This is a genomic window from Geodermatophilus sp. SYSU D00867 (genome assembly GCF_054050315.1).
The window spans coordinates 1-56,155 of record NZ_JBJGZC010000007.1; the positions used below are offsets into that span (position 1 = coordinate 1).

Here is a 56,155-nt window from a genome sequence, read left to right on the forward strand (position 1 = left end):
GGGGGAGGGGCGGAGGGGTCGTCCGGGCGGCCGGTGGGCGGTGCTTGGAGGCGACACGCGACTGCGTCGACGTCATGGCGGGCTCCGAGAGGACGCGCCGGGTGGGGGGCCCGGCGAGAGCGCCGCACAGCCGGCTGTTCGACCATCTGCGGATCGCCGGGGGAGTTCCCGGCCGCTCGGGGACCTCCATGACGGTAGTCCCCCGGGACCGGGGGCGCACGACCGTCGGACGACCCGGTCCGGTGCGTGTCACACCACCGTGAGGGGCCGCACCGGGTGTCGCACCACCGGATCGCGGCGCAGGGCGGCGTCGACGGCGGCGAGGCCGGCGACGGCGCTGCGCAGGTCCGCCGCGGGGAGGGTGAACGGCACCCGCAGGTGGTCGTCGAAGGCGGTGCCGGTGCCGAACGCGCGGCCCTCGGCGAGCAGCAGCCCGAGCGGGGCGGCGGCGGCCGCCAGCGCCGCGGAGCTCGTGCCCGGTGGGAGCGTGCACCAGACCGACAGGCCGCCACGCGGGGGCGCCGCGGTCCACGCCGGCAGCCGGGCCGCCAGCTCGGCCAGCAGCACCTCCCGGCGCTCGCGCAGCAGCGCCCGCCGCTGCTCCAGGACCGCGTCCAGGTCCCGCACCAGGGTCGCCGCGGCCAGCTGGTCGAGCAGGCCCACCGAGAGCTGGCGGCGGCCGAGGGCGGCGCCGAGCGAGCCGGCGAGGGCGGCGTCGGTCCGCAGCCAGCCGACCCGCAGCCCGCCCCACACCGCCTTGGACAGCCCGCCGACGGTGATCGTCGCGGCGTCGGGCAGGCCCGCGGCGTACGGGGGCAGCGGCCCGTCGTCGAGGTGCAGCTCCGCGGTGACCTCGTCGACGACGGTCAGCACGCCCTGCTGCCACAGCGTCGCGGCCAGGCGGCGGCGCCCGGCGGCGGACAGCCGGGCGCCGCTGGGGTTGGAGAAGTCGGGCATCAGGAAGGCCATCCGCGGGCTGCTCTGCCGGACGGCGATGTGCGCGGCGCCGACTACCGCGTCGGGGTCGGCGGCGTCCACGGCCACCGGGACGCACCGGCCGCCGGCGGTGGTGACCAGGCCCAGCGCCCCCGGGTAGGTGGGGTGCTCGACCAGCACGCGGTCGCCGGGCTGCAGCAGCGTCTCGAACACCAGCGCGGTCGCGTCGCCGGTGCCCGCGGTGACCACCACCTGCTCGGGGTCGGTGGGCAGGCCGCGGGCGGTGTACCGGTCGGCGATCGCCGCGCGCAGCTCCGGCAGCCCGCCCGGCGCGTAGCCGTGGCCGGCGACGACGGCGGGCAGCCGCTCCAGCGCCTCCCGGTAGGCGGGCAGCAGCTGCGGCGCCGCCTCGGGCGCCGCGTGCGCGAGGTCGAGCACGCCCGGGTCGGTGGTCGGGGCGGTCCACACCGGGTCGGCCGCGGGCGCCTCGACGACGGTGCCCGCGCCGTGCCGCGTGCTCGCGTGCCCCTCCTCGCGCAGCAGCCGGTAGGCCGAGGCGACGGTCACCCGGCTGACCGCGAGCGCGGCCGCGAGGTCGCGCTCGGCCGGCAGCCGGGTGCCCGGCGCGAGCTGCCCGAGGGCCGCCAGCTCGCGGATGCGCCGGGCCAGCGCGGCGTACCGCGGGCCCGGCAGGTCACCCAGTGGCCCGACCAACCCGGCCAGCTCGGGAGCAGTGGACTGATCCGCGCTCGGTGGCATGCAGGCCACCATGCCGGATTGGACCGCTTCCGTCCAGGCCCGATGGTGCCACTGTCCTGTCCATGACCCCTGGTGCCCTCCTCGTCCTGCTGTTCCTGCTGGCCCTCGCCGCCCTGGCGGTGGGCACGCTGGTGGTCGCCGTCCGCGGCGGCCGCGGCCCGGCCGACCCGCCGGCCAGCCACCTCCGCGTCGACCCGTCCGGCTTCCCCGTGCCGTCGGCGCCGCGTGGCGCCCTGCACGGGCGCGGGCCGCGGACCCGGTCCCCTCAGCGGCCGCGGGCCGCCCTGGCCACGGCCGTCCTGCCCACGGCCGTCCTGCCCACGGCCGCGGCGGCCGCGGCGGCCACCCACACCGCGCGCGAGAGGCGCACCGCCCGCGCGACGTCGCTGCTGGCCGGCGCCGCCCCGTCGCCCAGCACCGGCCGGTCCTCCACCCGGCTGCCGTAGACGTTGCGCCCGCCCAGCCGCAGTCCCAGGGCGCCGGCCGCCGCGGCCTCGCAGCGGCCGGCGTTGGGGCTGGGGTGGGCGGCGCCGTCGCGGCGCCACACCCGCAGCGCCCCGCCCGCCGACCCACCGGCGAGCGGGGCGCAGGCCACGGTCAGCGCCGCGGTGAGCCGGGCGGGCAGCCAGTTGGCGACGTCGTCGGCGCGGGCGGCGGCCCAGCCGAACCGGGCGTGCCGCGGGGACCGGTGGCCGACCATCGCGTCGAGGGTGTTGACCGCGCGGTACCCCAGCAGCCCGGGCAGCCCGGCCAGCGCGCCCCACACCAGCGGCGCGACGGCGGCGTCGGAGGTGTTCTCCGCGACCGACTCGACGGTGGCCCGGGCCAGCTCCGCCTCGTCGAGGGTCGAGGGGTCCCGCCCGGCGAGCGTGGGCAGCAGCGCCCGCGCCGCGGGCAGGTCGCCGGACTCCAGCGCGCCGGCCATCGCGGTCGCCGCCCGGCCCAGCGAGGTGCCGCCCAGCACCGCCCACGCGGTGGCGGCGACGGCGGCGGTGCGCGCCGCCGGCCGGCCACGGGTGGCGCGGTCCACCGCGGCCCCCAGCCCGGCCGCGCCCGCCACGAGCACCGCCGCGTACCCCGCACCCGCCGCGCGGGAGTCCCGCCAGACCCGCCGCTCCAGTGCGGCGGCGACCGTGCCGAACCCGGCCACCGGGTGACGCCGCGCGGGATCGGCGAGCAGCACGTCGGCGGCCGCGCCGAGCGCCAGGCCGAGGGCGGTGGGGACGTCTCGGCGGTGCGGCACGGTGCCCATCCTGCCGAGGGCGCTTCCTAGGATCGCGGCCATGCGCCTGCCCGGCCGTTACGACGGCGTCGCCCGGCCGATCGTCACCTACGGCAGCAACGAGGTGCTGCACCGCCCGACCGCCCCGGTCACCGAGTTCGACGAGCGGCTGCGGCGGCTGGTCCTCGACATGTTCGCCTCGATGCGCGAGGCCGACGGGGTGGGGCTGGCGGCCAACCAGATCGGCGTCGACGCGCGGGTGTTCGTCATCGACTGCCCGGACGCCGACGGCGAGGACGTCGTCGGCTACGTCGTCAACCCGCGGCTCACGCTGCTCGAGCCGACCGGCGGCGAGCCGGCCGAGGAGGTCACCGAGGAGGGCTGCCTGTCGGTGCCCGGGCCCTACGCCGAGCTCGCCCGCGCCTTCCGCGCCCGGGTCGACGGCGTCGACGTGAAGGGGGAGCCGGTCTCCATCGAGGCCACCGGCATGGCCGCGCGCTGCCTGCAGCACGAGGTCGACCACCTCGACGGCGTCGTCTACGTGGACCGGCTGCCCGAGGAGCTGCGCGAGAAGCTGCTCGCCGAGGCCGCCGGGCCCGAGGGCGAGCTGCCGGCGTGAGCGGGGTCCGGCAGGCGGACGCGGTGGAGGAGGCCGCGACGACCCCGATCGTCGTCGTCGGCATCGGCGCGGACGGCTGGGACGGGCTGGCCCCGACCTCGCGCGCCGAGGTCGAGCGGGCCGAGGTGCTGCTCGGCAGCTCCCGCCAGCTCGACCTGGTCCCGGAGGAGGTCCCCGCCGAGCGGGTGCCCTGGCCCTCGCCGCTCACCGAGGCGCTGCCCGGGCTGGTCGAGGAGCACGCCGGCCGCGCGCTGGTGGTGCTGGCCAGCGGCGACCCGATGCTGTCGGGCATCGGCACCACGCTGACCCGGCTGCTGGGCGCCGAGCGGGTGCGGGTGCTGCCGGCGCCGTCGTCGGTGTCGCTGGCCTGCGCGCGGCTGGGCTGGGCGGTCGAGGACACCGAGGTGGTCAGCCTGGTCGGCCGGCCGATCGAGCTGCTGCACCCGCACGTGCAGCCCGGCCGGCGGCTGCTGGTGCTCGGCTCCGACAGCGAGACGCCGGCGCAGGTGGCCGCGCTGCTGGCCGGCCGCGGCTACGGGCAGAGCCTGGTCACCGTGCTCGGCGGGCTCGGCGGCCCGGACGAGGAGGTGCGCACCGGCACCGCGGCCACCTGGTCGCAGCCGGCGCCGGCGCTGGTCGTCACCGCCGTCGAGTGCCGGGCCGACCGCGGCACCATGCCGCTGCCCACCACCCCGGGCCTGCCCGACGGCGCCTACGAGTCCGACGGGCAGCTGACCAGGTCGGAGGTCCGCGCGATCACGCTCGCCCGGCTGGCCGCCGTCCCCGGGCAGCTGCTGTGGGACGTCGGGGCCGGCGCCGGGTCGATCGGCATCGAGTGGATGCGCGCGCACCCGACCTGCCGCGCCGTCGCGGTGGAGGCATCGGCCGAGCGGGCCGAGCGGATCGCCCGCAACGCCGGGCGCCTCGGCGTCCCGTACCTGCGGGTGGTGCACGGGCACGCGCCGGACGTCCTCTCCCGGCTGGGCGCCCCGGACGCGGTGTTCATCGGCGGCGGGCTCACCACGCCGCTGCTGGTCGAGACCTGCTGGGACGCGCTGCCGGTGGGCGGCCGCATGGTGGCCAACGCGGTCACGGTCGAGAGCGAGGCGGTGCTCGCCCAGTGGCACGCGCGGGTCGGCGGGGAGCTGGTGCGGGTCGGGGTGCAGCGCGCCGAGCCGGTCGGGTCGTTCACCGGCTGGAAGCCCGCGATGCCCGTGACGATCTGGTCGGTGACCCGCTGGTGACCGGAGCCTGTTCCGCCGTTCGCGCGCGAAGGGCGAATCCGTGACCGTCCACTTCATCGGGGCCGGGCCCGGGGCCGCGGACCTCGTCACGCTGCGGGCGGCGCGGATCATCGCCAGCGCCCCGGTCTGCCTCTACGCCGGCGCCCTGGTGCCCCGCGAGCTGCTCGACACCGCCCCGCCCGGCGCCCGGCTGGTCGACACCGCCGACCTCGACCTGGACCGGATCACCGCCGAGCTGGTGGCCGCGCACGAGGCCGGCCACGACGTCGCCCGGCTGCACTCCGGCGACCCGTCGGTCTACAGCGCCGTGGCCGAGCAGATGCGCCGGCTCGACGCCGCGGGGGTGCCCTACGACGTCGTCCCGGGGGTGCCCGCGTTCGCCGCCGCGGCCGCCGCGCTCAAGCGGGAGCTCACCGTGCCCGGCGTCGGGCAGACCGTCGTCCTCACCCGCACCAGCGCGCGGTCCACGCCGATGCCGCCGGGGGAGGAGCTGGCCGCCTACGCCGCCACCGGCGCCACGCTCGTGCTGCACCTGGCCGTGCAGCGGATGGCCGAGCTCGCGCCGCAGCTGGCCGAGCACTACGGCGCCGACGGCCCGGTCGCCGTCGTGGCCCGGGCCAGCCGCGACGACGAGCTGGTGCTGCGCGGCACGCTCGCCGACATCGCCGGGCAGGTCGAGGCCGCGGGCGTCAGGCGGACCGCGGTCGTGGTCGTGGGCCCGGTGCTCACCGCGGAGCAGTTCCCCGACAGCCACCTCTACTCGACGACGAGATGCCGTCACGCCTGACCCACCACCGCGCCGGCGCGGTCGACCACCACGACGTCGACCGCGACCGGGGCTCCCCGCAGCACGCCGAGCGCCGTCTCCCGGGCGCCCGCCGCCACCAGGTCGCCCAGCGGCAGCCCGGCCGCCTGGCACTGCCGCAGCGCGTCGAGCGCGGTGTTGGCGCCGCGCACGCCCGCGACCAGCTCCGCGGAGCCGCCCGCGGCCGCCACCCGCGCGGCCAGCGAGTCGAAGGAGACCTGCGAGCGGCCCGAGTGCAGGTCGAGGTGGCCGTCGGCGAGCTTGGCCAGCTTGCCGATGCCGCCGGCCACGGTCAGCCGCGGCACCGGGTGGCGGCGCAGGTACTTGAGCACGGCGCCGGCGAAGTCGCCCATGTCGAGCAGCGCGTCCTCGGGCAGGCCGTAGAGCTCCTGCACCGTCCGCTCGCTGGTGGAGCCGGTGCACCCGGCCACGTGCTCGTGCCCGGCGGCCCGGGCGACGTCGATGCCGCGGCGGATCGAGTCGATCCACGACGAGCAGGAGTACGGCACGACGACGCCGGTCGTGCCGAGCACCGACAGCCCGCCGACGATGCCCAGCCGCGGGTTCCACGTCCTCCGCGCCAGCTCGGCGCCGTTCTCGATGGACACCTCGACGACGACGTCGCCGCTGCCGCCGTGCCGCGCCGCCACCGCCGCGACGTGCTCGCGGATGAACTGCCGCGGCATCGGGTTGATCGCCGGCTCGCCGACCGCCAGCGGCAGCCCGGGCTTGGTCACGGTGCCCACGCCCTCGCCGGCGCGGAAGACCACCCCGCTGCCCGGCTCGCCGTGCGAGACCCGCGCGCTCACCAGCGCGCCGTGGGTGACGTCGGGGTCGTCGCCGGCGTCCTTGACGATCCCGGCGGTGGCCGCGCCGGGATCGAGCGACTCGCGGGCCAGCGCGAACGAGGGGTGCCGGTCGTTCGGCAGGTCGATGGTCACCGGGTCGGGGAACTCGCCGGTGAGCAGCGCGGTGTAGGCCGCGGTGGTGGCCGCCGTCGCGCACGCGCCGGTGGTCCAGCCGTGCCGCAGCCCGGAGGCGCCGTCCCTGCTCACCGGCCCATGATCCCCGGCGGCGCGGCGTGAGCGGGCGGGTGCTGGTCCTCGGCGGCACCGGCGAGGCGCGGCGGCTGGCCGCGGCCCTGGTCGAGCGCGGGGTCGACGTCCTGTCCAGCCTCGCCGGGCGGGTGGCCGACCCGGTGCTGCCCGTGGGCGGCGTGCGGGTCGGCGGCTTCGGCGGCGCCGACGGGCTGGCCGACTGGCTGGCCACGCACCGGCCGCGGGCCGTCGTCGACGCGACCCACCCGTTCGCCGCCCGGATCACCGCGAACGCGACGGCCGCGGCGCGGCGGCAGGGCGTGCCGCTGCTGCGGCTGCAGCGGCCGGGCTGGACGCCGGGGCCTGCGGACCGGTGGACGTACGTGGACTCCCTGGCCGACGCGGCCGCGGCGGTCCGGGACGCCGGCACCGTCTTCCTCACCACCGGCCGGCAGGGCGTCGGCGCGTTCGCGGCGCTGCCCGGGCGGGTGCTGGTGCGCTCGGTCGACCCGCCGGACGAGCCGCTGCCCGCGGGCGCGGTGCTGCTGCTGGCCCGCGGCCCGTTCACGGTCGAGGAGGAGGTCGCGCTGCTGCGCGAGCACGGCGTCGACGTCGTCGTGACCAAGGACTCCGGCGGGCACATGACCGAGGCCAAGCTGGTCGCCGCCCGGCGGCTCGGGCTGCCGGTGGTGCTGGTCCGCCGCCCGCCGCTGCCCCCGGGGGTCGACGTCGTGGCCACCGTCGAGGAAGCGGTGGAGTGGCTAAATGCGTTGAGACGTGACGGTGCCGGAACGGAGGATGGCCCCTCGTGGAACCGATGACCGAGCAGCAGGTGCGGCGCTCCTTCGTCAACTGCTCGAAGGGCGAGGCCAACTCCGCCACCCTCCCGCGCGACCTCGTCGACCTGCCGTGGGACGAGCTCGAGGTGCTCGGCTGGCGCGACCCGAAGGCGCCGCTGCGCGGCTACCTCGTCGTCCAGCGGGAGGGGCAGCCGGTCGGCATCGCGCTGCGCGCCGCGGAGTCGCGGATGTCGGCGCGCCGGACCGTCATGTGCCTGCTGTGCCAGTCCACCCACTCCGGCGACGCCGTCTCGCTGTTCACCGCGCGCCGCGCCGGCGAGGCCGGCCGCAACGGGAACACCGTGGGCACCTACGTGTGCGCCGACCTCGGCTGCGCCGCCCGCGCCCGCACCGAGATCCCGCCGTGGCTGCGCGACCGCGACCCGGCCGAGGTGGGCGAGGAGCGGGTCGCCGAGCTACGGGAGCGGGTGCAGACCTTCCTGGACGCCGTCACCGGCTGACCCGGCGCGTCAGCGTCCCGCGGGGCCGGCGCCGGGGTGCCGGTCGCGGTCGGCCCTCGCCGCGGCGCGGTCGCGGGCGGCCCGCTCCCGGTCGGCGCGGGCGCCCTCGCGGTCCCGGGCCGCCGCCCTGCGGTCCTCCTCCGCCGCCCGGCGGTCGGCGGCGTCGGCCGCCCGGTCGGCCTCGGCCCGCGCCCGGTCGTCCTCGGCCTGGGCGCGGTAGCTCTCGGCGACCTGGGCGTCGATGGCCCGCTGGTGCTCCCGCCGCTCGGACGGCACCCCGCCGGCCGAGGCGGCCGCCCGCTGGCGCCAGCGCTCCTGCTCGGCCCGGCGCAGGTCGGCGGCCGACTCCCGGCGCTCGGCGGCGGCGGCCCGCTCCGCTGCCCGCTGGTCACGCTCGGCGGCCACCTCGTCGCGCTGTCGCGCCGCCTCCTCGCGGAGCAGCGCCGCCTCCTCCCATCGGCGGGCCGCCTGGTCGCGGCGACCGGCGGCGTCCTCCCGCGCCCGGTCGGCGGCCCTCCGCGCCCGCTCGGCGTGCGCCGTGTCCGTGTCCCCGGGGGTGGTGACCGCGTCCCCGGGGGTGGTGGCCGCCGGCCACCGGACGGCCCGGTCCCGCTCGTGGTCGACGGCCCGCAGCGCCGCCGCGGCCTCGCGCAGGTACCCCTGCGCGTCCTCGACGCGGCCCCTGCGCAGGGCTCGTTCGGCGAGGGCGAGATGGGTGGCGGCGACGGCGTGCTCGGTCGTGGCCATCGCCTCGGCGCCCTGCACCAGCCGCTCCTGCAGCCGCCGGACGTCCTGCTGGAGGCGCTGGGAGGCATCCTCGGTGTGGCGGCCGTGCGGAACGCGCGCCGGCCGGTCCGGCGCGCCCTCGTCGGCGGTCCGCCCCCCGGACCCGTCCATGCGCGACAGCGTCGTCCGGGGGGAGGCTGCGGACAAGGGCGCCGGGTACCACGCCCTCGACCGGGGACCCCGACCGACCGGAGGCGCAGGTTCCGTGCCCGACGACCCCCGCCTTGTCCTGTTCGACCTCGACGGCACGCTGGTCGACTCGACGCCGGGCATCGCCGCCTCGGTGCGGGTGGCCGCGGCCGAGCTGGGCCTGCCCGAGCCGACGCCGGCGCAGCTGCGCGACATGGTCGGCCCGCCGCTGCAGGACGGCTTCGCCACGGTGCTCGGGGTCCCGCCCGCCGACGTCGACCGCGCGGTGGCCGCCTACCGGGCGCACTACACGGCCGGCGCGCTGCTCGACGTCGCCGTGTACGACGGGATCCCGGAGCTGCTGGCGACCCTCCGCGACGGCGGGGCGACCCTCGCCGTCGCGACCAGCAAGCCCGAGGTGTTCGCCGTGCGGGTGCTCGAGGCGACCGGCCTGCGCGCGGCGTTCGCGAGCGTGCACGGCGCCACCCTCGACGGCGCTGTGCGGCACAAGGACCAGGTGGTCGCCGCCGCGCTGGGCGCGCACCCCGCCGCGCGGCCGGCCGTGCTCGTCGGCGACCGCGCGCAGGACGTGCTGGGCGCGGCGGCGCACGGGCTGGCGTGCGTGGGCGCGGGCTGGGGACCGGGCGGTCCGGGCGAGCTGGAGGGGGCCGGCGCGGCCGTCGTCGTCGCGACGCCGAGGGAGGTGCCGGCCGCGCTCGCGGCGCTCGACGGGTAGCGGACCGCCGTCCGGGCTAGTTACCCGAGGTGACCGGGGCCGTTCCGCTGACCGATGCGCTGCAGGAGCTGCGCGACGCCGTCGCCGCGGCGCCGCTCGGCCTGGCCACCCCCGCGCGGGAGGCGACCGCGCGCACCGCCCGGGCGGTGGTCGACCAGGTCGACGACTACCTGCTGCCCCGGCTGCGCGACCTCGACGCCCCGCTGCTGGCCGTCGTCGGCGGCTCGACGGGCGCGGGCAAGTCCACGCTGGTCAACAGCGTGCTCGGCGCGCGGGTGACCACGCCCGGCGTGCTCCGGCCGACCACCCGCGCCCCCGTGCTGGTCTGCTCGTCGGCCGACGTGCCGGCGTTCTCCGGCGACCGCGTGCTCCCCGGCCTGCCGCGCACGACCGGCGAGGGCGACGTCGTCGGCGGGCTGCGCCTGGTCCCGAGCGAGGCGCTGCCGGCCGGGCTCGCGCTCGTCGACGCCCCCGACGTCGACTCGGTGGTGGAGACCAACCGCGACCTCGCCGGGCAGCTGCTGTCGGCGGCGGACCTGTGGGTCTTCGTGACGACGGCGGCCCGCTACGCCGACGCCGTCCCGTGGGACCTGCTGCGCACGGCGCAGGAGCGCGGCACCGCGCTGGCGGTCGTGCTGGACCGGGTGCCGCCCGAGGCGGTGAGCGAGGTGGCCGCCGACCTCGCCGGGATGCTGCAGCGCGGCGGCCTGGGGACGGCGCGGCTGTTCGTGGTGGAGGAGCGGCCGCTGCGCGACGGCTTCCTGCCCGAGGAGCAGGTGGCGCCGCTGCGCGACTGGCTGCGCGGGCTGGCGGCCGACCAGGAGCAGCGCGCCGCCGTCGTGCGGCAGACGCTCGCCGGGGCGCTGGAGAGCCTCGACGGGCGGGTGGCCGCGGTCGCCGACGGGGTGGACGAGCAGGCCGCGGCGGCGGCCGCCCTCGCCGACGCCGCCGACGCGGCCTACGGCGCGGCGCGGCAGGCGGTCGCCGAGGGCGTGGGCAACGGCAGCCTGCTGCGCGGCGAGGTGCTGGCCCGCTGGCAGGACTTCGTGGGCACCGGCGAGTGGATGCGCTCGCTGCAGAACCGGGTGGGCCGGCTGCGCGACCGGCTGGGCGCCGCGCTCACCGGCCGCCCGACGTCGACGGACTCGCTGCACGGCGCCCTGGAGTCGGGCGTGGAGACGCTGCTGCGCGCGGAGGCCGGCCGTGCCGCCGACCGCACGGTGACGGCGTGGCGCTCGCTGCCCGGCGGGCCGGCGCTCGTCGCCGGGCGCGAGGAGGAGCTCGGGGCGGAGTCGCCGGACTTCGCGCCCGCGGCCGCCGACGAGGTGCGCGACTGGCAGGGCCACGTGCTCGACCTGGTGCGCGAGGAGGGCGCGGGCAAGCGCTCGCAGGCGCGGCTGCTGTCGTGGGGCGTGAACGGGGCCGGCGCGGTGGTGATGGTCGCCGTGTTCGCCTCGACGGCGGGGTTGTCGGGTGCGGAGCTCGCCGTCGCCGGCGGGACGACGGCGCTCGGGCAGCGGGTGCTCGAGGCGGTGTTCGGCGACGCCGCGGTGCGCTCGCTGGCCGCCCGGGCCCGCGCCGACCTCGACGCCCGCGCCGACCGGCTGCTGGCCGCCGAGCAGGACCGCTTCGAGGAGCTGCTCGCCGTCGCCGCGGACGCCCCCGCCGCGGCGGAGGAGCTGCGCTCGGCCGTCGCCACGCTGGCCGCGGCCCGGGGAGCCGCCGCGTGAGGGGCCGCGGGCCGTCGCTGGCCGACCGGCTGGCCGCGCTGCGCGAGGCGGTGGAGGTCGCCGACGGGCGGCTGGAGGTGCCCGAGGTGGGCACGGCCCGGTCGCTGCTGGCCAAGGCCGGGGCCCGCGAGGCGCTGGGCGACGCGACCGTCGTCGCGCTCGCGGGGGCCACCGGCAGCGGCAAGTCCACGCTGTTCAACGCGCTGTCCGGGGCGGAGGTGAGCACACCCGGCGTGCGGCGGCCGACCACCGGCGTCGCGCACGCCAGCGTCTGGGGGGACCCCTCCACCGGAGCGCACGGCGCCGACCGGTTGCTCGACTGGCTGGAGGTGCCGCGGCGGCACCGGGTCGCCGACCCCGACCCCGCGCTCGACGGCCTGGTGCTGCTGGACCTGCCCGACCACGACAGCGTGCGGCTGGAGAACCGGCTGGAGGTCGACCGGCTGGTGCAGCTGGTCGACGTCCTGGTGTGGGTGCTGGACCCGCAGAAGTACGCCGACGACGCCGTCCACACCCGGTACCTCGCGCCGCTGGCCGGGCACGCGGGCGTGCTGCTGGTGGTGCTCAACCAGGTGGACCGGCTCGACGAGGCGGCGGTCGCCGCGTGCCTGGCCGACCTGCGCCGGCTGCTCGACGAGGAGGGCCTGGCCGGGGTGCCGGTGCTGCCCACCGCGGCGCCCAGCGGCCTGGGCCTGCCGCAGCTGCGGGCCGAGCTGGGCCGCCGCGTGGGCGCCCGCAAGGCCGCCACCGACCGGCTGACCGCGGACGCGCGGGGCGCCGCCTCGGCCCTGGCCGCCCACTGCGCCTCCGACGCCGGCCGCGACCGCGGGCCGGACCGGGCGGCGCGGGAGGAGCTCACCGGGGCGCTCGCCGACGCCGCGGGGGTGCCGGCGGTGGCCGCCGCGGTCGAGCGCTCGGCGCGCCGCAGCGGCGTGGCGCACACCGGCTGGCCGGTGCTGCGGTGGACGTCGAAGCTGCGGGCCGATCCGCTGGGCCGGCTCAACCTGGGGGACGAGCGGTCGCGGACCTCGCTGCCGCAGGCGGGCGCGGTGCAGCGGGCCGGGATGGACGCCGCGTTGCGCCGGGCCCGCGACGAGGCCGGCCGCGGGCTGCCGCCGGCCTGGCGCGACGAGCTGCGCCGCACGTCGGAGGACACGGAGGAGCGGCTGCCCGACCGGCTCGACCGCGCCGTCGCCGGCACCGACCTCGGCCCCGACCGGACGCCGCTCTGGCAGCGCGCGGCCGGGGGCCTGCAGTGGCTGCTGGCGCTCACCGCGCTGGTGGGCGCGCTGTGGCTGCTCGCGCTGGCCGGCCTCGGGCTGCTGCAGCTCGACGACGTCCTCCCACTGCCACGGGTGCAGGGCATCCCGCTGCCCACGCTGCTGCTGGCCGGCGGGCTGCTCGCCGGGCTGCTGCTCGCGCTGCTGTGCCGGCCGCTCGTGGCGGCGGGCGCCAGACGCCGGGCGCGGACGGCGCGGCGCCGGCTCACCGCCCGGGTGGCGGAGGTGGCCGACGAGGAGGTGCTGGCGCCGCTGGCGGAGGCGCGCGCCGACCACGACCGGTTCTGCGCCGCGGTGGGACGGGCGGCCTCCTAGCGGCGGGTGGCGGCCCAGACCGCCGCACCGGCCAGCCCGGCGGTGCCCGCCACGACCCGTCCCCGGCGACGCTGCGGACCTCCCCAGTCCCCGCGCACCAGCGCCGGTCCGGGGGAGGGGGCGAACAGGGCGCCGTCGGTGGGGCCGTCCGGGCGGCCGGCGCGCAGCAGGTGGCGCCCGAGCACGCGGGCGGTCAGCCGGCCGACCCGGTCGGGAGCCAGCGGGTAGGCGGCGGCGAGGACGTTCTGCAGGCCGGGGCGTACCGACCGCCGCGGGTCGGCGAGCAGGCCGGCGATCCGCTCGGCCACCCGCTCGGGGCGCATGACGGGCGGCAGTGGCCGCAGCGTGCGACCGGTGCGGTTGCCCGAGGCCCGGGCGGTGGGGGTGTCGGTGAAGGGTGGGTGGACGGCGCAGACGGCGATCCTCGAGCGGATCCCCAGCTCGTGCCGCAGCGCCTCGGTCAGCCCCGCGACCCCGTACTTGGCGGCGGTGTAGGTGGCCGCCCACGGGGTCGGTACCCGTCCGGCGATCGACCCCACGTTGACGATCACGGCGGGACCGCCGGAGGCCAGCATCCGCGGGACGGCGGCCGCGCAGCCGTGCAGGACACCGAGCAGGTCGACCTCGAGCAGCCGCCTCTGCGTGGCCAGCGGGATCTCCTCGAAGGGCCCCCACAGGCTGGTGCCGGCGACGTTGGCCCAGCCGTCGATCCGGCCGAAGCGCTCGACGGCGGCGCCGGCCAGGCGCTCGACCTGGCCGGGGTCGGTCACGTCGGTCGGGACGGTCAGCACCTCGGCGCCCAGGACGGTGCACTGCGCGGCGGCCTCCGCCAGCCGGTCGGCGCCCCGGGCGGCCAGCACCAGCCGCGCTCCGCGCTCGGCGAGCAGGCGTGCGGTGGCCAGCCCGATGCCGCTCGACCCACCGGTGACCACGACGACCGGACCGCTGCCCATGCCGTCCCGGTACCCGGATGTGCCCGGGGCAGGCGGTCATCCAGGGGGTCGGCTCGTCGCGGGGCGGGGCGAGCGGCATCGGGCTGGTCCTTCGGATCAGAACGGTGGCGGGGTCGTCGTCCGGGTGGGCCGGTGACGGTGGTCCGGGATCGGCCGGTGGTGGACCGGGTTCGGTCGGGGGCGGTCGCAGGCCCGGTGGCCGGGTGGTGCGGGTGATCCCGGACGGGGTGGTGACGGTGAGGGTCCCGTCGGCGCTCATGTGGAAGCGCCAGCCGCGGGCGAAGGTCTTGAGGCGGTGGTGGCTGCGGCACAGGCAGCACTGGTTGGCGCAGTCGGTGGCGCCGCCGGTGGCGTGGGGGATGACGTGGTCGGTGTCGGCCCAGCCGACGCGCTGGCCGCAGGTGGGGAAGCGGCAGGTGCGGTCGCGGGTGTGCACGAACGCCTGCTGCTTGGCCGAGGGCTCCTAGCCGTCGGTCTCGGCCGGGCGGTCGAGCACCGCGCACTCGCAGTCGGCGTCGGCCGGGTGGTCGGCGCAGCCGGTGCGGGCGAGCCGGCGCAACCGGTTCAGCGTGGTCGTCGCCCGCAGCGTGCCGTCGTCGTCGACCAGCGCCAGGGTGACCGAGCCGCCCTCCGGTGCCCGGACGCCGAGTGCCTCCAGTTGCTGCAGGAGCTCACGCAGGTGGGCGGCGGTGATCGGCAACCCGTTCACCTGGCCGGCCTCGTCGCTGCGGCCGGTCAGCGCGGCGAGGGTGGCGATGACCTGCAGATGCGCGGTCACCGGCGGGCGGCCGGTCTCCCACGGGCGCTGCAGCAGATCGGCGAGGACCAGGGTGCGCAGCTGCCCGATCGGCCGCTCGTCCCCGTCGGCCTTGAGCATCCGGGCCAGCTCGTCGACCACTGCCTCACAGGCGGCGGTCACGTCAGTCGGTAGCTCGGCGGTCAGCGTGGCCATGCCGTCGCGGGGGGAGGGGTGGATGCGCACGTCGGCGTGCCGCTGCGCGGTCGCCCTCCGCTGGTCGATGGCCTCGGCGTCGGCGTCGAGCAGCAGCGCCAGCACGCGCTTCTTCAGCTTCCCCACTGTGAGCGAGGCCGCCTCGGGCAGCACGGCCGCCTCGACGCGGCGGGCGAGGGCGAGGTCGGTGTGCTCGAGCACGTCGACCAGGGCCTTGGCGCGGGCCTCGTCCAGCGCGCCGGCGGCCAGCGCCGCCCAGGTGCCGGGCAGGTGGGAGCGGTACGTCCAGGCGCGGTGGGCGAGGTGGGAGGCGGTGCCGGGGCCGACGCTCAGCACCACCGCCAGCTCCGCGGTGAAGAACTCCGAGACACCCGGCAGCTCGGGATCCGGCGCCCAGGAGCCCGTCCGGGCGCCGGGGGCGCCCGGCGCGGGATCGTCGTCGGCCGGGGAGTCGTCGGCCAGGCCCAGGACGAGCTCCGCCTCGTAGGCGGCGGCCATCGCCTTGAGCGCCTGCACCCGTTCGAGCTCGGCGGCCTTCTGCTCCCGGGTCAGCAGGCTCACCGGCAGCCGCGGCAGCCGCACCGGCCGGTGCAGGACCGCGTCGACGAGCGCGCGCTCGATGAGCGACCCGGGACCGGCGACCTCCTGCACACCCCGCACGCTAGGAGAGGGGTACGACGGTTCCCGCTGGTCAGAGGGGAGTCGAGGGTGTGACCCTCAGGCGGCCAGCGGCTGCGACGGCTCGTCGGCGGGCACGGTCGCCGGGGTGCGCCGGTGCGACAGCCGCAGGCCGGCCGCCGCGCCCAGCGCCAGCACGATCACCACGGCGCCGTAGACCACCGCGGTCAGCCGCAGCCCGACCACGCCCGAGGCGATGCCCGCGACGATCGCCGGGATGCTGAACGCCAGGTAGCCGACGACGAAGACGCTCGACAGCAGCCCCGCGCGGTGGCCGGGCTCGACGCCCGCCGTCACGGTGGCCACGGTGCCGAGGAAGGCGGCGCCGAAGCCCAGGCCGGCCAGCCCGGACGCCACGAAGAACAGCCACAGCGTCCCGGTGACCAGAGCGACCAGCAGGCCCGCGACGGCGGCCGCGAACACGACGCAGCCCCCGCCCATCGCCCGGCGGGGCGGCACGTCCCGGGCGAGCACGCCACCGACGGCGGCGGCGCCCTGCATGCAGAGGATGAGCAGGCTGCCGACGAGGTGGTCGGCCACGCCGAACACACCGGCGGTCAGCGACGGTCCCAGCGACAGCACCAGCCCGCCCATCGCCCAGAGCGCGACCAGGCAGGGGACCCCGACGGCGAACGCGCGCCGCTGTGGCCGCGGCACCTCCACCCGCGGGCGCAGCGAGGCCAGCGCCCCGGGCACGCGCGGGGAGGTCTCAGGCAGCAGCCAGGCGAGGGCCGCGCCGAGCACGAAGGCCACGGTCAGCACGCCGAACACCCACGGCGTCGGCTCCGCGATCCCCTCGATGGCCAGGCCCGCGCCCACCGCGCCCAGCGACAGCCCGAGGCCCGGCGAGACGCTGTTGAGCAGCGCGCCCAGCGGGCGCGCCGAGGGGCGCTGCAGGTCGAGCAGCGCCGCGCCGAGCGACCCGGTCAGCGCGCCGGTCGACAGCCCCTGCAGCGTGCGCGCGGCCAGCAGCCAGCCCACGCCGTCGGCGGCGAGGAAGACCGCCATCGCGACCGCCTGCAGCAGCAGCCCGGCGGCGAGCACCGGCCGCCGGCCCACGTGGTCGGACAGGCTGCCGACCACCAGCAGCGCGGCGAGCAGCGCGAAGGCGTAGATGCCGAACACCAGCGTCAGGACGCCGGCGCCGAAGCCGAACTGCTCCTGGTAGACGCGGTACAGCGGCGACGGCACGCCGGAGGCGGCCAGCACCAGCACGAGGAGTCCGGCCACCGACCAGAACGCGACCGGGCGGGGGAGGCGGGGCACGACAGTTGCCAAGGCCACCGATCCGGCCGGCATTCCCGTCAGGACGGGTAGCGGCGCGGCGTGTAGACCTGCCCGGCCGGCGTCACCCGCGTCTGCGAGGACCCGACCAGCAGCAGGCAGCGCATGTCCACCGTCTCCGGGTCCAGGTCGCGCAGCGTCGTCACCCGGACCTCCTCCTCCGGCCCGCCGACGTCCCGGCCGACGACGACCACCGTCTCCGGCTCGCGCACCTCGCGCAGCGCGTCGAGCGCCTTGGCCAGCTGGTGCGGGCGCGCCTTGGACCGCGGGTTGTACAGCGCCAGCACCAGGTCGGCCGCCGCCGCGGAGCGCAGCCGGTCGAGGACGACGTCGAGCGGCTTGAGCACGTCGGAGAGGCTGATGACGGCGAAGTCGTGCCCGAGCGGCGCGCCGACCCGCGACGCGACCGCCTGCGCGGCGGTCAGCCCGGGCAGCACCCGCACGCGGACGCCGGCGTGCTCGGGCCGGGCGGCCACCTCGAGCACCGCGGCGGCCATGGCGAACACGCCCGGGTCGCCGCTGGAGACCACCGCGACCCGCCGTCCGGACCGGGCCAGCTCCAGCGCGTGCGCGGCCCGCTCGGCCTCCACCCGGTTGTCGCTGGGGTGGCGGGTCTGCCGCGGGTTGGCCGGCACCCGGTCCAGGTAGGGGCCGTAGCCGACCAGGTCGTCGGCGGCGGCGAGCGCGTCGGCCACCTCGGGGGTGGTCCAGCCGCGGGCGCCGGGGCCGAGGCCGACGACGACCACCTCGCCGGTCCGCGGGGCGGCGTCCGGGAGGTCCGCGGGGGCGGGCGTGGTCCCGGTGAGCGGCGAGGGCAGCAGCGCCAGGGAGAAGTACGGGACGGTCGCGGGGTCGACGTCGGCCAGCGGCATCGTCCGCTGGCGGTCGGTGGTGGCCCGCTCGACGTAGAGCGCGCGGTCGAGCACGCCGGCGGCCTCGAACGCCTCGCGGACCCGGCCGAACGTCCGGCCGAGCTTCACCACCGCGGCGGAGTCGGTGGTGGCCAGCCACTCGGCGAGCTCGTCGGCGGGCAGCGTGCCCGGCAGCACGGTGAGCACCTCGTCCCGCTCCACCAGCGGCCGCCCGACGACCGCCGCGGCGCCGCTGACGCTGGTCACGCCGGGCACCACCTCGGTCGGGTAGCGGTGGGCGAGCCGCTTGTGCATGTGCATGTAGGAGCCGTAGAAGAACGGGTCCCCCTCGGCGAGCACGACGACGTCGCGGCCGGCGTCGAGGTGCGCGGCCAGCCGGGCCGCGGCGGCCTCGTAGAACTCGTCGATCGCGCCCTGGTAGCCGCCGGGGTGGTCGGTGCCCTCGGTGGTGACCGGGTAGACCAGCAGCTCCTCGACCTGCCCCTCCCGCAGGTAGGGGGCGGCGAGCGCGCGGGCGACCGAGCGGCCGTGCTGCGCGGCGTGGAAGGCGACGACGTCGGCGGCGGCGATCAGCCGGGCGGCCTTGACGGTGACCAGCTCGGGGTCGCCGGGGCCCAGCCCGACCCCGTACAGGCGCCCGCTCACTCGACGTCGCTCGCGATCGCGTTGACCGCCGCCGCGGCCATGGCGCTGCCGCCCCGCCGGCCGCGGACCACGAGGAACGGCAGGTCGGAGGCGGCGAGGGCCTCCTTGGACTCGGCCGCGCCGATGAAGCCGACCGGGATGCCGAGGACGGCGGCCGGGCGGGGGGCGCCGGCGGCGACCATCTCGAGCAGGTGGAACAGCGCGGTGGGCGCGTTGCCGACGGCGACGACGGCGCCGTCGAGCCGGTCGCGCCACAGCTCCAGCGCGGCGGCGGTGCGGGTGGTGCCGAGCTCCGCGGCCAGCGCCGGCACGCGCGGGTCGCCGAGGGTGCAGACGACGTCGTTGTCCTCCGGCAGCCGCCGGCGGGTGACGCCGGAGGCGACCATCCGCGCGTCGCACAGGACGGGAGCGCCGGCGTCGAGGGCCTCCCGGGCGAGCCGGACGACGTCGGGGCTCGCGGCGACGTCGGCGGCCAGGTCGACCTGGCCGCAGGCGTGGATCATCCGGACGACCACCCGCGCGAGGTCCTCGGGCAGGCCGGCGAGGTCCGCCTCGGCGCGGATCGTCGCGAACGACCGCCGGTAGATCTCGGCGCCGTCCTTCTCGTACTCGTACATCGGGCAGGAGGCTACGTCGCGCACGGAGCGGGTAGCCGGGGGCATGGCCCTTCCCCGCCTCCTCGTCCTCGTCCTCGCCGGTGGTGCCGGTGGGCGCCTGCAGCTGCTCACCGAGCACCGCGCCAAGCCCGCCGTCCCGTTCGCCGGGGTGTACCGGCTGATCGACTTCCCGCTGAGCAACTGCGAGCACTCCGGCATCCCCGACGTCTGGGTGTCAATCCAGCAGCACCCGGCCTCGCTGGCCGACCACCTCGCCAACGGCCGGCCCTGGGACCTCGACCGCACGACCGGCGGGCTGATGACCCTCCCGCCGTTCCAGGGCACCGAGCGCGGCGGGTGGAACACGGGGACGGCGAACTCGCTGTGGCGGCAGGCCGAGCTGATCCGCCAGTTCGGCCCCGAGGCGCTGGTCGTGGTCAGCGCGGACGCCGTCTACGAGCTCGACTACCGCGAGGTCGCCGAGGCGCACCTGCAGTCCAGCGCGGAGGTGACGATGGTGACCACCGAGGTCGCCGCCGACGACGCCGCCCGCTACGGCATCGTGGAGGTCGACGGCGACCGGGTGACCGGCTACGCCTACAAGCCCGACGAGCCGGCGACGACCACCGCCACCAACGAGGTCTTCGTCTTCGACCCCGGGCCCACGCTCGACCGGCTGGAGCAGCTGCGGTCGGAGGTCGGCGAGGAGGGCCTCGAGGACCTCGGCACCCACCTGCTGCCGGCGCAGACCCGCGACGGCGGCGCGCGGGCGCACCCGCTCAAGGGCTACTGGCGGGACGTCGGCACCGTCCCGGCGTACTGGGAGGCGCACCAGGAGTTCCTGTCGGAGGAGCCGCCGATCGACCTCGACGCCCCCGGCTGGCCGATCCACACCCGCGGCGGCCGGCACAGCGCCGCCCGGGTCCTCGACGACGGCCAGATCGAGAACAGCCTGCTGTCGGGCGGCACCCGGGTGTCCGGCAACGTGCGCGGGTCGGTCATCTCCCCGGGCGTCGTGGTCGAGGCCGGGGCGACCGTCGTCGACTCCGTCCTGCTGCCCGGCGTGCGGGTGCGCTCCGGCGCGACGGTGACCCGCGCGGTGGTCGACGACCGCGTCGACGTCGGCAGCGGCGCCACGATCGGCGGCGACGGCGACGTCACGCTGGTCGGCCGCGCGGTGTCCGTCCCCGAGGGCACCGAGGTCTCCGCCGGGGCCCGCTACCCGGACCCCGAGGAGGGCCGGCCGACGCGGTAGCCGTCGACGGTCGCGACGACGTCGAGGACCTCGCCGCGGGGGCGGCCGCAGCGGCGCTCGCAGCCGGCCCAGTGCACGCGGGCGCCCTCCGGCACGGTCCCGGACGCGACCGCCGCGGCGGCGTCGGCCCGGACGTCGGCCCGCGACCTCGCGCACCCGGGCCGGCCGGCGCACGCGGTGACCCGCGCCCAGGGGCTGTCGGCGTCGAACACCACGCCGGTCCGGTACAGGTAGACGGCGGCGTCGTCCACGCGGTCCTCGGCCAGGTCGGGCACGACGACGCTGCGCCACGGGGTCAGCTGCACCTCGCCGGTCAGCGACGCGAGCAGGTCGGCCTGGTCGGCGGAGAGCCGGCCGAGCGGGACGACGCCGACGAGCGCGGTCCGCCCGTCGGCCTGGGTCTCCGCGCCGACCGGGCCGGCGTCCGGCGCGGCGGGGACGGCGGCCGGCGCGGCCGGGGTGCCGCCCAGCCGCGCGGCGACGCGCGCGGGCCCGTCGTCGAGCTCGGTCAGCCGCCAGGCGGTGCCGTCCTGCGCGGCGCGCTCGGCGAGGAAGGCGCGGGTGGCGGCGAGCAGCAGGCCGACGGCGTCGTCCGGCGCGGCGCGCAGCCCGCTGTCCGCCCCGCCGAGCAGCAGCGCGACCGAGGACGGCGACAGCGCCAGCAGGCCGACGTCGCCGCCGAGCCCGGACACGTCGCCGCGGCCGTCGTCGAGCGTGGCCAGGTAGCGGCCCGGCAGCGCGGCGAGGGCGGGGTCGGCGCACAGGCCGGCGTCGAGCGCGGCCACCCACGGCCGGGCGTCGAGCAGCCCGCCGGCGCGGCCGGTCAGCGCGCTGGCCAGCACGTTGCGCACCCGCTCGTGCGTCTCGCTGGGCAGCAGGCCCACGCCGGCGAGCCGGTCGCCGAGCTCCCGCGCGGCGCCGGCGGCCAGCCCGCGCAGCTGCAGGTTGCCCCGGCTGGTCATCTCCAGGGCGCCGTCGCCGAGGTCGCGCGCGGCGGCGGCGAGCACCCGCAGCTGGGCGGCGGTGAGCAGGCCGCCGGGCACCCGCACGCGGGCGAGCTCGCCGTCGGCGGCGGGGTGCGTCTGCAGCGCGCCGGGGCAGGCGTCGGCGCGCGGTCGGGAGGAGGTCATCGCGCCCGCGAGGCTACGACGGGTCGAGCACCCCGGCGGCGAGCTCGGCGGCCACCGGGTGCCCGAACAGCCCCGGCAGCCCGCCGGTGTGCACGAACACGGTCCGCTCGCCGGGCCGGACCGAGCCGTCGGCCACGGCGGCGGCCAGCCCGGCCAGCGCCTTGGCCGTGTAGACGGGGTCGAGCAGCAGCCCCTCCGTGCGGGCCGCCGTCCGCAGCGCCGCGACGGCGGCGTCGGTGCGGGCGCCGTAGCCGTCGCCCACCTGGTCCCGGCGCAGCCGCAGCCCCTCCGGGGACCCGCCGAGCGCCGTCACCAGGCCGGCCACCCGCTCGGCCGGGTCGGGCACGGCGCCGACGTCCACGCCGAGCACGCGCTCGGCGCCGAGCCCGGCCACCAGGCCGGCCATCGTGCCGCCCGAGCCGACCGCGACGACGACGTGCCGGGCGTCGGGCGCCTGCTCCCGCAGCTCGTCCGCGCAGGCCAGGTAGCCCCGCGCGCCGGTGGGCGAGGAGCCGCCCAGCGGCAGCACCGCGGGCACCTCGCCGGCGGCCCGCAGCTCGGCGGCCACCGCGGCCACCCGGGCCTCGACGTCGTCCGGGCCACCGACCACCACGACGCGGGCGCCGAGCGCGCCCTCCAGGGCCAGGTTCCCGGGCCGCTGCGCCGACGGCGCCCCGTGCAGCACCAGCACGGCGCGCAGCCCCACCCGAGCGGCGGCCGCGGCGGTCATCCGCGCGTGGTTGCTCTGCACGCCGCCGCTGGTGACCAGGACGGTCGCGCCGTCCCCGGCCGCCTCGGCGACGAGGTGCTCGAGCTTGCGCACCTTGTTGCCGCCGCCGAGGTCGGTCAGGTCGTCCCGCTTCACCGCCAGGTCCCCCGGCCGCAGGCCGAGGGCGGCGGCGAGCCGCGGTGCCGGGTCGAGCGGGGTGGGCCAGTGCGCCAGGCGGACGGTCACCCCTGCATCGTGCCGGGGTCAGGCGTCGCGGCGGGCCCGGTCGAAGGACATCCACACCTCGCGGCGCTCCCTGCGGCTGGTCACCTGCGCCATGGCGGCGACCCGGCGGCGCTGGTCGAAGGAGGCCACGTGCTGGACGACGGCGACCTCGGCGTCGCGCATCGCCCGCTCGGCGGCGAACTCGGCCGGCGTCGACGGGTACTCGTCGGCCGGGACCGGCGGCACGTCGTCCCGCTCGCGGGCGTACGGGCTGTCGGGCGGCAGGTTGCCGCTCACCCGGCCGTAGGCGCCGAGCAGCAGCAGCACCAGGCCCGCGGCGAGGGAGAAGCCGACGTTGCTCAGCCGGAAGGCCAGGAGGTTCAGCCCCGTGTTGAGCACCGCGAGGTTGGCCAGCGCCGACACCAGGAACAGCACGCCGATGACGATCATGACCGTCGAGGCGGTGCGGGGGCTGCGGAAGGCGGCGACGACCAGCACGACCGCGGTGACCAGCGAGATCACCGACAGCAGGCCGTTGGACGACATGCCGAGGATGCGCTGGCCCTCGGTCGAGAAGAAGGCCAGGCCGTTGGCCAGGCCCAGGACGCCGAAGACGGCGATGATCCCGGCGACGACGAACGCCCCGGTGCGCTGGACGGCGTAGACGCGGCTGCCGGACGCGGGCTCCCGCTCGGCGCGGGCCGGGGCGTCGGCGGTCGGGGCGTCGGCGGTCGGGGTGTCGGCGGTCGGGGTGTCGGTGCGCGGGGCGGGGTCGGCGGCGCCGGTCCGTGCGCGGTCGGCCGTCCGGTGGCGGTGCAGCGACAGGGCCATGGTCGTGCTCCTCGGGTCGGTGGTGCTGACACCGGTTGTTCCCAATCCGGTCGTGCCCGGATGCACCCGGTTCCGGACCTTCTCGTCCCTCCTGCCCGCCGGGCGTGTCGTGGTCTCGGGAAGAGCGGGCGCCGCGCCGTCGTTCCGCGGGCGTGACCCAGCCGTTCAGCCCCGACCTGCACTCGGAGTTCCTCCGCGCCGACCTCTACCTCTCCATGGGGCAGCCGATCGAGGCCGCCCGCCTGCTCGAGCCGCTCGTCGAGGCCGAGCCGGGCAACGGGGCCGCCCTCGAGCTGCTGGCCCGCAGCTACTTCGGCTCGGCCCAGCTGCAGCGCGCGGAGACGGCGCTGCGTCGGCTGGTCGACCTCGCGCCGGCCGACGGGTGGGCCCGCCGCGCGCTGGCCCGCACCCTGGAGCGGCAGAGCCGCCGCGACGAGGCCGTCGCCCACCACCGCGTCGCCGACGCCCTGGGCGCCGCCTGACCGTTCCTGCTCCGTCACCGGCGGACGCTTGACCTCGAGTCGACTGGAGGTCCTAGCGTCCGCCGCGTGAGCATGGAGATGACGGCGTGGTCGGCGCTGTCCCGCGCGACGCACGCCCGTCCCGACCGCCGCGCCGTCACCCGCGCGACCCTGCACCGGGTGCTCGCCTTCGCCCGCCCGCACCGGGCGCGCATCACCGGCTACGTCGCCGTCGGCGTCGTCGAGGCCGTGCTCACGGTGGCCTCGCCGCTGCTGGCCGGCCGGGTCGTCGACGCGATCGTCGACGGCGCCGCCACCTCGGTCGTCGTCGGCCTCGCCGTCACGATCGCCGCGCTCGCCGTCCTCGCCACCGCGCTCGGGCTGGTCGGCCGGTACCTGTCGGCGAGCCTGGGCGAGGGGCTGATCCTCGACCTGCGCACCGCCGTGTTCGACCACGTCCAGCGGATGCCGGTCGCGTTCTTCACCCGGACCCGCACCGGCGCGCTCGTGTCCCGCCTGGACAACGACGTCCTCGGCGCCCAGCGGGCGTTCAGCGACACCCTCTCCGGGATCGTCAGCAACACCGTCACGCTCGCCCTCGCGCTCGTGGCGATGCTGACCCTGTCCTGGCAGGTGACCGTGCTGGCGCTGCTCCTGCTGCCGGTGTTCCTGCTCCCGGCCCGCCGGATCGGCCGCCGCCTGGCCGCGCTGAGCCGCACCGCCGCCGTCGCCAACGCGGCGATGACCGGCCAGACGACCGAGCGGTTCTCCGCCCCCGGCGCGACGCTGGTCAAGCTGCTCGGCGACCCCGGCCGCGAGTCGGCGCGGTTCGCCGCCCGGGCGCGGGCGGTCCGTGACGTCGGGGTGCGGACGGCGATGGTGCAGTGGGCGTTCATCAGCGCGCTCACGCTGGTCTCGGCGCTGGCGCTCGCCCTGGTCTACGGCCTGGGCGGGGCGTACGCGCTGCGCGGCGCGCTGGACCCGGGCTCGGTGGTGGCGCTGGCGCTGCTGCTCACCCGGCTCTACGCGCCGCTGACCGCGCTGGCCAGCGCCCGGGTCGACGTCTCCTCGGCGCTGGTCAGCTTCGAGCGGGTCTTCGAGGTGCTCGACCTGGTGCCGCTGGTCCGCGAGCGCCCCGGCGCCGTCGACGTCCCCGACGGGCCGGTGTCCGTGGAGCTGGACGGCGTCACCTTCGCCTACCCGGCGGCCGACCGGGTGTCGCTGGCGTCGCTGGAGGACGTCGCCCGGCTCGACGGCCGCGGCGGCGTCGACGTGCTGCACGACGTCTCGTTCACCGTGCGGCCGGGGCAGGTGGTGGCGCTGGTCGGGTCCTCGGGCGCGGGCAAGTCGACGATCGCCTCGCTGGTGCCGCGCCTGTACGACGTCGACGCCGGCGCCGTCCGGCTGGGCGGCGTCGACGTCCGCGACCTCACCGCCGCCTCGATCCGGCGCACCGTCGGGGTGGTGACCCAGGACGGGCACCTGTTCCACGAGTCGCTGCGGGACAACCTGCTGCTGGCCGCCCCGGACGCGACCGACGACGACCTGTGGGACGCCCTCGCCCGCGCCCGGCTGGCCGACCTGGTCCGCGGGCTGCCCGACGGCCTGGACACCGTCGTCGGCGAGCGCGGCTACCGGTTCTCCGGCGGCGAGCGGCAGCGGCTGACCATCGCCCGGCTGCTGCTCGCCCGCCCGCGCGTGGTGCTGCTCGACGAGGCGACCGCGCACCTCGACGCCACGTCGGAGGCCGCGGTGCAGGCGGCCCTCGACGAGGCGCTCGAGGGGCGGACGGCGATCGTCATCGCGCACCGGCTGTCCACCGTGCGCGGGGCCGACTGCATCCTCGTGCTCGAGGGCGGCCGGGTCGTCGAGCGCGGCCGGCACGAGGACCTCCTCGCCCTCGGCGGGCGCTACGCCGAGCTGCACCGCACCCAGTTCGGCCGGCCGGTGGCCGCCTGAGGCCGGACCGGGTCAGCCGCACCGCGAGGACGGGCCGGCGGTCACCGGGCGGTCCCGAACAGCCGTGCGTCGGCCCGGGCGGAGCGCCGGCCGAGCAGCCGGCCCACCGCGGGCAGGAGCGGCGCGGAGCCGAGGATCCGGTCCGCGGCGTCCGGCGGGATCGCCGAGACCACCCAGCCGAGCGCGGACACGGTCTCGCGGAGGGTGTACTCCCGCGCGAACGCGGCGTCCTGGCGGGCCCAGTCCCCGGGCGTGAGGTGGCGCTGCACCAGGGTCATCCCGTCGCGCTCCTCGTGCGCGAGGTGGGCGCCGAGGGCGTCGCCCGTCCGGGCGATGGTGTGCGCCAGCTCCCGCCGGGTGTCCTCACCGCCCCGGCCGCCGGCCAGGTCCGCCAGCGCGTCGGCGCAGGAGGCCAGCAGGGGGTCGATGCCGGCGTGCTCGGCCTCGAGCTGGTCGAGGACGTCCGGGTCGGCGCCGCGCTCGCGCAGCAGCGGCCACAGGTGCGCGTCCTCGCCGGCGTGGTGCTTGTGCAGGAACCGCGCGAACTGCCCGAAGCGACGTCCGAGGGCCCGCCAGCGGGCCCGGTCGCCCACGTCGACCGTGGGGACGGCCGCCGCGAAGGCGGCGAGGTCGCGCCGGAACGCCCGGTGCATCACGTACATGCTGGCCAGGTCGACCGGCCCGTCGGGTGCGGCGGCCTGGCCGGGCAGCAGGAGCTGGGCGGGGTGGGGAGCTGCAGCGGTCATGACGACCTCTTCCGGTTGAGTGACACTCAAACGAATAGAGCGATGGTATGGTCGAGTGGTGACGGGGGGCAAGAGGGTCTACCGCTCCGAGCTGCGGCAGGAGCAGGCCAGGCGCACCCGCGCGCAGGTGCTCGACGCCGCCACCCGCTGCTTCGTGGAGCGGGGCTACGCCGCGACGACGATGCGCGACGTCGCGGCCGCCGCCGGGGTGTCGGTGCCGACGGTGTTCGCGCAGGGCGGCAAGGCGGCGCTGCTGCTCGCGTGCGTGGACCGCGCGCTCGTGGGCTCCGACGAGGACCGGACGGTGCGGGAGCTGGACCCGTTCGCGCAGCTGCTCGCGGCGCCGGACCGCGCGGGCCGGCTGGCGGCCCTGCGGCGGCTGGTGCTCGAGACCGCGCCCGGGGCGCGGCCGATGCAGGACGTCTTCGCCGCCGCCGCGGCGGCCGACCCGGACGTGCGGCCCGCCTACGAGGAGTACGAGCGCCGTCGCCGTGCCGACACCGCCGTCCTCCTCGGCCCCTTCGCGTCCGACCTGCGGGAGGACCTCGACCTCGACGCGGCGACCGACGTCGCGTGGTCGGTCTTCTCGCCGTCGACGCAGTCCCGGCTGATGGTGGGGTGCGGCTGGCCGGCCGAGCGCTTCGCCGACTGGCTGGCCGACACCCTGGACCGGCTGCTGCTGCGCTGACGTCGTCCCCGTCGTGCAGGGGGGTGTGACTCTCCTCGAGCAGGTGACCGCCGCCGTGCGCGCGGCCTGGTGCCGCGAGACCCGCGACGACAGCGACCTCGCCGACTGGTCGCCCGGCGACCCGGCCCGCGGGCAGCGCGGTGCGACCGCGCTGGTCCTGCACGACCTGCTCGGCGGCGACCTGCTGCTCGCCGAGGTGCGCCGGACCGACGGCTCCCGGCAGGGCGTGCACTGGTGGAACCGGCTGCCCGGCGGCCGCGAGGTCGACCTCACCCGCGAGCAGTTCGCCCCCCCCCGGAGGTCGTGGGGGGCCGCGGGTCGTCGTCGGCCCGCCCGGCCTGCCCGGCCACGAGGACGGCGGCGACCGCGGGCAGTGCCTCGGGCTGCGCGCCGCGGTGCTGGACGCCCTCGGCCGGACCACGGGACGGACGTGACCGGACGGAAACGGGGTGCGGGAGCCCGCTAAGGGGAGGCTAACCTCACCTCGACGACGATCACCGAGGTCAGGAGCCGACCGTGCCGCACCACCCCGCCCCCACCCGCCTGCGGCGCGCGTCGCTGACCGCGGCCGCCGCCGTCCTCGTGGCCGGGCTGGCCGCCTGCGGCGGGACCGCCGACGAGCCCGCGGCCGCGGCCGCCGACGGGACCGGCGACGGCGCCTTCCCGGTCACCATCGAGAACAGGTTCGGCACCACCGAGATCCCCACCGAGCCGCAGCGCGTGGTCACCGTCGGCTTCAACGACCAGGACTTCGTGCTGGCCCTGGGCGTGACCCCGGTCGGCGAGCGCGAGCTCCTCGGGGACTACGACGCCGCGACCCGTCCCTGGGCGCAGGAGCAGCTGCCGGACGGGGAGATCCCGACCGTGGGCGGCGAGGAGATCGACCTCGAGGCCGTCGCCGCGCTCGAGCCCGACCTGATCGTCGGCGTCTACTCCTTCATGGACGAGACGGTCTACGAGCAGCTGTCGGGCATCGCGCCGACGCTCGCGCAGACCGACGAGTACGCCGACGGCGCCACCCCGTGGCAGGAGCAGACCCTGCTCATCGGGCGGGCGCTGGGCCGCGAGGAGGAGGCGCAGGAGCTCGTCGACGACGTCGAGGGCCGGTTCGAGCAGGCGGTCGAGGAGAACCCCGGCTTCGCCGGCAGCTCGCTCGCCGTCGACCTGACCGGCGTCGGCTCGGGCCACTACCTGCTCGGCGCCGACGACCTGCGCACCCAGTTCTTCACCGACCTCGGCTTCACCGTCCCCGACACCAGCGCCGACGTCAGCCAGGAGCGGCTGGACCTGCTGGAGGCGGACGTGCTGGCGGTGAACGGGTACGACCAGGCGGACGCCGACGCGGATGCGCTGTTCTCCGCCCTCGACGTGGTGACCCAGGGGCGCACGGTCCTGCTCGGCGGCTACTCCGGCGACGTGTCCGCCGCGCTCGGCTTCGGCAGCCCGCTCTCGCTGCCCTACCTGCTGGACGAGGTGGTGCCGGCCCTGGCCGCCGCCGCCGACGGCGACCCCTCCACCGCGGTCCCGGTCCTCGGCTGAGGTCCCCGTCCCCGTCCCCGTCCCCGGCCACGGGGCCGGGGCCGGGGACGTCCGGGCGGTACCGTCTCCCCATCACGGCAGTGCGTGCAGGAAGCCGGTGCGAGCCCGGCGCGGTCCCGCCACTGTGACCCCGGGGAACCGGGGGAGCCAGACACTCCGGCTGCCGTGCCCGACGGCCCGGGGCGCGGACCCCGAGTGAGGACGCTGCGTGTTCGCCCTGCTCTCCACCAGTGACACCGACCTGCTCTCCGCCCGCGCCAGCGGCGCCGACTGGCGGCTGGGCAACCCGGCCCGCCTCGGCGCCGACGGCATCGCGGAGCTGACCGCGGGCGCGCGGCTCGTCGTCGTCCGGATCCTCGGCGTGCGCCGCCAGTACGAGGAGGTGCTCGCGCCGCTGCTGGCCGGGCCCGCGCCGGTCGTCGTCCTCGGCGGGGAGCAGGTGCCCGACGCCGAGCTGATGGAGCTGTCCACCGTCCCGATGGGGGTGGCCACCGAGGCGCACGGCTACCTGGCGCAGGGCGGGCCGGACAACCTGGTGCAGCTGCACCGCTTCCTGTCCGACACCGTGCTGCTCACCGGCGAGGGCTTCGAGCCGCCGTCGGTGGCGCCGGACTGGGGCGTGGTGGAGCGGGCGGGCCGGGGGAGCGGGCCGCGGATCGCCGTCCTCTACTACCGGGCGCACCACCTGGCCGGGAACACCGCGTTCGTCGAGGCGCTGTGCTCCGCGGTCGAGGACGCCGGCGGGCAGGCGCTGCCGGTGTTCGTGAGCTCGCTGCGCAGCGTCCCCGACGACCTGCTCGAGGTGCTGCGCACCGCCGACGCGCTCGTCGTCACGGTGCTGGCCGCCGGCGGCTCCCGGCCGGCGACGGCGTCCGCCGGCGAGGACGACGGCGCCTGGGACGTCGGCCGGCTCGCCGCGCTCGACGTCCCGGTGGTCCAGGGACTGTGCCTGACCCGCTCGCGGGAGGAGTGGCTGGCCGACGACGACGGCCTCTCGCCGCTCGACGTCGGCAACCAGGTGGCCATCCCGGAGTTCGACGGCCGGCTGATCAGCGTGCCGTTCTCCTTCAAGGAGACCGACGCCGACGGCCTCACGCACTACGTCGCCGACCCCGAGCGGGCGGCGCGGGTGGCGGGCACCGCGGTGGCGCACGCCCGGCTGCGGCACACCCCGCCCGCGGAGCGCCGGATCGTGCTCATGCTGTCGGCCTACCCGACCAAGCACGCGCGGATCGGCAACGCCGTCGGCCTGGACACCCCGGCGTCGGTGGTGCGGCTGCTGGCCGCCATGCAGGGGCAGGGCTACGACGTCGGCCCGTTCGACGGCCCCGACGCGCTGCCCGGCGTGGCCGACCTCGACGGCGACGCGCTGTTCCACGCGCTCATCGCGGCGGGCGGGCAGGACGCCGACTGGCTGACCGAGGAGCAGCTGTCGGGCAACCCGGTGCGCATCCCGGCCGCGGAGTACCGGCGCTTCTTCGACACCCTGCCGGAGGACCTCCGCGACGCGATGGTCGAGCACTGGGGCGAGGCGCCCGGGTCGCTGTTCGTGGACGGCTCCGGGGACGACCGGGCCATCGTCTTCGCCGCGCTGCGGGCGGGCAACGTCGTCGTGATGGTGCAGCCGCCGCGCGGCTTCGGCGAGAACCCGATCGCGATCTACCACGACCCCGACCTGCCGCCCTCGCACCACTACCTGGCCGCCTACTGGTGGCTGCGGTCGGTCTTCGGCGCGCACGCGCTGGTGCACGTCGGCAAGCACGGCAACACGGAGTGGCTGCCGGGCAAGACCGTGGGGCTGTCGGCCTCCTGCGGGCCCGACGCCGCGATCGGCGACCTGCCGCTGGTCTACCCGTTCCTGGTCAACGACCCGGGGGAGGGCTCACAGGCCAAGCGCCGCGCGCACGCCACGCTGGTCGACCACATGGTCCCGCCGATGGCGCGCGCCGACTCCTACGGCGACATCGCCCGCCTGGAGCAGCTGCTCGACGAGCACGCCAACGTGGCGGCGATGGACCCGGCCAAGCTGCCCGCCGTCCGGGCGCAGATCTGGACGCTGCTGCAGGCCGCCAAGCTCGACCACGACCTGGGCCTCGCCGAGCGGCCGGAGGACGACCACTTCGACGAGATGATCCTGCACGTCGACGGCTGGCTCTGCGAGATCAAGGACTCGCAGATCCGCGACGGCCTGCACGTCCTCGGCGTCCCGCCGTCGGGGCAGGACCGGGTGGACCTCGTGCTGGCGATGCTGCGGGCGCGGCAGATCTGGGGCGGCGCTGTGGCGCTGCCCGGGCTGCGCGAGGCGCTGGGGCTGACCGAGGACGGCACCGCCGGGCGCGCGGCCACCGACGAGGTGGAGGCGCTGGCGGCCGCGCTGGTCTCGGGCATGGAGGAGGCCGGCTGGACGATCGGCGCCGTCGGCCCGGTGGTGCGCGAGGTGCTCGGGCGCGAGGACTCCGCCGTCGCGGACGTGCTGCGGTTCGCCGTCGACGAGGTGGTGCCGCGGCTGGAGCGCACCACCGACGAGCTGGACGCCACGCTGCACGCCCTCGACGGCGGCTACGTGCCGGCCGGGCCGTCGGGCTCGCCGCTGCGCGGGCTGGTCAACGTGCTGCCGACCGGCCGGAACTTCTACTCGGTCGACCCGCGCGCGGTGCCGTCACGGCTGGCGTGGGAGACCGGCCAGGCGATGGCCGACTCGCTGCTCGAGCGCTACCGCGCCGACACGGGGGAGTGGCCGCGCTCGGTGGGGCTGTCGGTGTGGGGGACCTCGGCGATGCGGACCTCCGGCGACGACGTCGCCGAGGTGCTCGCGCTGCTCGGCGTCCGCCCGGTGTGGGACGACGCCTCGCGGCGGGTGACGTCGCTGGAGCCGGTGCCGCTCGACGAGCTCGGCCGGCCGCGGATCGACGTCACCGTGCGCATCTCCGGCTTCTTCCGGGACGCCTTCCCGCACGTGGTGACGATGCTCGACGACGCGGTGACGCTGGTGGCCGCCCTCGACGAGTCCCCCGAGCAGAACTTCGTCCGCGCCCACGTCGACGCCGACGTCGCCGGGCACGGCGACCGGCGGCGGGCCACCACCCGGGTGTTCGGCTCCAAGCCCGGCGCCTACGGGGCGGGGCTGCTGTCGCTGATCGACTCCCGGGACTGGCGCGGCGACGCCGACCTCGCCGAGGTGTACGCGGTGTGGGGCGGCTACGCCTACGGCCGCGACCTCGACGGCGTGCAGGCCCGGCCGGACATGGAGGCGGCGTACCGGCGGATCGCGGTGGCGGCGAAGAACGTCGACACCCGCGAGCACGACATCGCCGACTCCGACGACTACTTCCAGTACCACGGCGGGATGGTGGCGACGGTCCGCGCGCTGACCGGGCGCGCGCCGGCGGCCTACATCGGCGACTCGACCCGGCCGGAGCAGGTGCGCACCCGCTCGCTGACCGAGGAGACCTCGCGGGTGTTCCGCGCGCGGGTGGTCAACCCCAAGTGGCTGTCGGCAATGCGCCGGCACGGCTACAAGGGCGCCTTCGAGCTGGCCGCGACCGTCGACTACCTGTTCGGCTACGACGCCACGACCGGCGTGGTGGCCGACTGGATGTACGAGAAGCTCACCGAGACCTACGTGCTCGACCCGGAGAACCGCGAGTTCATGGAGCGGTCCAACCCGTGGGCGCTGCACGGCATCGCCGAGCGGCTGCTGGAGGCCGTCGACCGGGGCATGTGGGCCGAGCCGGACCCGGAGCTGCTGGCCGGGCTGCGGCAGGCCTACCTCGACACCGAGGGCGACCTCGAGGGCGGTGGGACGCCGGCCCAGTCGGGAGCGCCAGCCTGAGGGGGACCCTCCTGCCCCCGCACCGCTCGCGAGCTCGGGGCCGGCCCCTGCAGGAGGGCCGATCGCCCGGTTCACGCGGCCGCTCGCCGGGTAGTCGATCTCCATGGGCATCCTGAACCGACTCCTGGGCACTGCTGAGACCACGGCTCGTCGCGGAGCCGCCGGGGGCCGCGCCGCCGCCGGCCGCGCCACCGGACGCGGGATGGGGCGGGGCACCGCCGGGCGCGGCATGCCGTCCGGCCGCGGCATGGGGCGCTCGCGGATGGCGACCCCGACGCCGACCCGGCGCTTCGGCCGCGGCACGCCGACGACCGCCGCCTCCGGCGGGCTGGGCCGCCTGCTCGGCTCGCTGACCGGCCGCCGCTGAACCGCGGGGGCTGAAGCCCCCACGGACAGCACCATCCGCCGCTAGGGCACCGAGGCGGCGGCGACCAGCAGGACGACGGTCGCTGCCGCCTCGCCCATCGCGCCCATCACGTCCCCGGTGACGCCGCCGAGCCGGGCCGTCGCGCGGGCGTGGACGAGCTCGGCCGCGAGCAGGCCGGCCACCGCGGCCCCGCCCAGCGCCGCCGCGGTCCCCGGGCCGCCGGCCGCCCACCCCGTCGCGGCGGCACCGCCGACCACGAGCAGCCCCCACCCCGCGAGCCAGGGCGCCGACACCGTGCCGGCCACCGCCTGCCCCAGCGACGACCCCTCGGCCGTCGGCGTGCCGGGCAGCCCGGTGCGGGCCATCGCCAGCCGCGCCACGACCACCGCCGTCCACAGCGCGAGCCAGCCGCCGTCGGCCGCCAGCAGCGCCGCCCCCGCCGCCGCCTGCAGCAGCAGGGCGAGGACCAGCGTCACCACCCCGAACGGGCCGACGTCCCCCTGGTGCATGACCTGCAGCGCCCGCTCCCGGCCGCGCAGCGGACCCAGACCGTCGGCGGTGTCGGCCAGCCCGTCCAGGTGGAGCGCCCGGGTCAGCCAGGCGAGCACGGCGAGCGCCGCCACGGCACCGGTCAGCGGGGACACCAGGTGCGCGCCGAGCACGCCGACCCCGGCCGCGACCCCGCCGAGCGCCAGCCCGACCAGCGGCGCCCACGGCAGCACCCCGCGGGTGGACGTCGTCCCGGCGGCGGGGACGCGGACCACGGTGAGCAGCGCGACCGACTCCAGCGGGCCGGCCCACCTCGGCCGGTGCGTCACCGCAGCCGCTGCGGCAGCCCGGCGACGACGAACCACACCTCGTCGGCGGTGCCGGCCAGTCGCTGGTTGACCTCGCCGAGGGTGTCGCGGAACAGCCGGCCCGCGCGGGACTCCGGCACCACGCCCAGACCCACCTCGTCGCTGACCGCCACCACGTGCGCCGGGGTCATCGCCCAGGCGTTGACCAGCGCGTCGACCCGCCCGGCCAGCCGGTCGAGGGCGGCGGGCCCGTCGGTCCACACGCCGGTCTCGTCCATGAGCGCCGCGACCCACGTGGTCACGCTGTCGACCAGCACCGTCCCGCCGCGCAGCAGGTCGCTGGGCGCCGTGGTCTCCAGCGTCGTCCAGCCGGCCGGCCGGCGGGCGCGGTGCGCGGCGACCCGCCGGGTCCACTCGGCGTCGTCCGGCGCCGGTGCCGAGGTGGCCAGGTAGACGACGCCGGGCCGGTCGGCCACCAGCGACTCGGCGTGCGCCGACTTCCCCGACCGCGACCCGCCCAGCACCAGCACCCGCGCCATCAGCCGACCGCCCCCGCGAGCTGCAGCCGGGTGACCGTGCCGTTGTGCGGCGTCACAGCCGGCATCTCCGCGGGGCCCAGCCCGGCGGCGACCGCCCGGGCGGCGCGGATGGTGTCGCCGTGGGTGACCAGCGCGACGACCTCCGCCGGCGGGTCCGCCCGCAGCCGGCCGAGGAGGGCCGCGACCCGGGCGTGCAGGTCGGCCAGGCTCTCCCCGCCCTCGGCCGCCCAGCGCGGGTCGGTCCAGTCGACGACGTCCCACAGCTCCCGCGACGGCCGCCCCTCGAGCACGCCGTAGCCCTGCTCGCGCAGCGCCGGCGTGGTGGTGAACGCCAGACCGGTCGCGGCGGCGCAGTGCTCGGCGGTCTGCACCGCCCGCAGCAGGTCGCTGGACAGCATCGCGCCCGGCCCGAGCGCCGCGAGCTCGCGGGCCGCGGCCCGCGCCTGGTCGTGTCCCCGGTCGGTGAGCGGGACGTGCGCCGTCTGGCCCTGCATCAGCCCGGCGGCGTTCCAGGTGCTCTGCCCGTGCCGGACGAGGAGGAGGGTGAGCGGGCGGGCCATGGTGGTCGCCGAGCGTAGGGCAGGCGGGCGCGGGCCCCGGGGCCGGTGCTCGTACCGTCGGGACGTGACCATCCCCGTCCGTCCCGGCGCCGGCCGTCCCGCCGCCGCGCCGACCGGCCCCGACCCGCTGGCCCCGCTGCTCGATCTCCCCGGGGTCCGGGAGGCCGCCGACGCCGCCCGCGCCGGCATCGACCGGCTGCTGGCCCACCGGCTCATGCGCAACCGGTCGGCCGAGGTCAGCACCGAGTCGGCGCTGCGCGGGGCCCGCGCGTCCGCGGCCCTGGACGGCGTCGACGTCCCGCTGGCCGACCTGCGCGCGGGCTCGGTCGACGACCCGGTCGTGCAGGGCTCGCTGCGGGTGTCGGTGGGGCTGGGCTCGCTGGTCGACACGTGGGCGAAGGCCCCCGGGCAGGTGCTCGCCCGGCTGCACGTGCTGGCCGCCGCCGACCTCACCGACCGCGCCGGTCTCGGCCGCCCCGGCCCGCACGCCGGCCCGCGGCTGACCGGCCTGTTCCAGGTGGTGACCGGCACCTCGACCGTCCCCGCGGTGCTGGTGGCCGGACTCGTGCACGGCGAGCTCGCGGCCCTGGCGCCCTTCGGCACCGCCGACGGCGTCGTCGCCCGGGCGGCCGCCCGGCTGACCACCATCGGCCGCGGCCTGGACCCCAAGGCCGTGTCGGTGCCCGAGGTCGGCTTCGTCGAGCTGGGCGCCGACGCCTACCGCGACCGGCTGGCCGGCTACGCCGCGGGCGGACCCGACGGCGTCGCCGCCTGGCTGGTGCACTGCTGCCGCGCCACCGAGCTCGGCGCCCGCGAGGGGCTGGCCATCGCCGAGGCGATCCTGCGCGGCTGACCGGCCCGCCCTGCGCCCGGTGCGGGCGCGGCGCACAGTGAGGGGATGCGCCACCTCGACGTCGACGGGCTCGGCCGGGTCAGCCGGATCGGGCTGGGCACCTGGCAGTTCGGGTCCCGCGAGTGGGGCTACGGCGAGGGCTACGCCGAGGGCACCGCGCGTGACGTCGTCCGCCGGGCGCGGGACCTCGGCGTCACGCTGTTCGACACCGCGGAGATCTACGGCTTCGGCCGCAGCGAGCGCATCCTCGGCGAGGCGCTGGGGGAGGAGCGCGGCGAGGTCGTCGTCGCCTCGAAGGTCTTCCCGGTGGCGCCGTTCCCGCCCGTGGTCCGGTCCCGGTTCGAGGGCAGCGCCCGGCGGCTGGGCCTGACGCGGATCCCGCTGTACCAGGTGCACCAGCCCAACCCGGTCGTCCCCGACAGCGTGGTCATGCCGGGCCTGCGGCAGCTGCTCGACGAGGACCGCATCGGCGCCGCCGGCGTCTCGAACTACTCCCTGGCCCGCTGGCGGGCGGCCGACGCGGCGCTGGGCCGGCCGGTCCTCACCAACCAGGTGCAGTTCTCCCTCGTCCGGCCCGGGGCGCTCGAGGACCTGGTGCCCTTCGCCGAGCGCGAGGGGCGCGTCGTCATCGCCTACAGCCCCCTGGCGCAGGGCCTGCTCGGCGGCCGGTACGGCGTGGAGAACCGGCCCGGCGGGGTGCGCGCGGCCAACCCGCTGTTCGGCACGGAGAACCTGCGGCGCGCGCAGCCGCTGCTCGACGTCCTGCGCGAGGTCGCCGCCGCGCACGGGGTCCGGCCCGGGACGATCGCGCTGGCCTGGCTGGTCTCGCTGCCCCGGGTGGTGGTCATCCCCGGCGCCTCGAGCGTGGAGCAGGTGGAGGCCAACGCCGCGGCCGGCGACGTCGACCTGCGGCCCGACGAGCAGGCGGCGCTCACCGCGGCGGCGCGCGCGTTCACCCCGGTGTCCGGCGTCCGCACCCTGGTCGACGGCGTCCGGGAGCGGGTGGACGGGCTGCGCGGGCGGCTGGGCGTCTGAGCGGGCGAGGCCCGATCGGGGGGCGCTCAGGCGCCCCGGCGCCGCCACCGGGCGGCGGCCGGGGCCGCCGCGGTCGCAGCGGCCGCCACGGCGGGCACGGTGCGCAGCGACCGCCGCCGCGCGTACCAGGCCAGCCCGGCGACCGCCGCGCCCACGCCCATCGCGGCGCCGGTGACCACCGGCGCCGGCGGCACGGCGAAGCGCGAGCGCATCGACACCGGCCGGGTGAACTCCAGCACCGGCCAGCCGCGCTCGGCGGCCACCTTGCGCAGCGCCCGGTCGGGGTTGACCGCCGTCGGGTGCCCGACCGCGGTGAGCATCGGCAGGTCGGTGACCGAGTCGCTGTAGGCGTGGCAGTCGGCCAGGTCGTAGCCGTTCTCGGCGGCCACCCGCCGCATCGCCTCGGCCTTGTTCTCCCCGTACGCGTAGAACTCGATCTCGCCGGTGTAGCGGCCGTCGACGGTCACCATCCGGGTGGCCACCACCCGGTCGGCGCCGAGCATCTCGCCGATCGGCTCCACCATCTCCGCGCCGCTGCTGGAGACGATGACGATCTCCCGCCCCGCCGCCCGGTGGGACTCGATGAGGTCGGCCGCCTCGGCGTAGACCAGCGGGTCCACGACCTCGTGCAGCGTCTCCCGGACGATCTCGTGCACCGTCGCGACGTCCCAGCCGGTCGCCATGTCGGTGATCTGCGCCCGCATCCGCTCCATCTGCTGCGCGTCGGCGCCGGAGAGGGAGAAGACGAACTGCGCGTAGGCGCCCTTGAGCACGGCGCGGCGGTTGATCAGCCCGCCCGCGAAGAAGGGACGACCGAAGGCCAGGGTGCTGGACTTGGCGATGACGGTCTTGTCCAGGTCGAAGAACGCCGCGGCGTGCGTCACGGTTCACGACTGTAAGCGGACGTCCCGGGTGTGACGGGTCTCGCAACTCCGTCCACACCCTTTCGGGTCGTCCACAGTTGCCCGGTCCGGCACGCGCGCACCGGCCGTCCGCGATGGGCTCCGGCGCGTGCCCCCGCGTCCGGTCCCCCCGCCGTCCCGTCCGCTGGTCGTCTGCGCCGACGAGGACCTCCTCGACGACGTCCTGCGCGTCCTCGCCGCCGCCGGCACCGAGCCCGAGGTGGCCACCGGCGGGACGGCGCTGCGCCGCGCCCACCGGGACGCCGCGCTGGTGCTGCTCGGCGCGGACGTCCTCGACAGCCCGGCGGTGCGCGCCCTGCCCCGCCGCCCGGGCGTGGTCGTCGTCGCGCCCAGCGCCCTGCCGGCGCCGGCCTGGGCGGCCGCGGTGGAGCGCGGCGCCGAGCGCGTCGCCGTGCTGCCCGACGACGAGGCGTGGCTGGCCGCCCGGGCGGGGGAGGCGGGGCGGTCGCCGGTGGCGCGCGGCTGGCTGGCCGTCGTCGGCGGCAGCTGCGGCGGGGCGGGCGCCAGCACGCTGGCCACCGCCCTCGCCGTGGCCGCCGCCAGGCGCGAGGGCGTCCTGCTGGTCGACGCCGACCCGTGGGGCGGCGGGCTGGACCTGCTGCTCGGCGCCGAGGACGCCGAGGGGCTGCGCTGGCCGGAGCTGACCGGGGTGCGCGGCCGGGTGGACGGGGACGCGCTGCTCGCCGCGCTGCCCACGGCCGCCGGGGTGCACGTCCTCGCCGCGGCGCGCGACGACCCGGCGCCGGTGCCGGCCGAGGCGCTCGCCGCCGTCGTCGACGCCGCGCGGGACCGTGGGCTGCCGGTGGTGGTGGACCTGCCGCGCACGGCGGCGCCCGACCCGGCGGCGGAGGCGGTGCTGGCCGAGGCCGACCTGGCGCTGCTGGTCGTGCCCGCCCGGCTGCGCGCCGCCTCGGCCGCCCGGGCGCTGGTGGCGGGGGCGCCCTGGTCGGCAGCCCGGCTGGTGGTGCGCACCGTCCCGGGCGGCCTGTCCGCCGCGGAGGTGGCCGCCGTGGCCGGGCGGCCGGTGCTCGCCGAGCTGGGGCACGACCGCGGCGCGCTGCCCCGGGGCGAGCGCGGCGAGCCGCCGTCGGTGGCGCCGCGCAGCCCGCTGGGCGCGCTCGTCCGCCGGCTGCTCGGTGAGCTGTCCCGGCCGGAGCGGGCGGCGTGAGCGGCCTGCCGCTGGTCGAGCGCGTGCGCGCCCGGCTGGCGCTGGAGCCGGGGCCGCCGAGCCGGGCCGCGGTGGCGGCGCTCGTGCGCGAGGAGGCCGGCCTGCTCGGCGAGACCGACGTCCTCGCCGCGGTGCGTGACGCGGTCGCCGAGCTGGCCGGAGCCGGGCCGCTGGAGCCGCTGCTGCGGGCGTCCGGCGTCACCGACGTGCTGGTCAACGGCCCGGCCGAGGTGTGGGTGGACCGGGGGAGCGGCCTGGAACCCGCGGACGTGCGGTTCCCCGACGAGGACGCCGTCCGCCGCCTCGCGGTCCGGCTGGCCGCCAGCGCCGGGCGCCGCCTCGACGACGCCGCGCCGTGGGTCGACGCGGGCCTGCCCGACGGCACCCGGCTGCACGCGGTGCTGCCGCCGGTCTCGGCCGCGGGCACCTGCCTGTCGCTGCGGGTGCTGCGGCGGTGCTCCCTCGGTCTGGCCGAGCTCGCCGCGCGCGGGACGCTGCCGGGGAGGTCGGAGGCGCTGCTGCGGGCGGTGCTCCGGCGGCGGCTGGCCTTCCTGGTCACCGGGGGCACCGGGTCGGGCAAGACCACGCTGCTCTCGGCGCTGCTCGGCGAGGTGCCGCCGGGCGAGCGCGTGGTCCTCTGCGAGGACGCGCCGGAGCTCACCCCGGCGCACCCGCACGTCGTCCGGCTGCTCACCCGCCCGCCGAACGTGGAGGGCGCCGGGCAGGTGACCCTGCGCGACCTCGTGCGCCAGGCACTGCGCATGCGGCCCGACCGGCTGGTGGTCGGCGAGGTCCGCGGCGCGGAGGTCACCGACCTGCTGGCCGCGCTCAACACCGGGCACGACGGCGGCTGCGGCACCCTGCACGCCAACCGGCCGGGGGAGGTGCCCGCGCGGCTCGAGGCGCTGGGCGTGGCGGCCGGCCTGGACCGGCGGGCGGTGCACAGCCAGGCCGCGGCCGCGCTCGCGGTGGTCGTGCACCTGCGGCGCACCCCGGCGGGCCGCCGGGTGGCGGAGGTCGGGGTGGTGCGCCGCGACGGCGACCTCGTGGCCGTCGACGCCGGTTGGCGGGCCGACGGCGGCCCGTGTCCCGGCGCGGACCGGCTGGCCGCCCTCCTCGACGGCGGGACGGCGTGACCGCGGCGCTGGCGGCGGGCGCCCTGGCGCTGCTGCTGTGGCCCGGCGGGGCGGCCCGACGGCGGGCGCGGCTGCGCCGGCTCACCGGGGCGCGCCGCCCGGTACGGGGGCCGCTGGTCGCGGCTCCGCGGTCCTGGCCGGTCGTCGCCGCGGTCGCGGGAGCCGCCGCCGGGGCGCTGGCCGGCCCGCCGCTGGTCGCCGTCCTGGCCGGTGCGGCCGCCGCCGGGGCCGCCCGGGCGGGTGCCCGGCGGCGCGCGCTGCGCCGGGACGAGCAGGACCTCGACGTCCTCGCCGACGCCCTGGCCGCCCTGGCCGCGGAGCTGCGCAGCGGCCGGCCGCTCGATGCGGCGACCGCGGCGGTGGTGGCGGTGGTCCCCGATCCCGACGGCGCCCGGGCGCTCGCCCGTGCCCTCCGTGCGCCGGCCACCGTGCCGGCGGAGGCGAGGTCGGAGCTCGGCCGGGCGCACGGGCGGCTCGCGGCGGCGGTCGAGCTCAGCAGCCGGACGGGGTGCTCGCTGGCCGCCGTCGCCGGGGCGGTCGAGGACGACCTCCGGGCCCGCCGGCGTCAGCGGGAGGAGCTGCGCTCGGTGACCGCCGGACCGCTGGCCAGCGCCGCGCTGCTGGCCGGGCTGCCGCTGCTGGCGCTCGCCATGGGCAGCGGCATCGGCGCCGACCCGTGGGCGGTGCTCACCACGACGGTGCCCGGGCAGGCGTTGCTCGTCGCCGGGGTGGCGCTGGAGGCGGCGGGGCTGGCCTGGTCGGCGCGGCTGGTCCGGCGGGCGCTGCGGTGAGCGCCGCGGGAGCCCAGGCGTCGGTGCTGCTGGCGCTCGCCGGCGCGCTGGCCGCGTGGCCGACACCGGCGGTGCGCCGCACGGCCCGGCTGCGTGCCCTCGGCGCGCCCGCCGTGCCGGAGCGGCCGCCGGAGGGGACTCCCGGCCCGCTCCGGCGGCTGGTGCTCCCCGTCCTCGCCGGTGCCGCCACGGCCCTGCTCGTCGGCGGCGCGGCCGGGGTGGTGCTGGGAGCGGTCGGGGCGGTGCTCGCCGACCGGTGGCTGCGGCGGGCGCCCGGCGCGGGGCCGGCGCCCGCGCCGCTGGCCGCCGACCTGCCGGTGGCCTGCGACCTGCTCGGTGTCTGCCTCGGCGCCGGGCTGCCGGTCGGCGCGGCGCTCGCCGCGGTGGCGGCGGCCGTGCCGGGACCGCTGGGTCCCGCGCTGGCCGACGTCGCCGGCCGGCTGCGTCTCGGGGCCGCGCCCCGCACGGCGTGGCACGACGTGCCGCCCGAGCTGGCCGGGCTGGGCCGGGTCCTGGTGCGCGCGGGGGAGTCGGGAGCGGCGGCGGTGCCGGCCCTGCGCGTGCTGGCGGCGGAGGCGCGGACGGCCGCGCGGAGCCGGGCCGAGGCGGGCGTGCGCCGGGCGGGGGTGTGGGTGCTCGCGCCGCTCGGGCTGTGCTTCCTGCCGGCGTTCGTGTGCCTGGGCATCGCGCCGATGGTCATCGGCATCGCCGGCCAGGTGTTCGGGTGACTCCGGGGGTGAGGGCCGTCAGCGGCGGCCGGCGGGCATCGCGGAGGTGTGGGCCGGCACGAGCGCCCAGGCCGCGGGGACCGACGCGGGGACCGCCGGCGCGGCCGGGGCGAGGTCGAGCACCATCCGCGTGGGCTGGAAGGCCTCGGCGTAGCCGATGCGGGCCTGCGCGCCCCAGTGGCGGGCGGAGGCCACGACGGCGTCCGGCTCGACCATCGCCGAGCGCTCCACCTGGGAGGCGTGCGCGGCGAGGGCGTCGAGCTTGCCGGCGAGGTGCGCGGTGACGTCGACGTACACGCTCGGCGCGAAGGCCAGCGTGGAGGGGCTCTGGTAGTGCAGGACCCGCGGCAGGCGCCGGGCGGCGCCCAGGGTGGCGGCGGCGATGGCGCGGTGGTCCTGGTGGCTGTCGTCGGGGGCGTGCACGTAGACGAGGTCGGCGGCGGTCTCCCGCAGCACCTGCTCGATGCGGCGGACGGTGCCCGAGTCGGCCACGACCTCGCAGTCCCGCAGCCCGCCCCAGGCCAGCCGCGCGCCGATCAGCTCGGCCGCGCGCTGCTGCTCGGCGCGCCGGCCGGCGATCTGGCCGTCGTCGCCGGGGCCGTTCTCGCCCCCGGTCATCACGAGCATGGTCACCGTGTCCCCGGCCGCCACGTGCGCCATCAGTGCGCCGCCGCAGCCGAGCTCGATGTCGTCGGGGTGGGCGCCGATGGCCAGGACGCTGCGCCCGGGGCCCCTCGTCGTCGTGCCGTCCACGGCCGCCGTCCTCTGCTCGCCAGGGGCGGCCTCCCCGCCCGACACCTGTCCATCGGCGCCGCCGGCGGCGCCCTCCAGCGTGGCGACCGGACCTCCCCCGTCGGGGGGAGATCCGGTGGTGCGCAACCCGTCAGACGGCGACGGCCCGGGCTGCCACCGCGAGGGCGAGCTCCGCGGCCTCGGGGAACGAGCCGGTCGCCGCCCACGGGGCGGGGACGTCAGGCGCCGCCGCGTACTCGCCCTGCCGGACGCGGATCGCCCGCGCGCCCACGGCCGCGGCGACGGCGACGTCCTTGCCGGGGCGGTCACCGATCACCAGCACCCGGTCGGCGGGGACGCCCAGGCGCGCGGCGAGGGCGAGCAGCCCCTGCGGGGCGGGCTTGCGCGCGGCCCGGCCGCCGAGGGTGTCGGTGACCAGCACCGCGGTCAGCAGCGGGCCGAGCCCGGTCGCGGCGAGCTTGGCCGCCTGGATGGCCGGGTTGCCGTCGGTGAGGCAGCCGACCGGCACGGCGCCGGCCAGCGCCGCGAGGGCCTCGCGGACGCCGGGGTAGGGATCCAGCCGCTCCGGCGCGCACGCCGTGAACGCGGCGACCAGCGGCGGCACGAGCCGGGCCAGGGCGCCGGCGGGCACCCCGGCGGCGAGCAGCGCGCGGTCGATCGTCCCGCCGGCGTCGGACCCGGCCGCCAGCTCCGCGACGAGCGCCGCGTGCACCGCGTCGCCGTCCAGCCCGGCGGCGCCGGCGGCGGTCCCGACGGCCGCCGCGGCCGCGGCCAGGTAGGCGGCCTGCGGGTAGAGGGTGTCGTCCAGGTCGACGACGACGGCCAGCGGCGGCGGGCCGTCCCACCCCGGCACGGTGCTCACCAGGGCAGCCGGCCGTCGGTGAAGTCGGGCTCGCCCAGCGCCAGCAGGGCGTCGGTGGCCTCGTCGGCGAGGACGGCCGCCACCTGCGGTCCGGTGGTGCCGTCCCCGTAGGGGCAGGGCAGGCCGGCGGCGCGGGCCTGCCCCGCAGCGCTGGTGTGCGCGGCGGCCGCGGCCAGGACGGCGTCGGCGGCGCAGTCGTCGGCCAGGCCGGCCAGCGTGGTGGTGCCGGCCTCGACCCCCTCCCACCGCGGCGTCGAGCCGCGCAGCACGACCACCGGGACGCCCAGGTAGGCGGCCTCCTCCTGGATGCCGCCGGAGTCGGTGACCGCCAGCCGGGCCGAGGCCAGCGCGGCCAGCAGGGTGTCGTGGTCGACCGGGCCGCTGCGGGTGATCGCCGGGTGGTCGAGCTCGGCGTCCATGCCGGCGTCCGCCAGGCGGGCCGCGGTCCGCGGGTGCACCGGGAAGGTCACCGGCCCGACCCGGTCGGCCAGCGCGCGGACGACGCCCACCAGGCGCTCGAGCCGCACCGGGTCGTCGACGTTGGTGGGGCGGTGCGCGGTCACCAGCACGCCGGACCGCTGCGCCACCGGCACCGGGCGGACTCCGCGGGCGACGAGCGTGTCCACCACCGGGTTGCCGACCACGAACACCCGCTCGGCGGGCACGCCCTCGGCGGCGAGGAACGCCGCGGCCCGCCGGGTCGGGGCCAGGTGCAGGGCGGCCACCGCCGCGGCCACCCGCCGGTTGACCTCCTCCACGCTGCGCGGGTTGAGGCTGCGCAGCCCGGCCTCGAGGTGGGCGAACGGCACGCCGGCGCCGCGGGCGGCCAGCGCGTAGGCGGGCACGGTGTTCGTGTCGCCCAGCGCCAGGACCACGTCGGGCCGGAACCGGGCCACCGCCCGGGCGGCGTCGGCGTGCAGCGCGCCGTACCGGGCGGCGGGGTCGTCGGCCGGCAGCACGAACCGGCAGGTGGGCGCGAGGCCGAGGGTCTCCTGCAGCCGGGTGGAGAGCGCGGGGTCGGTGTGCTGGCCGGTGTCCACGACGTCGACCCGGTGTCCCGCGGCGGTCAGGGCGGCCACCACCGGGGCGAGCTTGACCACCTCGGGGCGGGTCCCGAAGGGCACCAGGACGTGCCTGCGGCGGCTCACGCGGACACCGCCTGCGCGGCGCACGGGTCGGTCACCGGGGTGCCGTCCTCGGCGGTGTAGGTCTCGGCGAAGTAGCGGCTCATCCGCACGCCCGGGGTGAACCACAGGTGCGGCAGCCGGGCCTGCGGGTCGCGGATGCCGGTGAGGTGGGCGCTCACGACGTCGGCGCCGGCGGCCAGCGTCAGCGGCAGCCCGCCCGAGAACCGCGGGTTGATCTCGACCACGGTGGCCCGGCCGTCGTCGCCGACGAAGCCCTGCACGTTCGCCGGGCCGGTCAGCCGCACCGCCTCCAGCGCGCCGGCGACCACGTCGGTGACGGTGGGGGAGTCGAAGGTGGTGCCCTTGACCGAGATGCCGGCCCGGGTGTCGTCGCGCCAGCGCGGCACCACGGTGAGCAGCCCACCGTCGCGGCCGACGAGGGCGTCGGCGGTGAACTCGCGCCCCTCGAGCCGGGTCTGCGCGATGAGCGAGGCGTCCTCGGCGAGGGCGTCGGCCACGGCGGAGCGGGCGTCGAGCAGCCGGACGCCGCGGCTGCCGCGCCCGGCGCGCGGCTTGACCACCCACGGGCCCGGGACCCGCACCAGCCCGGCGGGGGTGTCGGTGGTCGCGGGATGGGGGACGCCGGCGTCGCGCAGCGTGCGGGCGAACGCGGCCTTGTCGCAGCACAGCTCCACGCTGTCCGCCGACGGCAGCCAGGTGGCCACCCCGGCCGCGGCCAGCTGCTCCGCGCCGGCGATGAGGGCGGGCAGCTCCTCGGCGACCGTGCCGATCAGCGCGTCCGCGCCGTGCGTCGTCGCGAGGGACACGAGGGCGTCGACGAAGCGCACGTGGTCCGCCCGGGGGACGACCGCGCCGACGGTGGCCAGCGCCGCGCCGGCGGCGGTCCAGTCGGCGTCCACGCCGACCACCCGGTGACCCAGGGCGACCAGGCGGCGGACGACCGCGACCCCGGCCGGGCCACCCGCCCCCGTGACGAGGACGGCGGGGCGCGCCGCGTCCGGGTCGGCGTGCCGGCCGCCGGACGGGGGCGCGGGCGCGGGGTGCAGGGTCGAGGTCACCGGGGCGTCTCCGAGTCGTGCGGGCGGGCGAAGCTGGCGGGGTGCGGGGCAGCGGGACCGGGCGCCGGCGCGGGAGAGGCGGCTGGCGGCGCGGCCGGGCGGCCGGTGGGCGGCACCGCGATCCGCGCGACCGGGACCGTCGGCTGCGCCGGAACCGGCCGGGAGGACAGGCCGTCGTCGACGGCCGGCCGGGCCAGCAGCCACCCCCGCGCCCACAGCCGCAGCGCGGCCACCCGGGTGTCGGTGACCGGCTCCCACTGCCGCGCGGCGACGCACTCGGCCAGGCAGTCCAGGACCGCGAGGTCGGTCTCGTAGGTGGCCACGGCCACGAGCGAGGCGCCGTGCGCGCCGAGGCCGTCGGCGGCCAGCTCGCGGACGCGCTCGGCCCGGTGGTCCGGGGGCAGGTGGCCGAGCCGGTAGTCCACGCGCGCGGACTCGCGGCGGGCGGCCAGCCAGGCCGACAGCCGGCGGGGGTAGACGTGGCGGTGCAGCAGCCCGGTGACCGTGGTGCGCCGCCGCCGGGCGCGCCGCTCGTCACCCTCCGGGTCGCGGTAGCCCAGGCCCGGACGGGCCCAGCTGTCGGGACGGCGGGCGGTGTGCCGGCCCGATACGTCCTGCTCGGCACGCTCGAGGGCCGGCAGGGTGATCCACACCATGAGCAGGAAGCCGCCGAGGGTGGCGACCAGGTTCCACACCGTGCCGACCCAGTCGTGGAAGAGGACCAGCGCACCCTCGCCCCACAGCAGGCCCGCCCCCGCGGACAGCAGCAGCCGGCCGTGGTTGAGCAGCAGCAGCGCCGCGACGGCGACCAGCAGCCCCCCGACGGCGTGCAGCTTGCGGCTGCGCAGCACGACCGCGGTCAGCGCGGTCAGCCCCAGCACCGACAGCACCGACGAGCACGACGCCGTCACGACCGCGTCGATGATCCCGCCGTCGCCGGGGAAGAGCAGCACGTGCTGCGGCAGCACGCCCGAGACCTGGCCCGGTGCGATCCAGCCGAGCACCGTCGCCACGCCGGCCGCCTCGACCACCTGGAGCGGGCCGGACAGGTGGCGGAAGCCGAGCACGCAGATCACGGCGGCGAGCGCGAGGTCGAGCAGCACCGGCACCAGCCGGCGGTTCGTCCCCCGCCATGCCCGCCGGCGGACGGGCGGAGCCGCGAGGCCGGCGGCGCTCACCGCTGCTCCCCGGGGGTGGCGGCGAACGACGGCGGCCGGCCGGCGAGCTCCGCCGCGACGGGATCGGTGGCGGCCACCGCGACGGCAGGTGCTGCCGGCAGCACGGTCGAGGTGGCGCCGGACCGGCTCGTCTTCACCCAGCTGTAGGGCCGCCCGAGCATCCCGTCGACGTAGGCACGGGACGTGATCCAGATCGACAGCGCGAACGCGGGCAGGAAGCCCAGCAGCCGCCAGGCCGACCGCCGCTCCACCCGGCCGACCAGCAACCCGACGCACAGCTCGGCGAGCGGGCCGATGAACAGCAGCATCGACAGCGGCAGCAGCCCGACGACCGGCAGGTCCCCGATGCCGAACGCGCGCAGGACGGTGAGCAGCAGGCCCAGCCCGGACAGCATCGGCACGTGGTAAACGCCGAGGAACAGCGTCGTCTCGACCTTCTCCAGCGGGGACAGGTGCGGCGAGCGCACCAGCGGCCGCCAGTGGTCGCGCAGGCACTTCTGGTGGCCGCGGGCCCAGCGGTAGCGCTGCTTCCAGAACCGCTGGGCGCTGACCACCGCCTCCTCGAAGTCGATGGCCGAGACGTCGTAGCGCACCCGCTGCCCGGCCATGAGGACGCGCAGCGTGAGGTCGGTGTCCTCGGTGACCGTCTCGGGGTTCCAGCCGCCGAGCGCGCGCAGCGTGCTCATCCGCACCGCGCAGTTGGCGCCGCCGTAGGCGGGCAGCTCGAACAGCGCCTGGCGGCCGTACTCGTTGACCAGGTAGCCGGAGAGGTAGTCGACGAAGACGACGCCGGCCATGGAGGAGTCCTTGCCGTTGCGGATCACGCACCGGCCCATGACCGCCCCGACCACCGGGTCGCGGAAGTGCCGGACCAGCCGGCGCAGCGATGAGGGCTCGGGCTCGTGGTCGGCGTCGAAGACCAGCACGACCTCGGCGTCGACCAGGTCGAGGGCCTCGTTGAGCGCGCCGGACTTCCCCCCGCCGGCGCCGGACGGCCGGTGCAGCACGCGCAACCGCGGCTCGCGCGCGGCCCACGCGTCGAGCTTCGCGCCGGTCGCGTCGTCGGACCCGTCGTCGACGACGACGAGCGTGAGCCGGTCGGCCGGGTAGTCCAGCGCGAGCAGCGCCGACACCATCCCGTCCACGACGAGCTCCTCGTTCTTGCAGCCGACGAGCACCGCGACCGGCGGGGTGTAGGTGTCCAGGCCGACGTCGGCGGCGAGCAGGTCGCGCTCGGCCCAGCGGGCGGCCGCGACGGCGAAGGCGAGGTGCCGGCAGAAGTAGACGCCGAACACCACGTTGAGCGCACCGGCGACGACGCCGAGGGTCGGGTCGAGCCCGAACGCGACGGCGGCGGCGGCGAGGGCGACGACGTAGCCGGCCAGGACGAGGGGGCGGCCCTCGGGGCGGTCGGTGCCGTGCGCCACGGGTCCTCCTCCCGGCCTGCCGGTGACGCGTCCGCGCCACCTCCTCGCTGATTCGGCATCTGCCGGCACCACCTGAAGCGGAAGCGCCGACACCCGCCGCAGCGCCGTCCACAGGCGGCCCGCCGTCCACAGCCTGCGGGTGGACGCCGGCGGGAGCGCCCGGCGCGGCGAGGGTCGGGGCGCGCCCCGCGACCGGGGCCCCCGACCCGAGGAGGAGCCGTGACCACCGACCACCCGCCCGCCGAGGACCCGACCGAGCAGACTCCCGCGGGACGCGGCCGGCGAGGGCTCGCCCGCCGCTGGGCCCGGGTCCGCGCGACCGCCGAGGCGGGCATGAGCACCGCCGAGTACGCCGTCGGCACGGTCGCGGCCTGCGCCTTCGCCGCGGTCCTCTACCGCGTGGTGACGGGGGGCTCGGTCGTCAGCGCGCTCGGTGACCTGGTCGAGTCCGCGCTCGGCGCCCTCTCCTGACCGTGCGCCGCCGCACGGTGTCCCCGGACCGGCGGGAGGCCGGGATGGTCACCGCCGAGGCCGCCGTCGTGCTGCCCGTGCTGGTGCTCGTGCTCGCGGCCGTCGTCTCCGCCGTCGTCGTGGTCGGCGCGCACCTGCGCTGCGTGGACGCCGCGCGGGAGGGCGCCCGGGCCGCCGCCCGCGGGGAGGACGCGGCGCAGGTCCGGGCGCTCGCCGCCCGGGTGGCGCCGGACGGGGCGGTGACCGCGGTGGTCGTCGCGGGGGAGGAGGTCCGGGTCACCGTCGGCGCGTCGGTGGCTCCGCTGGGCGTCGGCCCGGCCGTCGGGGTCGGGGCGAGCGCGGTCGCCCGGCTGGAGCCCGGGGTGGCCGCGGGGTGAGCGGGCGGGAGCGGGGCTCGGCGACGGTGTGGACGGTGGCCCTGGCCGGCGTGCTCGCGCTCGTCGGGCTGGCCGCGGTCCTCGTCGGCGCGGCGGCGGTCGCCCGCCACCGCGCCGGGTCCGCGGCCGACCTCGCCGCGCTCGCCGCCGCCGCGCGGGCGGTCAGCGGGGACCCGGCCGTGTGCGCGGCCGCCGCCGAGGTGGCACGGGCCAACGGCGCGGACCTGGTCGCCTGCACGGTCGGGGACGGCGCGGTCGTCGACGTCCGGGTGGCGGTCACCGTCCCGCTCGGCCCGCTGGGCGCCCGCCGCGCCGAGGCGGTCGCCCGCGCCGGGCCGGCCCCGCCCGCGGGTTCAGAAGACGAGGCCGTCCTCGACGTGGCCGGCGCCGGCGTCCGCGGCGGGTCCGTCGGCGTCCGGCTCCGCGGCGGGCTCGGGCCGGGGAGCGGCCCGCCCGGTGCCCGGCCGCCGCAGCAGCCCCCGGACCGGGCCGGTCGGCACCACGTGCGCGGTGCCCTCGACGTCGGACTCCTCCACGTCGTCGGCGTCCGCGGTGTCCTCGGCCGCGGCCAGCTCGTCGAGCACGACGTCGAGCACGCGCACGGCGCCGGCCTTGTCCAGCGGGTCGTTGCCGTTGCCGCACTTGGGCGACTGCACGCAGGAGGGACAGCCGCTCTCGCACTCACAGCTGGCGACGGTGGCGCGGGTGGCCCGCAGCCAGCGTCGCAGCGCCGCGAAGCCCCGCTCGGCGAAGCCCGCGCCGCCGGGGTGCCCGTCGTAGACGAACACCGTCGCGGTCCCGGTGTCCGGGTGCAGCGCGGTGGACAGCCCGCCGAGGTCCCACCGGTCGCAGGTGGCCAGCAGCGGCAGGATGCCGATCGCCGCGTGCTCGGCCGCGTGCAGCGACCCGGGCAACGCCAGGTCGTCCACCTCGGCGCGGGCGACCGCGTCGGCGTCGAGGGTCAGCCACACCGCCCGGGTGCGCAGCTGGCGCGGCGGCAGGTCCAGCGGGAACTCGGCGAGCACCTCGCCGGTGCCGGCCCGCCGGCGCTGGTAGGCCACGACCTGGTTGGTCACGTCCACGACGCCGGTGTGCGCGGTGACCGTGCCCAGCCGCCGGGTGCGCTCGACGTCCACGACCGACAGGTCGGTGACGTCGCGGGCCACGGTGGTCCACTCCGGGCTCTCGGCGTGCACGACGGCGCAGGCGTCCTCGGGGTCGAACTCGTCGACGACGAAGGTCTCCCCGCGGTGCACGTACAGCGCGCCGGTGTGCACGGTGGAGTGCGCCGCCCCGCCGTCCACGGTGCCCAGCAGCCGGCCGGTGTCGCCCTCGATGATCGCCACCGGCTCGCCGCCGCTACCCCGGATGTCGACCTCGGGGCGCCCGCGCCCGGCCCAGTACCAGCCGGCCGGGCGCCGCCGCAGGTCGCCGGCGGCGACGAGCTCCTCCAGCCGCGCCTCGGCCACCGGGCCGCCGAAGTCGGGCAGGTCCTCGGGGGTCAGCGGCAGCTCGGCCGCCGCGGAGCACAGCTGCGGCCCCAGCACGTAGGGGTTGGCGGGGTCGGTGACGGTCGCCTCGACCGGCCGGCCGAAGACCGCGCGGGGGTGGTGGGCCAGGTAGTGGTCCAGCGGGTCGTCGCGGGCCACGAACACGACCAGCGACTCGCGCTGCGCCCGCCCGGCGCGGCCGGCCTGCTGCCAGAGGGAGGCCAGCGTGCCGGGGTAGCCGGCGAGCACCACGGCGTCGAGACCGGCGATGTCGATGCCGAGCTCGAGGGCGTTGGTGGTGGCCACGCCGAGCAGCTCGCCGGCGGACAGCGCCCGCTCCAGCTCGCGCCGCTCCTCGGGCAGGTAGCCGCCGCGGTAGGAGTCCACGCGGCGCACCAGGTCGCTGCGGCCCCGGTCGGCCAGCAGCCGGCGGGCCTGCTCGGCCACCGACTCGGCGCTGCGCCGGGACCGGACGAACGCCAGCGTCCGCGCGCCGCGCTCGACCAGGTCGGCCAGCAGCCCGGCGGTGTCCGCGGCGGCCGACCGGCGCAGCGGCGCCCCGTGCTCGCCGGTCTGCTCGGTGAGCGGGGGCTCCCACAGCGCGAAGGTCGCGCCCGGGCGCGGGGAGCCGTCGTCGGTCACGGCCACGACCGGCGCCCCGACCAGCCGGCCGGCCGCCGCGGCCGGCTCGGCCACGGTCGCCGAGGCCAGCACGAACACCGGGTCGGCGCCGTAGCGGCGGCAGATGCGGCGCAGCCGGCGCAGCACGTGCCCGACGTGCGAGCCGAAGACCCCGCGGTAGGCGTGGCACTCGTCGACGACGACGTAGGCCAGCCGGCGCAGCGTCGAGGACCAGCGCTGGTGGGCCGGCAGCACGCCGCGGTGCAGCATGTCCGGGTTGGTGACGATCCACCGCGAGTGCCGGCGCACCCAGTCGCGCTCCTCGGCGGGGGTGTCGCCGTCGTAGGCGGCCGGCCGCACCGACGGGTCGGCGAGCGCGGCGACCGAGGCCAGCTGGTCGCGGGCCAGCGCCTTGGTCGGCGCGAGGTAGAGGACGCAGGCGCGCGGGTCCTCGGCCAGGCGGGTCAGCGCGGGCAGCTGGTAGGCCAGCGACTTGCCCGACGCGGTGCCGGTGGCCACCACCACCGAGGTGCCGTCGTGGGCGAGCTGGGCGGCCTCCACCTGGTGCCGCCACGGCTCGCGGACGCCCTGCTGCTCCAGCCGCTCCCGCAGGCCCGGCTCGACCCACTCCGGCCAGGGCAGGGTCAGGCTCTCCCGCACCGCCAGCCGGTGCACGTGGGTGACCGGGGACTCCTCCTCCGGGGTGCCGGCCAGCAGGTCCGCGAGCAACTCGGCACCGGGCGGCACGACGTCCGGGGACCCGCTGCTCGCGGAGTTCGCGGACCCGTGCGCGGCGGCCGAGCCGTGGACCGGCGTGCCCTCCACCGCGGTGCCCTCCCCGGCGGTGCCCGGCGCCTCGCCCCCCGAGGACCCTCCGCGGCCGGGTGGGGGAGCAACCGGCCGGACCGGGTGGAGCGTGGTCACCCCTCCACTGTCACACCCGGGGGCAACCCGCCCCTCGTCCCGGGGAGAGGAGCGACCCTCCGCCCACCTGCGGTCACGCCCTGCGCCCACACCGGTTCCGGGGAGGGGGCAGACCGCGGAGTGTGATTCCGCTTACACTCGCGCCTCGTCTCCGGGCGGCCCCGCCCGCCGACGTGCTCTCCGCCGACCGGGGACGCGAGCCGCCCGTCGGCAGCCGACCGCTGGGAGGTACCGATGCCGGACAATGATCTCTCCGGCGGGGACGTCGTCCTCGTGACGGCAGCCCTCGTCGTCTCGCTGGTTGCACTGGTGTTCGCGTGGTCCCTCGTGCGCGCGGTCCTGAGCGCCGATCAGGGCACCGCCCGCATGCGGGACATCGCCCGGGCCGTGCAGGAGGGCGCCGGGGCCTACCTGCGGCGGCAGTTCCGCACGCTCGGCGTCTTCGCCGTGATCGTCTTCCTGCTCCTGCTCGTCCTGCCGGTCCACGACGGCGGCTGGGGCACGCGCATCGGCCGGGCGGTGTTCTTCCTCGTCGGTGCCCTGTTCTCCGCGACGGTCGGCTTCATCGGCATGACGCTGGCCACGCGCGGCAACGTCCGGGTCGCGGCCGCCGCCCGCACCGGCGGCTACCGGCCGGCCTTCCGCATCGCGTACCGCACCGGCGGGGTCTGCGGGATGATCACCGTCGGCCTGGGCCTGTTCGGCGCGTCGCTGGCACTGCTCCTGTTCGACGAGACCGCCCCCGTCGTCCTCGAGGGCTTCGGGTTCGGCGGCGCGCTCCTCGCCATGTTCATGCGCGTCGGCGGCGGCATCTTCACCAAGGCCGCCGACGTCGGCGCCGACCTCGTCGGCAAGGTCGAGGCCGGCATCCCCGAGGACGACCCGCGCAACGCCGCCACCATCGCCGACAACGTGGGCGACAACGTCGGCGACTGCGCCGGCATGGCCGCCGACCTCTTCGAGTCCTACGCGGTGACCCTCGTGGCCGCGCTGATCCTCGGGCAGGTCTTCTTCGGCGCGGTCGGCATGGTGTTCCCGCTCGTCGTCGCCGCGATCGGCGTGCTCGCCTCCGTGGTCGGCATCCTCGCCAGCAACCCGGGCAAGGGCGACGCCAGCGGCCTGGCCCCGATCAACCGCGGCTTCTTCACCTCCGCGGTCGTCTCCCTCGTCCTCGTCGCCGCCGCGGCCTTCACCGTGCTGCCGAGCGTCGCCGACGTCCCCGACTCGGTGGTCAACCCGCAGGTGCTCGGCTTCGTGTCCGTCCTGGTCGGGATCGTGCTCGCCGCCGCCATCCAGCAGCTCACCGGCTACTTCACCGAGACCAGCCGCAAGCCCGTCCGCGACGTCGGCCAGAGCTCGCTCACCGGCCCCGCGACCGTGGTGCTCTCCGGCATCTCGCTGGGCCTGGAGTCGGCCGTCTACGCCGCCCTGCTCATCGGCGCCGCCGTCTACGGCGCCTTCCTCATCGGCGGCGGCGCGGCGCTGTACGCCGTCGCCCTGGCAGGGTGCGGGCTGCTCACCACCGCCGGCGTGATCGTGTCGATGGACACCTTCGGCCCGGTCAGCGACAACGCGCAGGGCATCGCCGAGATGTCCGGCGACATCGACGACGACGGCGCCCGGGTGCTCACCGACCTCGACGCCGTCGGCAACACCACCAAGGCCATCACCAAGGGCATCGCGATCGCGACCGCCGTGCTGGCCGCCACCGCCCTGTTCGGCTCCTACAACGAGCAGGTCCGCGCCGCGCTCGACGGCGTCGACCTCGGGCAGGCGTTCAGCCTGGTCGAGCCGGACAACGTCGTCGGCGCGGTCATCGGCGCGGCGGTGGTGTTCCTCTTCTCCGGGCTGGCGATCAACGCCGTGTCCCGGGCCGCCGGGCGGGTGGTGTTCGAGGTCCGCGAGCAGTTCCGCACCCGCCCCGGGATCATGGACTTCTCCGAGCGGCCGGACTACTCCGCCGTCGTGGACATCTGCACCAAGGACTCGCTGCGCGAGCTGGCCACCCCCGGGCTGCTGGCGGTGCTGGCCCCGGTGGCGGTCGGGTTCGGCCTCGGCTTCGGCCCGCTGGCGGCCTACCTGGTCGGCGCGATCGCGGCCGGCACGCTCATGGCGGTCTTCCTCGCCAACTCCGGCGGGGCCTGGGACAACGCCAAGAAGATGGTCGAGGACGGCGCCTACGGCGGGAAGGGCAGCGAGGCGCACGCGGCCACCGTCATCGGCGACACCGTGGGCGACCCGTTCAAGGACACCGCGGGCCCGGCGATCAACCCGCTGATCAAGGTGATGAACCTGGTGGCGCTGCTCATCGCGCCGGCGGTCGTCGGCCTGCAGGTCGGGGAGGACGCCAACACCACGGTGCGGCTGCTCATCGCGGGCGCCGCGACGCTGGTGGTCGTCGCCGCCGTGGTGGTGTCCAAGCGCCGCTCGGTAGTCGTCGGCGGCACCGCCGGGGAGCCGGCCGGCACGCTGACCACGTCCGCTCCCTGAGACCACCCCGCGAGCCTCCCGACCGGCCCGGCCGGGCGGGAGGCCGCGGCGGCGGGCTGTGGACGGGGAGCCGGCTGTGGACGACGCGGCCGGTCCCGCCGCAGGGCCGTCCTAGCGTCCGCGGCGCCGGACCCACCCGGGTCCGGCGCCGACGCCGGGAGGGCCGTTGTCCGTAGCCATCGCCATCCAGCTCGACGCCGTCCATGCGCTCGGTGAGGAGCTCACCGCCCTGGCCGCCGAGCTGTCCTCCGACGCCGACCTGTGCGCCTCGACCGCGGTCTCGCTGGCGACGGCGGCGCCGGGCGGGGTGTCCGACCGGGCCGGGACGACCGGGCGGATGTGGGCCGCGCTCGTCGCCGACCTCGTCTCCGGGGCCGACGCCGCGGCCACCGCCCTGCTCGACGCGGTGCGGTCCTACCGGCTGGCCGACGCCGCGGTCTCCGACCGGCTGCTGGCGGCGAGGGCGGCGCTGCCCGTGGGCGCCCGGTGAGCGCCCCGGGCCTCGCGGCCGTCGCCGGGTGGGACGTCGCCCTCCTCGACGGCGCCGTCTGGACGCTCGAGGCGGTGACCGAGCGGCTGCCGCGGTGGCGCGCCCGGACGGAGGCGGTCGCCCGAGCACTGGAGGCCGCCGAGTGCTGGTCCGGCGACGCGGGACGGGCCGCCGCGGGAGCGCTGGGGGAGGTGTCCGCGGTCGTCACGGCGGTGACCACCGCCCTCGGCGCGTCGCTGGACCGGCTGCAGGACACCGCCCGGGAGGCGCGCACCGCGCAGGACCTGGCCGAGCGGGCGCTGGCCGAGGCCGCCGCCCACGGCGTGACCCTCGACGAGGCCGGCGGGGTCGTCCTCCCGGCGCCGGCCGCACCGCCGCCCGGCGCGACGCCGGAGGCGCTGGCCGGACACCACGACGCGATCGCCGAGCAGGCCGCCGCGGCCGAGCGGGTCGCCGGGCTGGCGGCCGACGCCCTCCGTGCGGCGGCCCGCGCCGCCGCCTGCGCGGCCGACTCGGCAGCGCCGCTGGGCGGGATCGGAGGGGCCGGGGGAGTCGTGCCCCCGGACTACGCCGGCCTCGCGGCGGCCGTCGCCGCGGACGGGGTCTGGATCCCCTCGTGCCTGCCGGTGCGGGGGACGTCGCCGGAGGCGGTGGCGGCCTGGTGGGCGGGGCTGTCCACCCGGGCGCGCGAGCTGGTGACCTCGGTGGACCCCCGGCTCGTCGGGAACCTGGACGGCCTGCCGGCCTGGGCGCGGGACCGGGCGAACCGGCTGGTGCTCGAGCGGGCGCTGGCCGACCCGTCCGGGGACACGGAGGAGACCGCGCGGGCGGTGGCGGCCGAACTGGCGCGCGCGGAGGCGGCCGGCCGCCCGGTGCAGCTGTGGAGTCTCGACCTCGACGACCACCTGGCGGCCGTGGTCCACGGCGACCTCGACACCGCCGACGACGTCGCGGTGTACGTGCCCGGCGTCGGCAACGACGTCGACGACCTCGGCGGCCTGGGCGCCGACGCGCGGGCGGTCGCCGACGCGACCCGGGCCGCCGCCCCCGCCGCCTCGGTGGCCACGGTCGCCTGGCTGGGCTACCGTCCGCCGGGCAACGTCGTGTTCCCGACGGCGTGGGGTGAGGGCCGGGCGGCGACCGGCGGGCGGGCCCTGGCCGGCGACCTGGCCGGGCTGGCGGCGGCGCGGGCGGCCGACCCCGTCCGGGGCGGCGAGCCGCCCCGGGTCGCCGTCGTCGCGCACAGCTACGGGACCGTCGTGGTCGACCGCGCCGCGGAGGAGCCCGGGCGGTTGGCGGCCGACGCGGTGGTCCTCCTCGGCAGTCCCGGGATGGACGGCCCGGCGTCGGACCTGGAGGTGGCGGAGGTCCACGAGGCCTCGCCGTCCCTGGACCTCGTCACCTGGCCGCTCGACGTCCACGGCGCGAACACCGGCGACGACGACTTCGGGGCGACGCCGCTGCCGGCCGACTGGGACACCTGGCACACCTGGTACCTCGACCCCGGCCGGCCGACCCTCGCGGGGGTCGGGGAGGTGGTCGCCGGGGTCCAGGAGGGCGACTGAGCGGCCGGGACCCGCCCGGGGGAGGCCGGGAACAGCGGTGCCGCTGCACCGTTGGAGGCGGTGACGGCGCGCCCGCGCGCAGTCGCCGGCCGGTCGCGTTCCGGCGTCGTGGCCTACCGTGGCCCGCCGAGGGGGCGCACCGCGTGACGAC

Annotated in this window: 52 protein-coding genes, 1 pseudogene and 1 riboswitch; of the genes and pseudogenes, 29 read left to right on the plus strand and 24 right to left on the minus strand. The window is 78.1% G+C overall.

The genetic code is table 11. The features are described 5' to 3' along the window. Positions 1 to 249 precede the first annotated feature (249 nt). Together yczR and ACI8AK_RS07960 are read right to left on the minus strand one after the other, a co-directional pair. Positions 250 to 1,695, minus strand: coding sequence for a MocR-like transcription factor YczR (gene yczR / locus ACI8AK_RS07955; protein WP_456901768.1), 1,446 nt, complete (start codon positions 1,693 to 1,695; stop codon positions 250 to 252). Between the two features lie 265 nt (positions 1,696 to 1,960). Continuing rightward, complete coding sequence (locus tag ACI8AK_RS07960; protein WP_456901767.1) at positions 1,961 to 2,938, minus strand: cobalamin biosynthesis protein; 978 nt, start codon at positions 2,936 to 2,938, stop codon at positions 1,961 to 1,963. 40 nt (positions 2,939 to 2,978) lie between these two features. Here ACI8AK_RS07960 and def point away from each other — a divergent pair, with 40 nt between their 5' ends. Genes def through cobM form a run of 3 tightly spaced genes read left to right on the plus strand, consistent with a single transcriptional unit; the run spans position 2,979 to position 5,567 of the window. Beyond that, positions 2,979 to 3,536: a peptide deformylase gene (def, locus tag ACI8AK_RS07965; protein ID WP_387987339.1), complete on the plus strand. Its 558-nt coding sequence runs from the start codon at positions 2,979 to 2,981 to the stop codon at positions 3,534 to 3,536. Next, a complete protein-coding gene (cbiE, locus tag ACI8AK_RS07970) occupies positions 3,533 to 4,780 on the plus strand; it encodes a precorrin-6y C5,15-methyltransferase (decarboxylating) subunit CbiE (protein ID WP_456955769.1) in 1,248 nt (415 codons plus the stop codon). Before def ends, cbiE begins: the two co-directional genes overlap by 4 nt. Positions 4,781 to 4,820: 40 nt before the next feature. Beyond that, positions 4,821 to 5,567, plus strand: a complete 747-nt coding sequence (gene cobM, locus ACI8AK_RS07975) for a precorrin-4 C(11)-methyltransferase (protein WP_456901766.1) — start codon at positions 4,821 to 4,823, stop codon at positions 5,565 to 5,567. Here the strand turns inward: cobM and ACI8AK_RS07980 are convergent. Beyond that, positions 5,558 to 6,640, minus strand: coding sequence for a cobalt-precorrin-5B (C(1))-methyltransferase (locus tag ACI8AK_RS07980; protein WP_456901765.1), 1,083 nt, complete (start codon positions 6,638 to 6,640; stop codon positions 5,558 to 5,560). The genes cobM and ACI8AK_RS07980 overlap by 10 nt on opposite strands. A gap of 26 nt (positions 6,641 to 6,666) precedes the next feature. Between ACI8AK_RS07980 and ACI8AK_RS07985 the strand changes: the two genes are divergently transcribed. Next, entirely contained in the window at positions 6,667 to 7,443 is a 777-nt protein-coding gene (locus ACI8AK_RS07985) for a cobalt-precorrin-6A reductase (RefSeq protein ID WP_456955770.1), read from the plus strand. Then, positions 7,440 to 7,922 (plus strand): FBP domain-containing protein, encoded by a 483-nt coding sequence (locus ACI8AK_RS07990; protein ID WP_456955910.1) that lies wholly within the window; start codon positions 7,440 to 7,442, stop codon positions 7,920 to 7,922. The genes ACI8AK_RS07985 and ACI8AK_RS07990 overlap by 4 nt, the downstream gene beginning before the upstream one ends. A gap of 9 nt (positions 7,923 to 7,931) precedes the next feature. Here the strand turns inward: ACI8AK_RS07990 and ACI8AK_RS07995 are convergent, their stop codons facing one another. Next, the gene (locus ACI8AK_RS07995; protein WP_456955772.1) at positions 7,932 to 8,819 is read right to left on the minus strand and encodes a hypothetical protein; all 888 of its coding nucleotides are present in this window, start codon (positions 8,817 to 8,819) and stop codon (positions 7,932 to 7,934) included. Between the two features lie 94 nt (positions 8,820 to 8,913). Between ACI8AK_RS07995 and ACI8AK_RS08000 the strand changes: the two genes are divergently transcribed. From ACI8AK_RS08000 to ACI8AK_RS08010, 3 genes are read left to right on the plus strand one after another with little or no spacing between them, the layout of a single operon-like run. Further along, positions 8,914 to 9,573 carry an HAD hydrolase-like protein gene (locus ACI8AK_RS08000; RefSeq protein WP_456955774.1) on the plus strand — a complete coding sequence of 220 codons (660 nt, stop codon included), beginning with the start codon at positions 8,914 to 8,916 and terminating at the stop codon, positions 9,571 to 9,573. 29 nt (positions 9,574 to 9,602) lie between these two features. After that, positions 9,603 to 11,303 carry an ABC transporter gene (locus ACI8AK_RS08005; RefSeq protein ID WP_456955776.1) on the plus strand — a complete coding sequence of 567 codons (1,701 nt, stop codon included), beginning with the start codon at positions 9,603 to 9,605 and terminating at the stop codon, positions 11,301 to 11,303. Further along, positions 11,300 to 12,898: a GTPase gene (locus ACI8AK_RS08010; protein ID WP_456901761.1), complete on the plus strand. Its 1,599-nt coding sequence runs from the start codon at positions 11,300 to 11,302 to the stop codon at positions 12,896 to 12,898. The genes ACI8AK_RS08005 and ACI8AK_RS08010 overlap by 4 nt, the downstream gene beginning before the upstream one ends. Here ACI8AK_RS08010 and ACI8AK_RS08015 read toward each other — a convergent pair. Continuing rightward, entirely contained in the window at positions 12,895 to 13,851 is a 957-nt protein-coding gene (locus tag ACI8AK_RS08015; protein ID WP_456955778.1) for an SDR family NAD(P)-dependent oxidoreductase, read from the minus strand. The two genes, ACI8AK_RS08010 and ACI8AK_RS08015, sit on opposite strands and share 4 nt — an antisense overlap. Positions 13,852 to 14,087: 236 nt before the next feature. Between ACI8AK_RS08015 and ACI8AK_RS08020 the strand changes: the two genes are divergently transcribed. Then, on the plus strand, positions 14,088 to 14,318 hold the full coding sequence (locus ACI8AK_RS08020; RefSeq protein WP_456955780.1) for a hypothetical protein: 231 nt from the start codon (positions 14,088 to 14,090) through the stop codon (positions 14,316 to 14,318). Here the strand turns inward: ACI8AK_RS08020 and ACI8AK_RS08025 are convergent. The 4 genes from ACI8AK_RS08025 to ACI8AK_RS08040 form a co-directional block, all read right to left on the minus strand. Beyond that, positions 14,315 to 15,454 (minus strand): DUF222 domain-containing protein, encoded by a 1,140-nt coding sequence (locus ACI8AK_RS08025; protein WP_456955782.1) that lies wholly within the window; start codon positions 15,452 to 15,454, stop codon positions 14,315 to 14,317. The two genes, ACI8AK_RS08020 and ACI8AK_RS08025, sit on opposite strands and share 4 nt — an antisense overlap. Before the next feature lie 66 nt (positions 15,455 to 15,520). Next, on the minus strand, positions 15,521 to 16,747 hold the full coding sequence (locus tag ACI8AK_RS08030; protein ID WP_387987320.1) for an MFS transporter: 1,227 nt from the start codon (positions 16,745 to 16,747) through the stop codon (positions 15,521 to 15,523). Between the two features lie 38 nt (positions 16,748 to 16,785). Beyond that, complete coding sequence (locus ACI8AK_RS08035; protein WP_387987318.1) at positions 16,786 to 18,282, minus strand: precorrin-2 C(20)-methyltransferase; 1,497 nt, start codon at positions 18,280 to 18,282, stop codon at positions 16,786 to 16,788. Beyond that, on the minus strand, positions 18,279 to 18,899 hold the full coding sequence (locus tag ACI8AK_RS08040) for a precorrin-8X methylmutase (protein WP_456901756.1): 621 nt from the start codon (positions 18,897 to 18,899) through the stop codon (positions 18,279 to 18,281). Before ACI8AK_RS08040 ends, ACI8AK_RS08035 begins: the two co-directional genes overlap by 4 nt. A gap of 43 nt (positions 18,900 to 18,942) precedes the next feature. Between ACI8AK_RS08040 and ACI8AK_RS08045 the strand changes: the two genes are divergently transcribed. After that, positions 18,943 to 20,133: a glucose-1-phosphate adenylyltransferase family protein gene (locus tag ACI8AK_RS08045; protein ID WP_456955784.1), complete on the plus strand. Its 1,191-nt coding sequence runs from the start codon at positions 18,943 to 18,945 to the stop codon at positions 20,131 to 20,133. Here ACI8AK_RS08045 and cobG read toward each other — a convergent pair. From cobG to ACI8AK_RS08060, 3 genes are read right to left on the minus strand one after another with little or no spacing between them, the layout of a single operon-like run. Beyond that, positions 20,097 to 21,263: a precorrin-3B synthase gene (gene cobG, locus ACI8AK_RS08050; protein WP_456955786.1), complete on the minus strand. Its 1,167-nt coding sequence runs from the start codon at positions 21,261 to 21,263 to the stop codon at positions 20,097 to 20,099. The genes ACI8AK_RS08045 and cobG overlap by 37 nt on opposite strands. Positions 21,264 to 21,276: 13 nt before the next feature. After that, positions 21,277 to 22,218 (minus strand): pyridoxal-phosphate dependent enzyme, encoded by a 942-nt coding sequence (locus tag ACI8AK_RS08055; RefSeq protein ID WP_456955788.1) that lies wholly within the window; start codon positions 22,216 to 22,218, stop codon positions 21,277 to 21,279. 18 nt (positions 22,219 to 22,236) lie between these two features. Next, positions 22,237 to 23,028: a DUF4383 domain-containing protein gene (locus tag ACI8AK_RS08060; RefSeq protein WP_456955790.1), complete on the minus strand. Its 792-nt coding sequence runs from the start codon at positions 23,026 to 23,028 to the stop codon at positions 22,237 to 22,239. A gap of 152 nt (positions 23,029 to 23,180) precedes the next feature. Between ACI8AK_RS08060 and ACI8AK_RS08065 the strand changes: the two genes are divergently transcribed. Beyond that, entirely contained in the window at positions 23,181 to 23,510 is a 330-nt protein-coding gene (locus ACI8AK_RS08065) for a tetratricopeptide repeat protein (protein ID WP_387987307.1), read from the plus strand. A gap of 72 nt (positions 23,511 to 23,582) precedes the next feature. Next, positions 23,583 to 25,448: an ABC transporter ATP-binding protein gene (locus tag ACI8AK_RS08070; RefSeq protein ID WP_387987509.1), complete on the plus strand. Its 1,866-nt coding sequence runs from the start codon at positions 23,583 to 23,585 to the stop codon at positions 25,446 to 25,448. A 41-nt stretch (positions 25,449 to 25,489) separates the two neighbouring features. Here the strand turns inward: ACI8AK_RS08070 and ACI8AK_RS08075 are convergent, their stop codons facing one another. Beyond that, a complete protein-coding gene (locus ACI8AK_RS08075) occupies positions 25,490 to 26,194 on the minus strand; it encodes a hemerythrin domain-containing protein (protein WP_456955792.1) in 705 nt (234 codons plus the stop codon). Between the two features lie 58 nt (positions 26,195 to 26,252). Between ACI8AK_RS08075 and ACI8AK_RS08080 the strand changes: the two genes are divergently transcribed. The 5 genes from ACI8AK_RS08080 to ACI8AK_RS08100 all read left to right on the plus strand — a co-directional run bounded on the left by ACI8AK_RS08080 (position 26,253) and on the right by ACI8AK_RS08100 (position 32,620). Beyond that, entirely contained in the window at positions 26,253 to 26,882 is a 630-nt protein-coding gene (locus ACI8AK_RS08080; protein WP_387987303.1) for a TetR/AcrR family transcriptional regulator, read from the plus strand. Between the two features lie 43 nt (positions 26,883 to 26,925). Next, positions 26,926 to 27,348, plus strand: a complete 423-nt coding sequence (locus ACI8AK_RS08085) for a YunG family protein (RefSeq protein WP_456955912.1) — start codon at positions 26,926 to 26,928, stop codon at positions 27,346 to 27,348. A 50-nt stretch (positions 27,349 to 27,398) separates the two neighbouring features. After that, positions 27,399 to 28,421, plus strand: coding sequence for an iron-siderophore ABC transporter substrate-binding protein (locus ACI8AK_RS08090; RefSeq protein ID WP_456955794.1), 1,023 nt, complete (start codon positions 27,399 to 27,401; stop codon positions 28,419 to 28,421). A gap of 88 nt (positions 28,422 to 28,509) precedes the next feature. Then, a riboswitch (cobalamin riboswitch) is annotated at positions 28,510 to 28,577 on the plus strand. 52 nt (positions 28,578 to 28,629) lie between these two features. Beyond that, a complete protein-coding gene (gene cobN / locus ACI8AK_RS08095) occupies positions 28,630 to 32,253 on the plus strand; it encodes a cobaltochelatase subunit CobN (RefSeq protein ID WP_456901750.1) in 3,624 nt (1,207 codons plus the stop codon). A gap of 202 nt (positions 32,254 to 32,455) precedes the next feature. Then, entirely contained in the window at positions 32,456 to 32,620 is a 165-nt protein-coding gene (locus tag ACI8AK_RS08100) for a hypothetical protein (RefSeq protein WP_387987299.1), read from the plus strand. 41 nt (positions 32,621 to 32,661) lie between these two features. Here ACI8AK_RS08100 and ACI8AK_RS08105 read toward each other — a convergent pair whose 3' ends face one another. The 3 genes from ACI8AK_RS08105 to ACI8AK_RS08115 are packed head-to-tail and all read right to left on the minus strand — an operon-like array spanning position 32,662 to position 34,516. Continuing rightward, positions 32,662 to 33,438: an adenosylcobinamide-GDP ribazoletransferase gene (locus ACI8AK_RS08105; RefSeq protein WP_387987297.1), complete on the minus strand. Its 777-nt coding sequence runs from the start codon at positions 33,436 to 33,438 to the stop codon at positions 32,662 to 32,664. Next, positions 33,435 to 33,956: a bifunctional adenosylcobinamide kinase/adenosylcobinamide-phosphate guanylyltransferase gene (gene cobU, locus ACI8AK_RS08110; protein WP_387987295.1), complete on the minus strand. Its 522-nt coding sequence runs from the start codon at positions 33,954 to 33,956 to the stop codon at positions 33,435 to 33,437. Before cobU ends, ACI8AK_RS08105 begins: the two co-directional genes overlap by 4 nt. After that, on the minus strand, positions 33,956 to 34,516 hold the full coding sequence (locus ACI8AK_RS08115; RefSeq protein WP_456955796.1) for a histidine phosphatase family protein: 561 nt from the start codon (positions 34,514 to 34,516) through the stop codon (positions 33,956 to 33,958). Before ACI8AK_RS08115 ends, cobU begins: the two co-directional genes overlap by 1 nt. A gap of 64 nt (positions 34,517 to 34,580) precedes the next feature. Between ACI8AK_RS08115 and ACI8AK_RS08120 the strand changes: the two genes are divergently transcribed. Continuing rightward, on the plus strand, positions 34,581 to 35,369 hold the full coding sequence (locus ACI8AK_RS08120) for an oxidoreductase (RefSeq protein WP_456955798.1): 789 nt from the start codon (positions 34,581 to 34,583) through the stop codon (positions 35,367 to 35,369). Positions 35,370 to 35,414: 45 nt separating this feature from the next. After that, a complete protein-coding gene (locus ACI8AK_RS08125) occupies positions 35,415 to 36,404 on the plus strand; it encodes an aldo/keto reductase (RefSeq protein WP_387987291.1) in 990 nt (329 codons plus the stop codon). Positions 36,405 to 36,430: 26 nt separating this feature from the next. On the opposite strand, the gene ACI8AK_RS08130 is transcribed toward ACI8AK_RS08125, so the two are convergent. After that, complete coding sequence (locus ACI8AK_RS08130; RefSeq protein WP_387987289.1) at positions 36,431 to 37,288, minus strand: HAD family hydrolase; 858 nt, start codon at positions 37,286 to 37,288, stop codon at positions 36,431 to 36,433. Positions 37,289 to 37,415: 127 nt separating this feature from the next. Between ACI8AK_RS08130 and ssd the strand changes: the two genes are divergently transcribed. The 4 genes from ssd to ACI8AK_RS08150 are packed head-to-tail and all read left to right on the plus strand — an operon-like array spanning position 37,416 to position 41,150. After that, positions 37,416 to 38,495 carry a septum site-determining protein Ssd gene (gene ssd, locus ACI8AK_RS08135; protein WP_456955800.1) on the plus strand — a complete coding sequence of 360 codons (1,080 nt, stop codon included), beginning with the start codon at positions 37,416 to 37,418 and terminating at the stop codon, positions 38,493 to 38,495. Next, on the plus strand, positions 38,492 to 39,631 hold the full coding sequence (locus tag ACI8AK_RS08140; RefSeq protein WP_456955802.1) for a TadA family conjugal transfer-associated ATPase: 1,140 nt from the start codon (positions 38,492 to 38,494) through the stop codon (positions 39,629 to 39,631). Before ssd ends, ACI8AK_RS08140 begins: the two co-directional genes overlap by 4 nt. Continuing rightward, entirely contained in the window at positions 39,628 to 40,422 is a 795-nt protein-coding gene (locus ACI8AK_RS08145; protein ID WP_456955804.1) for a type II secretion system F family protein, read from the plus strand. Before ACI8AK_RS08140 ends, ACI8AK_RS08145 begins: the two co-directional genes overlap by 4 nt. Continuing rightward, complete coding sequence (locus ACI8AK_RS08150) at positions 40,419 to 41,150, plus strand: type II secretion system F family protein (protein WP_456901745.1); 732 nt, start codon at positions 40,419 to 40,421, stop codon at positions 41,148 to 41,150. Before ACI8AK_RS08145 ends, ACI8AK_RS08150 begins: the two co-directional genes overlap by 4 nt. Positions 41,151 to 41,168: 18 nt before the next feature. On the opposite strand, the gene ACI8AK_RS08155 is transcribed toward ACI8AK_RS08150, so the two are convergent. The 6 genes from ACI8AK_RS08155 to ACI8AK_RS08180 all read right to left on the minus strand — a co-directional run bounded on the left by ACI8AK_RS08155 (position 41,169) and on the right by ACI8AK_RS08180 (position 47,576). After that, entirely contained in the window at positions 41,169 to 41,903 is a 735-nt protein-coding gene (locus ACI8AK_RS08155) for a PIG-L deacetylase family protein (RefSeq protein WP_387987281.1), read from the minus strand. A 130-nt stretch (positions 41,904 to 42,033) separates the two neighbouring features. After that, positions 42,034 to 42,765 carry an HAD family hydrolase gene (locus tag ACI8AK_RS08160; protein ID WP_387987279.1) on the minus strand — a complete coding sequence of 244 codons (732 nt, stop codon included), beginning with the start codon at positions 42,763 to 42,765 and terminating at the stop codon, positions 42,034 to 42,036. After that, positions 42,762 to 43,913, minus strand: a complete 1,152-nt coding sequence (gene wecB / locus ACI8AK_RS08165) for a non-hydrolyzing UDP-N-acetylglucosamine 2-epimerase (RefSeq protein ID WP_456955806.1) — start codon at positions 43,911 to 43,913, stop codon at positions 42,762 to 42,764. Before wecB ends, ACI8AK_RS08160 begins: the two co-directional genes overlap by 4 nt. Beyond that, the gene (locus tag ACI8AK_RS08170; RefSeq protein WP_387987276.1) at positions 43,910 to 44,971 is read right to left on the minus strand and encodes an ATP-grasp domain-containing protein; all 1,062 of its coding nucleotides are present in this window, start codon (positions 44,969 to 44,971) and stop codon (positions 43,910 to 43,912) included. Before ACI8AK_RS08170 ends, wecB begins: the two co-directional genes overlap by 4 nt. Continuing rightward, a complete protein-coding gene (locus ACI8AK_RS08175) occupies positions 44,968 to 46,149 on the minus strand; it encodes a hypothetical protein (protein ID WP_456955808.1) in 1,182 nt (393 codons plus the stop codon). The genes ACI8AK_RS08170 and ACI8AK_RS08175 overlap by 4 nt, the downstream gene beginning before the upstream one ends. After that, positions 46,146 to 47,576 carry a glycosyltransferase gene (locus ACI8AK_RS08180; RefSeq protein ID WP_456955810.1) on the minus strand — a complete coding sequence of 477 codons (1,431 nt, stop codon included), beginning with the start codon at positions 47,574 to 47,576 and terminating at the stop codon, positions 46,146 to 46,148. The genes ACI8AK_RS08175 and ACI8AK_RS08180 overlap by 4 nt, the downstream gene beginning before the upstream one ends. A 219-nt stretch (positions 47,577 to 47,795) precedes the next feature. Here ACI8AK_RS08180 and ACI8AK_RS08185 point away from each other — a divergent pair, with 219 nt between their 5' ends. From ACI8AK_RS08185 to ACI8AK_RS08195, 3 genes and pseudogenes are all read left to right on the plus strand, one after another. Next, positions 47,796 to 48,047 (plus strand): DUF4244 domain-containing protein, encoded by a 252-nt coding sequence (locus tag ACI8AK_RS08185; RefSeq protein ID WP_387987272.1) that lies wholly within the window; start codon positions 47,796 to 47,798, stop codon positions 48,045 to 48,047. Positions 48,048 to 48,091: 44 nt separating this feature from the next. Beyond that, complete coding sequence (locus ACI8AK_RS08190) at positions 48,092 to 48,424, plus strand: TadE family type IV pilus minor pilin (RefSeq protein ID WP_387987271.1); 333 nt, start codon at positions 48,092 to 48,094, stop codon at positions 48,422 to 48,424. Further along, a pseudogene (locus ACI8AK_RS08195) lies at positions 48,421 to 48,750 on the plus strand (Rv3654c family TadE-like protein); the annotation flags it as partial. The gene ACI8AK_RS08190 and the pseudogene ACI8AK_RS08195, both read left to right, overlap by 4 nt. 27 nt (positions 48,751 to 48,777) lie before the next feature. Here the strand turns inward: ACI8AK_RS08195 and ACI8AK_RS08200 are convergent. After that, positions 48,778 to 51,459, minus strand: a complete 2,682-nt coding sequence (locus tag ACI8AK_RS08200; RefSeq protein ID WP_456955812.1) for a DEAD/DEAH box helicase — start codon at positions 51,457 to 51,459, stop codon at positions 48,778 to 48,780. A 234-nt stretch (positions 51,460 to 51,693) separates the two neighbouring features. On the opposite strand from ACI8AK_RS08200, the gene ACI8AK_RS08205 reads away from it, so the two are divergent. The 3 genes from ACI8AK_RS08205 to ACI8AK_RS08215 all read left to right on the plus strand — a co-directional run bounded on the left by ACI8AK_RS08205 (position 51,694) and on the right by ACI8AK_RS08215 (position 56,004). Next, the gene (locus ACI8AK_RS08205) at positions 51,694 to 53,949 is read left to right on the plus strand and encodes a sodium-translocating pyrophosphatase (protein WP_456955814.1); all 2,256 of its coding nucleotides are present in this window, start codon (positions 51,694 to 51,696) and stop codon (positions 53,947 to 53,949) included. A 166-nt stretch (positions 53,950 to 54,115) separates the two neighbouring features. Continuing rightward, on the plus strand, positions 54,116 to 54,439 hold the full coding sequence (locus tag ACI8AK_RS08210) for a hypothetical protein (RefSeq protein ID WP_456955816.1): 324 nt from the start codon (positions 54,116 to 54,118) through the stop codon (positions 54,437 to 54,439). Next, positions 54,436 to 56,004: an alpha/beta hydrolase gene (locus ACI8AK_RS08215; protein WP_456955818.1), complete on the plus strand. Its 1,569-nt coding sequence runs from the start codon at positions 54,436 to 54,438 to the stop codon at positions 56,002 to 56,004. Before ACI8AK_RS08210 ends, ACI8AK_RS08215 begins: the two co-directional genes overlap by 4 nt. The last annotated feature ends 151 nt before the right edge of the window (positions 56,005 to 56,155 follow it).

What these genes read in the sequence shown, in the direction of transcription:
- ACI8AK_RS07995 (WP_456955772.1), bottom strand. Translation starts at nt 8,819, where the DNA reads ATGGACGGGTCCGGGGGGCGGACCGCCGACGAGGGCGCGCCGGACCGG.
- ACI8AK_RS08190 (WP_387987271.1), top strand. Translation starts at nt 48,092, where the DNA reads ATGGTCACCGCCGAGGCCGCCGTCGTGCTGCCCGTGCTGGTGCTCGTG.
- cobG (WP_456955786.1), bottom strand. Translation starts at nt 21,263, where the DNA reads ATGACCTCCTCCCGACCGCGCGCCGACGCCTGCCCCGGCGCGCTGCAG.
- ACI8AK_RS07990 (WP_456955910.1), top strand. Translation starts at nt 7,440, where the DNA reads ATGACCGAGCAGCAGGTGCGGCGCTCCTTCGTCAACTGCTCGAAGGGC.
- ACI8AK_RS08205 (WP_456955814.1), top strand. Translation starts at nt 51,694, where the DNA reads ATGCCGGACAATGATCTCTCCGGCGGGGACGTCGTCCTCGTGACGGCA.
- ACI8AK_RS08070 (WP_387987509.1), top strand. Translation starts at nt 23,583, where the DNA reads ATGGAGATGACGGCGTGGTCGGCGCTGTCCCGCGCGACGCACGCCCGT.
- yczR (WP_456901768.1), bottom strand. Translation starts at nt 1,695, where the DNA reads ATGCCACCGAGCGCGGATCAGTCCACTGCTCCCGAGCTGGCCGGGTTG.
- ACI8AK_RS08015 (WP_456955778.1), bottom strand. Translation starts at nt 13,851, where the DNA reads ATGGGCAGCGGTCCGGTCGTCGTGGTCACCGGTGGGTCGAGCGGCATC.
- ACI8AK_RS08075 (WP_456955792.1), bottom strand. Translation starts at nt 26,194, where the DNA reads ATGACCGCTGCAGCTCCCCACCCCGCCCAGCTCCTGCTGCCCGGCCAG.
- cobU (WP_387987295.1), bottom strand. Translation starts at nt 33,956, where the DNA reads ATGGCGCGGGTGCTGGTGCTGGGCGGGTCGCGGTCGGGGAAGTCGGCG.
- ACI8AK_RS08060 (WP_456955790.1), bottom strand. Translation starts at nt 23,028, where the DNA reads ATGGCCCTGTCGCTGCACCGCCACCGGACGGCCGACCGCGCACGGACC.
- ACI8AK_RS08100 (WP_387987299.1), top strand. Translation starts at nt 32,456, where the DNA reads ATGGGGCGGGGCACCGCCGGGCGCGGCATGCCGTCCGGCCGCGGCATG.
- def (WP_387987339.1), top strand. Translation starts at nt 2,979, where the DNA reads ATGCGCCTGCCCGGCCGTTACGACGGCGTCGCCCGGCCGATCGTCACC.
- ACI8AK_RS08040 (WP_456901756.1), bottom strand. Translation starts at nt 18,899, where the DNA reads ATGTACGAGTACGAGAAGGACGGCGCCGAGATCTACCGGCGGTCGTTC.
- ACI8AK_RS08125 (WP_387987291.1), top strand. Translation starts at nt 35,415, where the DNA reads ATGCGCCACCTCGACGTCGACGGGCTCGGCCGGGTCAGCCGGATCGGG.
- ACI8AK_RS08115 (WP_456955796.1), bottom strand. Translation starts at nt 34,516, where the DNA reads ATGGCCCGCCCGCTCACCCTCCTCCTCGTCCGGCACGGGCAGAGCACC.
- ACI8AK_RS08045 (WP_456955784.1), top strand. Translation starts at nt 18,943, where the DNA reads ATGGCCCTTCCCCGCCTCCTCGTCCTCGTCCTCGCCGGTGGTGCCGGT.